At 60.5% G+C, this 55,044-nt stretch carries 56 protein-coding genes (2 of these 56 running past the window's edge); 18 read left to right on the plus strand and 38 right to left on the minus strand.

What is annotated here, in order from left to right; all coding sequences use genetic code 11:
- The 3 genes from PseuLF5_RS08045 to PseuLF5_RS08055 all read right to left on the minus strand — a co-directional run.
- Positions 1–1,270 carry the 5' portion of a proline--tRNA ligase gene (locus PseuLF5_RS08045; RefSeq protein WP_123465212.1) on the minus strand. Its footprint begins 446 nt before the window's first position, so 1,270 of the gene's 1,716 nt are visible here — the first part of the coding sequence; it begins with the start codon at positions 1,268–1,270; its stop codon lies off the left edge, out of view.
- A 129-nt stretch (positions 1,271–1,399) separates the two neighbouring features.
- Complete coding sequence (locus PseuLF5_RS08050) at positions 1,400–2,959, minus strand: AmpG family muropeptide MFS transporter (protein WP_222833543.1); 1,560 nt, start codon at positions 2,957–2,959, stop codon at positions 1,400–1,402.
- A gap of 43 nt (positions 2,960–3,002) precedes the next feature.
- Positions 3,003–3,356 (minus strand): MGMT family protein, encoded by a 354-nt coding sequence (locus PseuLF5_RS08055; protein ID WP_123465216.1) that lies wholly within the window; start codon positions 3,354–3,356, stop codon positions 3,003–3,005.
- 164 nt (positions 3,357–3,520) lie between these two features.
- Here PseuLF5_RS08055 and PseuLF5_RS08060 point away from each other — a divergent pair, with 164 nt between their 5' ends.
- Positions 3,521–4,528 carry a DUF481 domain-containing protein gene (locus PseuLF5_RS08060; protein WP_123465218.1) on the plus strand — a complete coding sequence of 336 codons (1,008 nt, stop codon included), beginning with the start codon at positions 3,521–3,523 and terminating at the stop codon, positions 4,526–4,528.
- 161 nt (positions 4,529–4,689) lie between these two features.
- Here the strand turns inward: PseuLF5_RS08060 and PseuLF5_RS08065 are convergent, their stop codons facing one another.
- Positions 4,690–4,899 carry a cold-shock protein gene (locus PseuLF5_RS08065; RefSeq protein WP_002554837.1) on the minus strand — a complete coding sequence of 70 codons (210 nt, stop codon included), beginning with the start codon at positions 4,897–4,899 and terminating at the stop codon, positions 4,690–4,692.
- Positions 4,900–5,252: 353 nt separating this feature from the next.
- Here PseuLF5_RS08065 and dcd point away from each other — a divergent pair, with 353 nt between their 5' ends.
- Together dcd and PseuLF5_RS08075 are read left to right on the plus strand one after the other, a co-directional pair.
- Entirely contained in the window at positions 5,253–5,819 is a 567-nt protein-coding gene (gene dcd / locus PseuLF5_RS08070) for a dCTP deaminase (protein WP_007940589.1), read from the plus strand.
- Positions 5,820–5,926: 107 nt separating this feature from the next.
- On the plus strand, positions 5,927–6,136 hold the full coding sequence (locus PseuLF5_RS08075; RefSeq protein WP_123465220.1) for a hypothetical protein: 210 nt from the start codon (positions 5,927–5,929) through the stop codon (positions 6,134–6,136).
- Positions 6,137–6,182: 46 nt separating this feature from the next.
- Here PseuLF5_RS08075 and pdeM read toward each other — a convergent pair whose 3' ends face one another.
- The 11 genes from pdeM to PseuLF5_RS08130 all read right to left on the minus strand — a co-directional run bounded on the left by pdeM (position 6,183) and on the right by PseuLF5_RS08130 (position 20,572).
- Entirely contained in the window at positions 6,183–6,839 is a 657-nt protein-coding gene (gene pdeM / locus PseuLF5_RS08080; protein ID WP_340133326.1) for a ligase-associated DNA damage response endonuclease PdeM, read from the minus strand.
- Entirely contained in the window at positions 6,836–9,325 is a 2,490-nt protein-coding gene (locus tag PseuLF5_RS08085) for a ligase-associated DNA damage response DEXH box helicase (RefSeq protein WP_340133327.1), read from the minus strand. The genes pdeM and PseuLF5_RS08085 overlap by 4 nt, the downstream gene beginning before the upstream one ends.
- A gap of 192 nt (positions 9,326–9,517) precedes the next feature.
- The gene (locus tag PseuLF5_RS08090; protein WP_340133328.1) at positions 9,518–10,282 is read right to left on the minus strand and encodes an ABC transporter ATP-binding protein; all 765 of its coding nucleotides are present in this window, start codon (positions 10,280–10,282) and stop codon (positions 9,518–9,520) included.
- A gap of 13 nt (positions 10,283–10,295) precedes the next feature.
- The gene (locus PseuLF5_RS08095; protein WP_267800497.1) at positions 10,296–11,414 is read right to left on the minus strand and encodes a succinylglutamate desuccinylase/aspartoacylase family protein; all 1,119 of its coding nucleotides are present in this window, start codon (positions 11,412–11,414) and stop codon (positions 10,296–10,298) included.
- A 10-nt stretch (positions 11,415–11,424) separates the two neighbouring features.
- Positions 11,425–12,135 carry an ABC transporter permease gene (locus tag PseuLF5_RS08100; protein ID WP_123465230.1) on the minus strand — a complete coding sequence of 237 codons (711 nt, stop codon included), beginning with the start codon at positions 12,133–12,135 and terminating at the stop codon, positions 11,425–11,427.
- Positions 12,132–12,860, minus strand: a complete 729-nt coding sequence (locus tag PseuLF5_RS08105; protein ID WP_340133329.1) for an ABC transporter permease — start codon at positions 12,858–12,860, stop codon at positions 12,132–12,134. The genes PseuLF5_RS08100 and PseuLF5_RS08105 overlap by 4 nt, the downstream gene beginning before the upstream one ends.
- A gap of 56 nt (positions 12,861–12,916) precedes the next feature.
- Positions 12,917–13,699, minus strand: coding sequence for a transporter substrate-binding domain-containing protein (locus tag PseuLF5_RS08110; protein ID WP_340133330.1), 783 nt, complete (start codon positions 13,697–13,699; stop codon positions 12,917–12,919).
- A 393-nt stretch (positions 13,700–14,092) separates the two neighbouring features.
- Complete coding sequence (locus PseuLF5_RS08115; protein ID WP_340133331.1) at positions 14,093–15,781, minus strand: ATP-dependent DNA ligase; 1,689 nt, start codon at positions 15,779–15,781, stop codon at positions 14,093–14,095.
- Positions 15,778–16,812, minus strand: coding sequence for a ligase-associated DNA damage response exonuclease (locus tag PseuLF5_RS08120; protein WP_123465236.1), 1,035 nt, complete (start codon positions 16,810–16,812; stop codon positions 15,778–15,780). Before PseuLF5_RS08120 ends, PseuLF5_RS08115 begins: the two co-directional genes overlap by 4 nt.
- Before the next feature lie 493 nt (positions 16,813–17,305).
- Positions 17,306–19,756 (minus strand): penicillin acylase family protein, encoded by a 2,451-nt coding sequence (locus PseuLF5_RS08125; RefSeq protein ID WP_340133332.1) that lies wholly within the window; start codon positions 19,754–19,756, stop codon positions 17,306–17,308.
- Positions 19,757–19,927: 171 nt separating this feature from the next.
- Positions 19,928–20,572: a glutathione binding-like protein gene (locus PseuLF5_RS08130; RefSeq protein ID WP_340133333.1), complete on the minus strand. Its 645-nt coding sequence runs from the start codon at positions 20,570–20,572 to the stop codon at positions 19,928–19,930.
- 142 nt (positions 20,573–20,714) lie between these two features.
- On the opposite strand from PseuLF5_RS08130, the gene PseuLF5_RS08135 reads away from it, so the two are divergent.
- The gene (locus tag PseuLF5_RS08135; RefSeq protein ID WP_123465242.1) at positions 20,715–21,272 is read left to right on the plus strand and encodes a cysteine hydrolase family protein; all 558 of its coding nucleotides are present in this window, start codon (positions 20,715–20,717) and stop codon (positions 21,270–21,272) included.
- Between the two features lie 147 nt (positions 21,273–21,419).
- Here the strand turns inward: PseuLF5_RS08135 and PseuLF5_RS08140 are convergent, their stop codons facing one another.
- The 4 genes from PseuLF5_RS08140 to PseuLF5_RS08155 form a co-directional block, all read right to left on the minus strand.
- The gene (locus tag PseuLF5_RS08140) at positions 21,420–21,623 is read right to left on the minus strand and encodes an SEC-C metal-binding domain-containing protein (RefSeq protein ID WP_030139406.1); all 204 of its coding nucleotides are present in this window, start codon (positions 21,621–21,623) and stop codon (positions 21,420–21,422) included.
- A complete protein-coding gene (locus PseuLF5_RS08145; protein WP_123465244.1) occupies positions 21,620–22,114 on the minus strand; it encodes an LEA type 2 family protein in 495 nt (164 codons plus the stop codon). Before PseuLF5_RS08145 ends, PseuLF5_RS08140 begins: the two co-directional genes overlap by 4 nt.
- A gap of 100 nt (positions 22,115–22,214) precedes the next feature.
- Positions 22,215–22,691, minus strand: coding sequence for a YchJ family protein (locus tag PseuLF5_RS08150; protein ID WP_123465246.1), 477 nt, complete (start codon positions 22,689–22,691; stop codon positions 22,215–22,217).
- A 4-nt stretch (positions 22,692–22,695) separates the two neighbouring features.
- Positions 22,696–23,193: a DUF6231 family protein gene (locus PseuLF5_RS08155; protein WP_123465248.1), complete on the minus strand. Its 498-nt coding sequence runs from the start codon at positions 23,191–23,193 to the stop codon at positions 22,696–22,698.
- Positions 23,194–23,393: 200 nt separating this feature from the next.
- On the opposite strand from PseuLF5_RS08155, the gene PseuLF5_RS08160 reads away from it, so the two are divergent.
- From PseuLF5_RS08160 to PseuLF5_RS08175, 4 genes are all read left to right on the plus strand, one after another.
- Positions 23,394–24,089, plus strand: a complete 696-nt coding sequence (locus tag PseuLF5_RS08160; protein ID WP_123465250.1) for an OmpA family protein — start codon at positions 23,394–23,396, stop codon at positions 24,087–24,089.
- A gap of 89 nt (positions 24,090–24,178) precedes the next feature.
- Complete coding sequence (locus tag PseuLF5_RS08165; RefSeq protein ID WP_123465252.1) at positions 24,179–24,901, plus strand: OmpA family protein; 723 nt, start codon at positions 24,179–24,181, stop codon at positions 24,899–24,901.
- Positions 24,902–25,063: 162 nt separating this feature from the next.
- Entirely contained in the window at positions 25,064–25,339 is a 276-nt protein-coding gene (locus PseuLF5_RS08170) for a DUF1145 domain-containing protein (RefSeq protein ID WP_123465254.1), read from the plus strand.
- Positions 25,332–26,090, plus strand: a complete 759-nt coding sequence (locus PseuLF5_RS08175) for a collagen-like protein (RefSeq protein WP_340133334.1) — start codon at positions 25,332–25,334, stop codon at positions 26,088–26,090. Before PseuLF5_RS08170 ends, PseuLF5_RS08175 begins: the two co-directional genes overlap by 8 nt.
- Positions 26,091–26,284: 194 nt before the next feature.
- Here the strand turns inward: PseuLF5_RS08175 and PseuLF5_RS08180 are convergent, their stop codons facing one another.
- Positions 26,285–26,749 carry a CopD family protein gene (locus tag PseuLF5_RS08180; protein WP_123465258.1) on the minus strand — a complete coding sequence of 155 codons (465 nt, stop codon included), beginning with the start codon at positions 26,747–26,749 and terminating at the stop codon, positions 26,285–26,287.
- A gap of 98 nt (positions 26,750–26,847) precedes the next feature.
- Here PseuLF5_RS08180 and dinG point away from each other — a divergent pair, with 98 nt between their 5' ends.
- The 5 genes from dinG to pdxH all read left to right on the plus strand — a co-directional run bounded on the left by dinG (position 26,848) and on the right by pdxH (position 34,831).
- Positions 26,848–28,992, plus strand: coding sequence for an ATP-dependent DNA helicase DinG (gene dinG, locus PseuLF5_RS08185; RefSeq protein ID WP_340133335.1), 2,145 nt, complete (start codon positions 26,848–26,850; stop codon positions 28,990–28,992).
- 92 nt (positions 28,993–29,084) lie between these two features.
- On the plus strand, positions 29,085–31,565 hold the full coding sequence (locus PseuLF5_RS08190) for a beta-galactosidase (protein ID WP_340133336.1): 2,481 nt from the start codon (positions 29,085–29,087) through the stop codon (positions 31,563–31,565).
- Between the two features lie 213 nt (positions 31,566–31,778).
- The gene (locus PseuLF5_RS08195) at positions 31,779–32,924 is read left to right on the plus strand and encodes a serine hydrolase domain-containing protein (protein WP_340133337.1); all 1,146 of its coding nucleotides are present in this window, start codon (positions 31,779–31,781) and stop codon (positions 32,922–32,924) included.
- 113 nt (positions 32,925–33,037) lie between these two features.
- Entirely contained in the window at positions 33,038–34,159 is a 1,122-nt protein-coding gene (locus PseuLF5_RS08200; protein ID WP_123465264.1) for an OmpA family protein, read from the plus strand.
- 24 nt (positions 34,160–34,183) lie between these two features.
- Complete coding sequence (pdxH, locus tag PseuLF5_RS08205) at positions 34,184–34,831, plus strand: pyridoxamine 5'-phosphate oxidase (protein ID WP_123465266.1); 648 nt, start codon at positions 34,184–34,186, stop codon at positions 34,829–34,831.
- A gap of 5 nt (positions 34,832–34,836) precedes the next feature.
- On the opposite strand, the gene PseuLF5_RS08210 is transcribed toward pdxH, so the two are convergent.
- On the minus strand, positions 34,837–35,073 hold the full coding sequence (locus PseuLF5_RS08210; protein WP_222833529.1) for a hypothetical protein: 237 nt from the start codon (positions 35,071–35,073) through the stop codon (positions 34,837–34,839).
- 168 nt (positions 35,074–35,241) lie between these two features.
- On the opposite strand from PseuLF5_RS08210, the gene PseuLF5_RS08215 reads away from it, so the two are divergent.
- Positions 35,242–35,706, plus strand: coding sequence for an outer membrane lipoprotein (locus PseuLF5_RS08215; RefSeq protein ID WP_007969461.1), 465 nt, complete (start codon positions 35,242–35,244; stop codon positions 35,704–35,706).
- Between the two features lie 62 nt (positions 35,707–35,768).
- Here the strand turns inward: PseuLF5_RS08215 and PseuLF5_RS08220 are convergent, their stop codons facing one another.
- The 4 genes from PseuLF5_RS08220 to nhaA all read right to left on the minus strand — a co-directional run bounded on the left by PseuLF5_RS08220 (position 35,769) and on the right by nhaA (position 38,758).
- Complete coding sequence (locus PseuLF5_RS08220) at positions 35,769–36,026, minus strand: DUF7683 domain-containing protein (RefSeq protein WP_322373897.1); 258 nt, start codon at positions 36,024–36,026, stop codon at positions 35,769–35,771.
- Complete coding sequence (locus PseuLF5_RS08225) at positions 36,023–36,253, minus strand: DUF7683 domain-containing protein (protein WP_123465270.1); 231 nt, start codon at positions 36,251–36,253, stop codon at positions 36,023–36,025. The genes PseuLF5_RS08220 and PseuLF5_RS08225 overlap by 4 nt, the downstream gene beginning before the upstream one ends.
- Complete coding sequence (locus PseuLF5_RS08230) at positions 36,250–37,437, minus strand: colicin E3/pyocin S6 family cytotoxin (RefSeq protein WP_340133338.1); 1,188 nt, start codon at positions 37,435–37,437, stop codon at positions 36,250–36,252. The genes PseuLF5_RS08225 and PseuLF5_RS08230 overlap by 4 nt, the downstream gene beginning before the upstream one ends.
- Positions 37,438–37,570: 133 nt before the next feature.
- Positions 37,571–38,758 carry a Na+/H+ antiporter NhaA gene (nhaA, locus tag PseuLF5_RS08235; RefSeq protein WP_123465274.1) on the minus strand — a complete coding sequence of 396 codons (1,188 nt, stop codon included), beginning with the start codon at positions 38,756–38,758 and terminating at the stop codon, positions 37,571–37,573.
- Positions 38,759–39,010: 252 nt separating this feature from the next.
- Between nhaA and PseuLF5_RS08240 the strand changes: the two genes are divergently transcribed.
- The gene (locus tag PseuLF5_RS08240) at positions 39,011–40,105 is read left to right on the plus strand and encodes a PLP-dependent cysteine synthase family protein (RefSeq protein WP_340133339.1); all 1,095 of its coding nucleotides are present in this window, start codon (positions 39,011–39,013) and stop codon (positions 40,103–40,105) included.
- Positions 40,106–40,241: 136 nt separating this feature from the next.
- On the opposite strand, the gene PseuLF5_RS08250 is transcribed toward PseuLF5_RS08240, so the two are convergent.
- Both PseuLF5_RS08250 and PseuLF5_RS08255 read right to left on the minus strand, forming a co-directional pair.
- Positions 40,242–41,855 (minus strand): NAD(P)/FAD-dependent oxidoreductase, encoded by a 1,614-nt coding sequence (locus PseuLF5_RS08250; RefSeq protein ID WP_123465278.1) that lies wholly within the window; start codon positions 41,853–41,855, stop codon positions 40,242–40,244.
- Positions 41,856–41,952: 97 nt separating this feature from the next.
- On the minus strand, positions 41,953–42,606 hold the full coding sequence (locus PseuLF5_RS08255) for a COG3650 family protein (protein WP_123465280.1): 654 nt from the start codon (positions 42,604–42,606) through the stop codon (positions 41,953–41,955).
- A gap of 139 nt (positions 42,607–42,745) precedes the next feature.
- Between PseuLF5_RS08255 and PseuLF5_RS08260 the strand changes: the two genes are divergently transcribed.
- Positions 42,746–43,096 (plus strand): hypothetical protein, encoded by a 351-nt coding sequence (locus PseuLF5_RS08260; RefSeq protein WP_222833524.1) that lies wholly within the window; start codon positions 42,746–42,748, stop codon positions 43,094–43,096.
- A gap of 3 nt (positions 43,097–43,099) precedes the next feature.
- On the opposite strand, the gene PseuLF5_RS08265 is transcribed toward PseuLF5_RS08260, so the two are convergent.
- Positions 43,100–43,699 (minus strand): short chain dehydrogenase, encoded by a 600-nt coding sequence (locus PseuLF5_RS08265; RefSeq protein WP_123465284.1) that lies wholly within the window; start codon positions 43,697–43,699, stop codon positions 43,100–43,102.
- Between the two features lie 104 nt (positions 43,700–43,803).
- Here PseuLF5_RS08265 and PseuLF5_RS08270 point away from each other — a divergent pair, with 104 nt between their 5' ends.
- Complete coding sequence (locus tag PseuLF5_RS08270) at positions 43,804–44,718, plus strand: LysR family transcriptional regulator (protein ID WP_128614982.1); 915 nt, start codon at positions 43,804–43,806, stop codon at positions 44,716–44,718.
- Between the two features lie 30 nt (positions 44,719–44,748).
- Here PseuLF5_RS08270 and PseuLF5_RS08275 read toward each other — a convergent pair whose 3' ends face one another.
- From PseuLF5_RS08275 to PseuLF5_RS08315, 9 genes are all read right to left on the minus strand, one after another.
- Positions 44,749–45,225 (minus strand): DoxX family protein, encoded by a 477-nt coding sequence (locus PseuLF5_RS08275; RefSeq protein ID WP_123465288.1) that lies wholly within the window; start codon positions 45,223–45,225, stop codon positions 44,749–44,751.
- Positions 45,222–45,980, minus strand: a complete 759-nt coding sequence (locus PseuLF5_RS08280; protein ID WP_340133340.1) for an HvfC/BufC N-terminal domain-containing protein — start codon at positions 45,978–45,980, stop codon at positions 45,222–45,224. Before PseuLF5_RS08280 ends, PseuLF5_RS08275 begins: the two co-directional genes overlap by 4 nt.
- Positions 45,977–46,864 (minus strand): MNIO family bufferin maturase, encoded by an 888-nt coding sequence (gene bufB, locus PseuLF5_RS08285; RefSeq protein WP_222833521.1) that lies wholly within the window; start codon positions 46,862–46,864, stop codon positions 45,977–45,979. The genes PseuLF5_RS08280 and bufB overlap by 4 nt, the downstream gene beginning before the upstream one ends.
- A 25-nt stretch (positions 46,865–46,889) precedes the next feature.
- Positions 46,890–47,195 carry a BufA1 family periplasmic bufferin-type metallophore gene (locus PseuLF5_RS08290; protein WP_123465294.1) on the minus strand — a complete coding sequence of 102 codons (306 nt, stop codon included), beginning with the start codon at positions 47,193–47,195 and terminating at the stop codon, positions 46,890–46,892.
- Positions 47,196–47,389: 194 nt separating this feature from the next.
- A complete protein-coding gene (locus PseuLF5_RS08295) occupies positions 47,390–48,091 on the minus strand; it encodes an ABC transporter ATP-binding protein (protein ID WP_003222380.1) in 702 nt (233 codons plus the stop codon).
- Entirely contained in the window at positions 48,092–48,859 is a 768-nt protein-coding gene (gene livG, locus PseuLF5_RS08300) for a high-affinity branched-chain amino acid ABC transporter ATP-binding protein LivG (protein ID WP_123465296.1), read from the minus strand.
- Positions 48,856–50,112: a high-affinity branched-chain amino acid ABC transporter permease LivM gene (locus PseuLF5_RS08305; RefSeq protein ID WP_123465298.1), complete on the minus strand. Its 1,257-nt coding sequence runs from the start codon at positions 50,110–50,112 to the stop codon at positions 48,856–48,858. The genes livG and PseuLF5_RS08305 overlap by 4 nt, the downstream gene beginning before the upstream one ends.
- The gene (gene livH, locus PseuLF5_RS08310; RefSeq protein ID WP_123465300.1) at positions 50,109–51,032 is read right to left on the minus strand and encodes a high-affinity branched-chain amino acid ABC transporter permease LivH; all 924 of its coding nucleotides are present in this window, start codon (positions 51,030–51,032) and stop codon (positions 50,109–50,111) included. The genes PseuLF5_RS08305 and livH overlap by 4 nt, the downstream gene beginning before the upstream one ends.
- Positions 51,033–51,262: 230 nt before the next feature.
- Positions 51,263–52,390 carry a branched-chain amino acid ABC transporter substrate-binding protein gene (locus PseuLF5_RS08315; RefSeq protein ID WP_123465302.1) on the minus strand — a complete coding sequence of 376 codons (1,128 nt, stop codon included), beginning with the start codon at positions 52,388–52,390 and terminating at the stop codon, positions 51,263–51,265.
- 352 nt (positions 52,391–52,742) lie between these two features.
- Here PseuLF5_RS08315 and PseuLF5_RS08320 point away from each other — a divergent pair, with 352 nt between their 5' ends.
- Entirely contained in the window at positions 52,743–53,048 is a 306-nt protein-coding gene (locus tag PseuLF5_RS08320; RefSeq protein ID WP_123465304.1) for a DUF2288 domain-containing protein, read from the plus strand.
- Positions 53,049–53,366: 318 nt separating this feature from the next.
- On the opposite strand, the gene PseuLF5_RS08325 is transcribed toward PseuLF5_RS08320, so the two are convergent.
- Positions 53,367–55,044 carry the 3' portion of a hypothetical protein gene (locus tag PseuLF5_RS08325; protein ID WP_340133341.1) on the minus strand. 521 nt of this gene lie beyond the right edge of the window, so 1,678 of the gene's 2,199 nt are visible here — the last part of the coding sequence; its start codon lies beyond the right edge, outside the window; it ends in the stop codon at positions 53,367–53,369.

Raw genomic sequence — 55,044 nt, forward strand, 5'->3', positions numbered from 1 at the left:
TCATCGCCTTGCTGTACTTGTTGCCCAGCTGGAAGATGTGCCCGACTTCGATGCCGCGCTTGATTTCCAGGGTGCCTTTGCCGTCCGGGCTTGGATCGCCGGCCACGACGTTGCGCAGGTCGGCGACGGTCGGAACCGGCAGGTCACGCTCCCAGTTCACGCCGAAGTAGTGCTTGTCGTCGATGTTCGCGCCGATACCGAAGTCGCTCATCAGCTCGACCGAGCGGTCGATGATGATCGGCAATGGCAGGTTCAGCGGGCCGAGGGAACCGGCGCCGGCGCCGATGGCGTCACGCAGTTCGGCATCGGTGGCCATGACCAGCGGGCTGGCCACGCCAGGTTGCTGGGCAGCCTTGATTTCGTTGAGTTCGTGGTCGCCACGGATGACCAGCGCGATCAGCTTGCCTTCTTCTTCGGCGCGCACGATCAGGGTCTTGATGGTCTTTTCAATCGGCAGATTGAATTTCTCCACCAGCGCCGCGATGGTCTTGGTGTCTGGCGTATCGACCAGGCGCAGCTCTTCGGTCGGAGCGGCGCGCGAAGTTTCGCGTGGCACCGCTTCGGCTTTTTCGATGTTCGCCGCGTAGTCGGAACCGTTGCTGAAGACGATATCGTCTTCGCCGGATTCGGCCAGTACGTGGAATTCGTGCGAACCGGCGCCACCGATCGAGCCGTTGTCGGCTTCAACCGGACGGAATTTCAGGCCCAGGCGGGTGAACACGTTGCAGTACGCCTGGTGCATGCGGTCATAGGTGACCTGCAGCGATGCCTGGTCGGCGTGGAAGGAGTAGGCGTCCTTCATGATGAATTCGCGGCCGCGCATCAAACCGAAGCGTGGGCGGATTTCGTCACGGAATTTGGTCTGGATCTGGTACAGGTTGATCGGCAGCTGTTTGTAGCTGCTCAACTCGTTGCGCATCAGATCGGTGATCACTTCTTCGTGGGTCGGGCCCGCGCAGAAGTCGCGACCGTGGCGATCCTTGATGCGCAGCAGCTCAGGGCCGTATTCGTCCCAGCGCCCCGATTCCTGCCACAGCTCGGCCGGTTGGGTGCTCGGCATCAACACTTCCAGAGAGCCGGCGGCGTTCATTTCTTCGCGAACGATGGCTTCAACCTTGCGCATGACTCGCAGGCCCATCGGCAGCCAGGTGTACAGGCCCGAGGCAAGTTTGCGGATCATGCCGGCGCGCAGCATCAGCTGATGGCTGATCACGACCGCATCGGAAGGCGTTTCTTTCTGTGTGGCGAGCAAAAATTGACTGGTGCGCATGGTTGGCCGTTGTCGGTTGCTATGACTGGAAATGACGGAGCAGTGTACCGGCGAGTTTTGCTGACGTACAGAAGCGTGGCCGGCGGTGAGGTCCAACGGCGGGATTCCTCCCGCCGTGGGTGAAATGTCTTACGACTCTTCCGCAACCGGCGTCGGCACCGGCTCGGGGGTGGGCGTAGGGCCCTCGCGGCGATTTTCCTGGAACCAGTGCAGGGCAATCAGCACCAGGGTCGGTACGCCGAGCAACGCGGTGATCATGAAGAAGTTGTGGTAACCGAACTTCTCGACCATCACCCCGGAATAGCCGCCGATCAGGCGTGGCAGCAACAGCATGATCGAGCTGAGCAGGGCGTATTGCGTCGCGGAGAACTTGAGGTTGGTCAGGCTCGACAGATAGGCGACGAACGCCGAGGTGGCCAGCCCGGAACTGAAGTTGTCGAGGGAAATGGTCACCACCAGCATCTGCAGGTTCGGGCCCATGTCGGCGAGCATCACAAACAGCAGGTTGGTGCCCGCCGAGGCCGTACCGCCGATGAACAGGATCGGCAGGATGCCGAAACGCACGATCAGCAGGCCGCCCATGCCCGCGCCGACAAGGGTCATGATCAGGCCGAAAATCTTGCTGACACTGGCGATCTGGTCCTTGGTGAAACCCTGGTCGATGTAGAACACGTTGGCCATCACGCCCATCACGGTGTCGGACATCCGATAGGTGGCGATCAGTCCGAGCAACAGCAGCGCCTGCCAGCGGTAGCGCAGGATGAAGTCGTTGACCGGAGTCAGCACCGGCGCCAGGCCACGGCGACCCATCGCCGACAGGCACATCCAGGTGAGCAGCGTGTAAAGGATCGCACGCAGGAAGGCGCGGTCTTCGAGCAACAGGTCGAGCGGGCTCATGGTGCCAAACAGCACTTCGGCGAAGTCGGTGTTGTAGAGCTGGGTGAACATCGCCGGTACCGACACCAGTAACACGATCAGTACGAATACCGACGCGAGTTGATGCACAAAACTGTAGCGGCCGGCCTGCAACTGCGTGCGCAGCGGTACGGGTGGTTCGCGCATCAGCAGCGAGGTCAGCAGGGCAGGGATCATCAGCACCCCGAACAGGGCATAGGTGCCGGTCCAGGCCGAGTGTTGATAGTTGAAGCCGGTCGAGCCGAAGCCTTCTGCAAAGAACAGTGCACCGGCCGTGGCCAGCAGGGCGGCGACGCGGTAGCCGGACATGTAACTGGCGGCCAGTGCGGCCTGGCGGCTGTCATCGGCGATTTCCAGGCGATAGGCGTCGACCGCGATGTCCTGGGTTGCAGAGGCGAAGGCGACGACAACGGCGATGGCGATCAGCCAGGACAGGTGTTTCTGCGGATCACAGAAGCCCATGCCGATCAGGCCGAGAATCACCAGTGTCTGCGACAGCACCAGCCAGGAACGTCGTCGGCCAAGTTTGCCCAGCAACGGCAGGCGCCATTGGTCGAGCAGCGGTGACCAGACCCATTTGAACGCGTAAGCCAGGCCGATCAGGCTGGCGTAGCCGATGGTTTCACGGGCGACACCGGCTTCACGCAGCCAGACGGAAAGCGTAGAGAACACCAGCATGTACGGCAGGCCGGCGGCGAAACCGAGCAACAACAGCACGAGCGTCGAAGGACTGGCATAAGCGGCTAGCGCGGCGCGCCAGGTTTTACGGGGCATGGGCTGAAGTCTGCCTCAAGATTGCGAAAACAAAGCGCGCACTCTAACCGCTGTGCTCTACCGGACGCCAGCCATGGCGCTGAATATCCACACGATTGTTCAGGACGGTGATGCCTTCCATGCGCAATCTTGCCCGTTGTTCATCGCCCGAAGGGCTGCCCGCCGGCAGGCTGATCCGACCGCCGGCACCCAGCACACGGTGCCAGGGCAGGCGCGTATCCCCCGGCAATTGACTCAAGGTGCGGCCGACCCAGCGGGCGGCGCGCCCTAAACCGGCGAGTTCAGCCAACTGGCCATAGCTGACGACTTTGCCTTCCGGCACTTGGGCGAGGGTCGAGTAGAGCGCCGTGCGTCGGATTTGCGCTTCGCTTTCGTCTGCGTGGGTCGGGTCTGTCACGTACGCGGTTCCTGAGCATGCTCATGTTGATGACTCAAGCGTAATCCCTCGGGGCGCTATTGAGAAATGAACTCAATGGAAATCGCCCGGTCAGTCCTTGTCAGGGCATTATTCCTACGGATAATGCCGATCTTTTTTTGCAATCCTGAGCCCTCAGTCCGCTTATGTTGTCCAGAACCTTGCTGTGCCTTGCTGTCTTCAGCGCGTCTACGCCCTTGCTTGCCGATACCGTCTGGTTGAAGAACGGTGACAAGCTCAGTGGCAAAATTTCCCTGTTCGATGGCGGCAAATTGCTGATCCAGACCCAATATGCGGGTGCAGTCACGATCGACTGGAAACAGGTCAAGACCCTGGAAAGTGATCAAGAGTTGTTGGTCAAACAGGATGCTTATACCGGTGAAAAAGCCAAGTCACTGACCGCAGCCGATGACGGCAAGGTCACCCTGGCCAATGGCGAAGCACCGAAAACCGTCGAGCTGGCGAGCATTCAGCAGATTCTCAAGCCGAAACCGGTGGTCGAGGATCTGGTCTGGAAGGGCAACGTCGGCCTCGCCCTGGATTATCAGCGCGCGGAAAAGGACACCGACGACTATGACATCGACTTCAAGACCACTGCACGTCATGGTCGCTGGCGCCACACCGGCGAAGGCGAATACAACCGCGAAGTGCAGGACGAACAGGTCACCACTAACAATTGGCGCGCCGAATACGCCCTCGACCGCTTCCTGACCGACAAGTGGTTCTGGCAGGGGCGTCTGAACTACAAGCGGGATTACGTCGAAGAGCTGTCGCGTCAGCGCGTGGTCGGTACAGGTCCGGGTTACCAGTTCTGGGATGACGAACTGGGCGCGTTCTCGCTGGGTTCGCTGCTCAACCGTACCGATTACGAGTACAGCGATGGCGGCAAGGACAATTTCTACTCGGTCGCGATGAAGTGGGATTACAACCGCTACCTGATTGGCAAGAAAGTCGAGTTTTTCACCAGTGGCGAGCTGGGCAAGCCGCTCTCTGACGTCGCCAACTACGCGCTGGATGCCGAATTGGGTTTGCGCTACAAGGTCACCGACTGGGCGTCGCTCAACCTCAAGGCCGAGCGCGACATCATCAGCGGAACCCAGGATGCGGACCTGAACAAGACCCGCTATACCGCAGGGTTTGGCGTGGCCTGGTAAGGCACAGGCAAAAAGATCGCAGCCTTCGGCAGCTCCAGAGGATTAATGTACATCCTGTAGGCGCTGCCGAAGGCTGCGATCTTTTTTTACGCCTGGAAAACAAGCGCCCACAAAAAAGCCCCGCTTTTAAGGGCGGGGCTCTTTTCTAAAGAAGCTACAAGTTAGATAACTTGTACTTCTTCAGCTTGCATGCCTTTCTGACCGCGGGTAGCGATGAAAGAAACCTGTTGGCCTTCTTTCAGGCTTTTGAAGCCGTCGGATTGGATAGCTTTGAAGTGAACGAACAGGTCGTCACCGGATTGTGGAGTGATGAAGCCGAAGCCTTTTTCATCGTTGAACCACTTAACGGTACCGGTTTGGCGATTAGACATGGTGTAACTCCTTGAACAAAGATAACTGCGACTCAGGAAGAACCCTGGCCGAGACTGAGTGCAAAGAGCAGGAAAAATTCTTGTAGATGGTTGGATCGAAATTCAACATATCGTGTAGAGATTCTCAGTGACACAAGCAGCACAGTGGCGCCACCTTAACCCTTTTTCCGAGACGTGCCAATGCTTCTTGCACAGGTTTCTCTGTTTTAAGGATCGGCGGTGCGACGGTTCGTCGCCAGAGCCTGTCATTCCAGGGTGTTCGACGAGAATTGCACCCTGCACTTTGAACGCGGCGGCGCGCCCGGTAAGATGCCGGACAGAATTTTTCCACCTCGCTATTCAGGACACCCGCCATGAGCATCAAATCGGACAAGTGGATTCGCCGCATGGCGCAGGAACACGGCATGATCGAGCCGTTCGTCGAGCGTCAGATGCGCGGCAGCGACGACAGCCGTGTGATCTCCTACGGCGTGTCGAGCTACGGCTACGATGTGCGTTGCACCAACCATTTCAAGGTGTTCACCAACATCAACTCGGCCATCGTCGATCCGAAAAACTTCGATGCCGGCAGCTTCGTCGACATCCACAGCGATGTCTGCATCATCCCGCCGAACTCTTTCGCCCTGGCCAGCACCGTCGAGTATTTCCGCATCCCGCGCAATGTATTGACCATCTGCCTGGGTAAAAGCACCTACGCGCGTTGCGGCATCATCGTCAACGTCACCCCGCTCGAGCCAGAGTGGGAAGGTCACGTGACCCTGGAGTTCTCCAACACCACCAACCTGCCGGCGAAAATCTACGCCAACGAAGGCGTGGCACAGATGCTGTTCCTTGAGTCCGACGAGGAATGTGAAGTTTCCTACAAGGACCGTGGCGGCAAGTACCAGGGCCAGCGTGGCGTGACCTTGCCGCGTACCTGATCCGTCCATCCGACAGATCACGGGAATTCTTTGGCGGGCAGACACTCTATGGGGTGTACTGCCCGTTTTTGTTTCTGTCGAAACGGGCCTTCGCCGAGGAGTGCCCTATGAAGATCGATCCGCAAATCACTGCCGAACTGGCAAGGCTTGAGCCCAATCAGGTTGGCGTATTGGCCTGGTCATTGTTGGCGCACCCGCCTCTGAGCATGGCCGGTGGAATTCCCGGTCAGCCCGACCCCGATACCCCCAACGAACAACCGACCGAGCCGGGCGAGCCGACGCTTCCGGACGAGCCGCCTCCGGCACCGGTTGCCTGATCTGCGTTGAAAACCAATGGCCAGTCAGTCGAGGGCTGCGACGACTTCAACTGACTGGCCATATTTCGTTGTCACCGATGACGAAAATCCTGCAGCTTTCCTCCTTCTCGACCGGATAACCCCCGGTAAATGCGCCAAAGGCCGGTAGCAGGCTGATGCCTTCGCTGAGCCTGAAACACGCCAGGCGCAAACTTTGTCGACCCTTGCCATGCAGCCGATACACGGGATGCACATGACCGGCCAGCACGTGTCTTTCAGAATGCGGGTCCGGTTCATGCTGCAAAGCGAACGGTCCTATCAGCAGCGGTTCAGGCACGACCCGGATATTCAGCGATTCAGGCGGATCGCCCGCGCGTTTGTCGTGATTGCCACGGATCAGTGTCATCGGCAGTTCGGCGTGGCGCGCTCGCCATTGCGCCAAGGCGTTTAGCGTACCCGCTGCATGGGAGCCGGGCCCGTGCAGAAAATCGCCGAGAAATATCAGTTGCCGGCAGGGCAGTTTCGCCAGCAATCGTTCAATCACCGCGATATTGCTTGCCGTGGTGCCTTGCGGGACCGGTTGACCGAGGCTGCGGTAAGCGGCGGCTTTGCCGAAATGCACATCGGCTATCAGCAAGGCTTGTTGCGCTGGCCAGTACAGCGCCTTCTCCGGCAGCAACCAGAGGTCTTCACCTGCCAACCGCACAGGGTAGGGCGCGCTCATCGGGATTTGCCCTTGTCGGCGGATTTTTCCAGGTCACCGACCATACGTCTGATGCGGTCAGCGAGTTTCTCTGAACTCATGCTTTCGCGCATGCGTTCCACCAGCAATGGAAACCCCAGTGGCGTAGGACGCTTTATCTGATGCACGTCGAGTTTCATCCGGTTGATGTGCTCCAGTGTCTGTTCCAGACGTTGAATATCCAGTTCTTCTCGTAAGACTTCTTCCCCGGCCTGGGCCAGCAACAGGTTGTCGGCGTCGTATTGTTTGAACACTTCGAAAAACAGACCGCTGGAGGCCTGCACCTGACGGGTGCTTTTCGGCGCGCCCGGGTAACCGGCGAACACCAGCCCGGCAATTCGGGCGATTTCGCGAAAGCGCCGCAGGGCCAACTCGCCCGCGTTGAGACTGGCGAGCACATCCTTCAATAACTGTTCGGGGCTGAGCAACGCGGTATCGAGGTGCTCGGCCCAGTCCACAGGCGTGGCGCTGAGCAATTCCAGCCCGTAGTCGTTCACCGCGATGGAGAACGTCAGCGGCTGGCGCTGGCTGACGCGCCAGGCCAACAGGCTGGCGAGCCCCAGATGCACCTGACGACCGGCGAACGGGTAGAGGAAAAGGTGCCAGCCTTCGCGGGACTTCAGCACTTCTGCGAGCAAATTATCGGTGGTGGGCAGGCCAGACCAGCGTGTCTGGGTGTCCAGCAATGGCCGCAAGGCGTGCATTTCCGGGCCGGCGAACGCGCCCTCTGCGGCGGCGCTGAAGCGCCTGACCACGGCCTCGGCCAGTTCATTGGAGAGCGGCATGCGCCCGCCATTCCAGCGTGGCACGGCGGCTTTTTTCGCGGTGCTGCGTTTGACGTAAGCGGTCATGTTTTCCACCCGCACCAACTCCAGCAAACGCCCGGCAAACAGAAACCCGTCGCCCGGTTTCAGCCTTGCAATAAAACCTTCCTCGACGCTGCCCAGTTGTTTGCCGCCACCGCCCTTGCTCCAGAACTTCAGATGAATGCTTGCATCGCTGACGATCGTGCCGATGCTCATGCGATGGCGGCGCGCCAAGCGTGCATCGGGTACGCGCCAGACGCCGTGTTCGTCCGGTTCGACCCGACGGTAATCCGGATAGGCCGTCAGAGACATCCCGCCATGACGTACGAAAGCCAGCGCCCAGGCCCAATCCGCCGGGGTCAGGTCACGATAGGCCCAGGCCCCACGGACCTCTTCGTACAGCTCATCAGGAACAAATCCGCCGCCCAATGCCATGCTGACCAGGTGCTGCACCAGCACATCCAGTGGCTTGTGTGGTGACTGGCGCGGTTCGATGCGCCGTTGCTCGACAGCATCGCGGGCGGCGGCCGCTTCAATCAGTTCGAGGCTGTGCGTCGGCACCAGGGTCACCCTCGAGGTGCGTCCCGGTGCGTGGCCCGAGCGCCCGGCGCGTTGCATCAACCGCGCGACACCCTTGGCCGAACCGATTTGCAGCACGCGTTCCACCGGCAGGAAATCCACCCCCAGATCCAGGCTCGACGTGCACACCACCGCCTTCAATTGACCTTCCTTCAAGGCGTGCTCAACCCAGTCACGGGTCTCGCGGGACAATGAGCTGTGATGCAACGCAATCAACCCGGCCCAGTCCGGCCGCGCCTCAAGCAAGGCCTGATACCAGATTTCCGACTGCGCCCGGGTATTGGTGAACACCAGGCTGCTGGCGCAGGCATCGAGCTCGGCCACGACCTGCGGCAACATCTTCAGACCGATGTGCCCGGCCCACGGAAAACGCTCGATGGCGGTCGGGAGAAGGGTGTCGACTGTCAGCGATTTTTCGCTTTGCCCCTGCACACACACGCCGCCACCCTGTGGGATCAGCACCTGCTCGGCGTGGGATTGATTACCGAGGGTCGCGGAAATACCCCAGACAATCAGCTCGGGTTGCCAATGACGCAAGCGGGCGAGGGCCAGTTGCAGCTGCACGCCGCGTTTGTTGCCGAGCAGTTCGTGCCATTCATCCACCACGATCATGCGCAGGGTCGAGAGCGCGGTGCGGGCGTCGGCGCGGGCCAGTAGTAAGGTCAGGCTTTCCGGAGTGGTGATCAGGGTTGTCGGCAGGCGTCGGCTCTGGCGGGCACGCTCGCTGCTGCTGGTGTCACCGGTGCGCAGGCCGATGCTCCACGGCAGGCGCAGATCATCGACCGGGCCTTGCAAGGCGCGCGCGGTGTCGGCGGCGAGGGCACGCATGGGCGTGATCCACAAGACGGTCAGCGGTTCGGCCGGTGGTTTGCGTTTGCGTGGCGTTTCAACGACGGCGGCGCATTTGGCAAAGCGATTGAGCGCGGCGAACCAGACCGCATAGGTTTTACCGGCACCGGTGCTGGCGTGGAGCAAGCCGGATTCGCCGTTTTTGACCGCAGCCCACACCTGCTTCTGAAAGGCGAACGGCTTCCAGCCACGGGCGCTGAACCAGGTTTTTGCGAGGTCGGAGGATTTCGCCATGCGGGCTGCGCGCGCTCTGGAAGTGTTCTTTCAGAGACCACGGGGCGGGCGGACAAGTTTGATTTTTGTAGGCTGCGGAGGTCCACTGTGGGAGCGAGCTTGCTCGCGAAGGCGGCGGAACATTCAAAATCAATGTGACTGACAGAATGCTTTCGCGAGCAAGCTCGCTCCCACAGGGTTTTGCACTAATGGCTATTTGAGGTTGCCGCTGAGGAATTGTTTGAGGCGTTCGCTTTTCGGGTTGCCGAGCACATCTTCGGGCGCACCTTCTTCTTCAACCAATCCCTGATGCAGGAACAGCACCTGGCTGGAGACTTTGCGGGCGAAGCTCATCTCATGAGTCACCATGATCATGGTCCGGCCTTCTTCGGCGAGCCCCTGAATCACCTTCAGCACTTCCCCCACCAATTCCGGATCGAGCGCCGACGTCGGTTCGTCGAACAGCATCACCTCCGGCTCCATTGCCAGCGCGCGGGCAATCGCCACGCGCTGTTGCTGGCCTCCGGAGAGAAACGCCGGATATTGATCGGCGACCCGCGCCGGCAAGCCGACCTTGTCGAGATAGCGCCGGGCACGGTCGTCGGCTTCCTGTCTGCTGCAACCCAGCACCCGGCGCGGAGCCATGGTGATGTTTTCCAGCACGGTCATGTGGCTCCACAGGTTGAAATGCTGGAACACCATCGCCAGACGCGTGCGCAGGCGTTGCAATTCATCGGCGTCGGCGACGTGCATGCCGTGGCGGTCGGTGATCATGCGGATCGCCTGGCCATCAAGGCTCATGGCGCCGTCGTTGGGTTGTTCGAGGAAGTTGATGCAGCGCAGAAAGGTGCTTTTGCCCGAGCCGCTGGCGCCGATCAGGCTGATCACGTCGCCGGTCTTGGCCTTGAGCGAAACGCCTTTGAGCACCTGATGGTCGCCATAGCTTTTGTGCAGGCCTTCAACGGTCAGTTTGTACATGGGACAGACATCCTCAAGGCGAAAGTAGGTAGCCGCTGCGATAGGCTTCAGCGCCCGCAACATGGGCGATGACCATGCCGGCAGTGGCCATGCGCCGCAGCGAGCGGGCGTACATCACGCCGGCGCTGGTGCAATGAATGGGGGTGACCCGGTCGTGAATCGGGTCGATGATTTCGGCGATCTGTTGCCCGGCTTCCAGGTATTGACCGGCCGTTGCGGTGTACACCAGCAGGCCGCCGACCGGCGTGGTCACCGGTTCGACGCCGGCCAGTGGCGTGGCCGGGAATGCCAAGGGCGGCTGCGGTCTGGTTTCGCCGACGATCGCATCGAACTGGATCAGGTAGTCGATCAAGGCCTGGCAATCGCGGCTGGCCATCGGGTGATTGACGTCACCCTGGCCGCGCAATTCGACGGTCACCGAGAAACTGCCCAGCGGAATGTCGAAGTGTTCGCCGAAGCGCTCCTTCAGTTGCCACCACAGCAGGGTGAAGCACTCATCGAACGACTGGCCGCCGGAATCGGTGGCCAGCAGGCTCGCCTGTGACTCGATGTAGCGTGCCAGAGGCTCGACCTGCGGCCACGCTTCCGGCGTGGTGTACAGATGAACCACTGATTCGAAGTCGCAGTGCAAGTCCAGCACCATGTCGGCGTCACAGGCCAGCCGTTGCAGGGTCAGGCGCTGGGATTGCAGTTGGGTGCCGGCGGTCTGGCGGGCGAGGGCGTTGCGCAGGCTGGCGCGGATCAGCTCAAGGTTGCGTTGCGGGTCATCGCTCAGCTTGCCCTCGATGTCGTTGCCGATTTCTTCGCTGAGGTCGACAAACCAGCGATTGAAATTCTGCCCGCTCTCCAGTTCGTAGCGGCCCAGCGGTACGTCCATCAGCACTTGTTCGAGGCCGACCGGATTGGCCACTGGCACCAGCACGATTTCGCTGCGCAGGCGCCCGGCGGCTTCCAGCTCCGCCAGGCGCTGCTTGAGGTGCCAGGCGACGAGCATCCCGGGCAGTTCGTCGGCATGCAGCGACGACTGGATGTAGACCTTGCCTTTGGCCTGCTCCGGGCCGAAGTGGAAGCTGTGGATCTGTCTTGCGGTCCCCGGCAGCGGGGCCAGCAGGTCATGGATCTGGTGTCGCATTACAAGGTTCCTAGTGAGTCGGCCCGAGGAAGGCCAGCCATCGGCGTTCGGCGAGGCGGAACAGGCCGACCAGCGCGAAGGTAATGGTCAGGTAGATCAGCGCGGCGATGCCGAACGACTGAAAGGTCAGGAATGTCGCCGAGTTGGCGTCCCGGGCGACTTTCAGGATGTCGGGGATGGTCGCGGTGAACGCCACGGTGGTCGAGTGCAGCATCAGGATCACTTCATTGCTGTAGTACGGCAACGAACGACGCAGGGCCGAGGGCATGATCACGTAGGCATACAGTTTCCAGCCCGTCAGTCCGTAGGCCTTGGCCGCTTCGACTTCACCATGGTTCATGCTGCGGATCGCCCCGGCGAAAATCTCCGTGGTGTAGGCGCAGGTGTTCAGGGCAAAGGCGAGGATCGTGCAGTTCATCGCATCGCGGAAGAAGCTGTCGAGCAACGGCTGCGCTCGTACCGCCGCCAGGCTATAGATCCCGGTGTAGCAGATCAGCAGCTGGATATACAACGGCGTGCCCCGGAACAGGTAAGTGTAGAACTGCACCGGCCAGCGAATGTAGAAGTGCGATGAAACCCGAGCGATCGACAATGGAATCGACACCAGGAAACCAAAGAAAATAGACGCGCTGAGCAGCCACATCGTCATCGCCAGCCCGGTTATGTTGTTGCCGTCGGTATAAAGGAAGGCCTTCCAGTATTCCTGCAGAAGTTCGATCATCGTACGGCCTCCCGGGCACCGGCGGCGTAGCGACGTTCAAGCCAACGCAAAATGAAGTTGGAAGCACTGGTGATCAGCAGATAGATCAAGGCAGCGAGAACCAGGAAGTAGAACAGTTGATAAGTGCTTTTACCGGCGTCCTGCGCGGCTTTGACCAGATCGGCCAGGCCGATGATCGACACCAGCGCGGTGGCCTTGAGCATCACCATCCAGTTGTTGCCGATGCCCGGCAGGGCGAAGCGCATCATTTGCGGGAACACCACGAAGCGAAAGCGCTGGCCGCGTTTGAGGCCATACGCGGTCGCGGCTTCGACCTGACCGCGCGGCACCGAGAGGATCGCGCCACGGAACGTTTCAGTGAAATACGCGCCATAAATGAAGCCTAGGGTCAGCACCCCGGCACTGAACGGGTCGATCTCGATGTATTCCCATTCCATGTAGTCGGTGAGCGAAGTCAGCCAGGTTTGCAGGCTGTAGAAGATCAGCAGCATCAGCACCAGATCCGGCACCCCGCGAATCAGCGTGGTGTAGAGCTGGGCTGGCAGGCGCACCAGTTTGACTTTGGACAGCTTGGCACTGGCGCCGAGCAGGCCGAGCAACACGGCCACCAGCAGCGACAACGCCGATAATTTGATGGTCATCCAGGTGCCTTCCAGCAGCAACGGGCCAAAACCCTTGAGGCTGAAGGCGGAGAGCCCCAGATTTTGCAGGAGGTTTTCGAACATAAATCAGCAACCTGAGCGGATGGAAAAGGCGCCCATCGAGGATGGGCGCCGGGGCATTATTTGCCGCTGTACAGATTCAGATCGCCAAAGTGTTTCTTCTGGATGGTGGCGTAGGTGCCATCATCGTGTAACGCTTTGATACCTTTATCCAAAAGCGCCTTCAGCTCAGTGTTACCTTTCTTAATACCGACAGCGGTCTTGGCTGGCAGCAATTCGCTGTCGACTGGCTTGCTGACGTCATAGTCGGCGCCCTGTGGCGACTTCAAAAAGCCCAGTTCGGCTTGCAGCATGTCCTGAATGCCCGCGTCGAGACGGCCGGAAGTCAGGTCGGAATACACCTGGTCCTGGTTCTGATAGGCCTGAGTCTTCACGCCGGCCTTGTCCAGCACGGCTTTGGCGTAGGCTTCCTGAATAGTGCCTTGCTCGTAACCGACGGTTTTACCTTTCAGCGACGCAACGTCGGCGGTGATGCCGGAGCCTTTCTTGAACACATAAGCGGTCGGGCCGGAGAACAGTTCGCTGGAGAAGTCGATGACTTTTTCGCGGGCCGGGGTCACGGTCATCGACGAGATCACACCGTCGAATTTATTGGCTTTCAGGCCCGGAATCATGCCGTCGAAGTCGCTTTCGACCCACTTGCACTTGACCTTCAGTTCGGCGCAGATCGCGTTACCCAGGTCGATATCGAAGCCCACCAGGCTGCCGTCGGCCGCTTTCGACTCAAACGGTGCGTACGAAGGGTCAACGCCAAAGCGCAGCTCTTTGTATTCCTTGGCCAGCGCGGAGCCGGCGGCCATGCACAACGCCAGTGCAGAAAGGGTCAGCAATGCTTTTTTCATTATTCAATCCCTAAGAACCAATATGAGCGCTTGTGGCGCAGAATTATTGTTACTGGAACGCGTACGACACATAGAAAGTAGCAATTTCCGAACCAGAGTCCCGAACAAGTGTTTTAAAAGGTGGCGCAAGGATGGCGAGGCGGGGATTGGTGCACGGAAACGGGCGCGGTAAATGCGTTGCACCAAGATGGCTCGTTTGCGCGGTTCACAGTGCTTTTGTGGCGAGGGGATTTATCCCCGTTGGGCGCGCTGCGCCTCCCCGACAGCCCGGTAAATGCGTGATCGGGATTTGCGACTGCCTCGCACTCGAACGGGGATGAATCCCCTCGCCACAGATGATCTCTCGCTGGCGGTTATTTATTCCTACGCGTGTCGCTGTCCCGGAAAACCGGGTCACGCCAACAGATCCTGTAACGTCGCCAGGCTATCGGCCTCTTCCACGGTCTTGTCCTGGCGCCAGCGCAGCATGCGCGGGAAACGCACGGCAATGCCGCTTTTATGTCGACGCGAAAGGGCAATGCCTTCGAACCCCAACTCAAACACCAGGCTCGGTTTCACGCTGCTGACCGGGCCGAACTTTTCCACCGTGGTCTTGCGCACGATGCTGTCGACCTGGCGCATTTCCTCATCGGTCAGCCCGGAATAGGCCTTGGCAAACGGCACCAGTGACCGCTCGCTCGACTCCGGCGGGCCGTCCCACACCGCGAAGGTGTAATCGCTGTACAGACTGGCGCGCCGACCATGGCCGCGTTGTGCGTAGATCAGCACCGCGTCGACACTGAACGGGTCGACTTTCCACTTCCACCACACGCCCATGTCCTTGGTGCGGCCGACGCCGTATAACGCGTCGCGGGCCTTGAGCATCATGCCCTCGACTCCCAGCCGCCGCGACGCTTCGCGCTGGCGGGCGAGGTCGAACCAGTCGGTGCCGGTCAACACAGGGGAGGGCAGTAACACCGGGCTGTTGCACCGGGCGATGAGCGCTTCCAGTTGTGCGCGGCGCTCGACCTGCGGCCGGTTGCGCCAGTCCTCACCCTGCCATTCCAGCAAGTCGTAGGCGAGCACCACCACCGGCACCTCTTCGAGAATCTTCTTGTCGAGGGTCTTGCGACCGATGCGTTGTTGCAGCAAGGCAAAGGGTTGCACCGCCGGTGGTTCGGTCGATTGCGGATCGAAAGCGTCTTCAGTGCGCGGATGCGTGCTTTTCCACACGACGATTTCGCCATCGACCACCGTGCCTTCCGGCAAACCGTGTACCAGCACATCAAGCTCGGGAAAACGTTCGGTCACCAGTTCCTCGCCGCGCGACCACACCCACAAACGCCCTTCGCGCTTGACCACCTGCGCGCGGATGCCATCCCACTTCCATTCCACCTGCCAGTTGCTCGCCGGGCCGATCAGTGCTTCGAACTCCTCGACCGGTTGCGACAAGGCATGGGCGAGGAAAAACGGGTACGGCTGCCCGCCACGCTGGGCGTGCTCGTCGACCGATTCTGCGGCGATCAGTTTCAGATAGCTGGCCGCGTTCGGCCGGTTCGACAGGTCGGTGTAACCCACCAGCCGCTGCGCCACGCGTTTGCTGTCGAGCCCGGCCATGGAGGCCAGGGCGCGAGTGACCAGCAGTTTCGACACCCCCACGCGGAAACTGCCGGTGATCAGCTTGATGCACAGCATCAGGCTCGGTCGGTCCAGTTGCGCCCACAGCGCTGGCAACTGGCGGGTGAGGTATTCCGGGGTTTCACCGCGCAACGGCAGCAGTTTGTCTTCGACCCACTCGGCCAGCCCGGCCTCGGAGCTGTGCGGGTTTTCCGGCAGTACCAGCGAAATGGTTTCCGCCAGATCGCCGACCGCCTGGTAGCTCTCTTCGAACAGCCAGGGTGCAAGCCCCGAGACCTCGACGGCCAATTCGCGCAGGATGCGCACCGGCACCAGTTGCCGTGGACGACCGCCGGACAGAAAGTACACCGCCCAGGCGGCGTCCTGCGGTGCAGCCTGGGCGAAGTAATGTTGCATGGCCGCCAGTTTGGCGTTGCTGGACGTGGTGGCGTCGAGTTCGGCGTACAACTCGGCAAAGGCTTTCATGCTTGTACCTCGGCAATAACCGGGGCGGCGCCGATGTTCTCCTCTTCGTCATCGCCGTATTCGGTGCTGAAACCCTGCGCGTCCAGGCCCTGTTCGCGCAGATGACGCACCAGCACGCTGATCGAGCCGTGGGTGACCATCACCCGTTCGGCACCGGTCTGGTTGATGGCCCAGAGCAGGCCGGGCCAGTCAGCGTGATCGGACAGCACGAAGCCGCGATCCACGCCACGTCGCCGGCGAGTGCCGCGCAGGCGCATCCAGCCGCTGGCGAAGGCGTCGCTGAAATCACCAAAACGCCGCATCCAGGTGCTGCCACCGGCCGACGGCGGGGCGATGACCAAGGCCTGACGCATGATCGGGTCGGACTTCTTCACATCGCCGGCGTAGATCGTCGGCGGCAGGTACACCCCGGCTTCGCGGTAGACCCGGTTCAGCGGTTCAACCGCGCCATGACTGAGGATCGGCCCGAGACTGGCGTCGATGCCGTGCAGAATGCGCTGGGCCTTGCCGAACGAATAGCAGAACAACACGCTGGCCTTGCCGGCGGCGATGTTCGCCTGCCACCACTGGTTGATCTCGCTGAATACCTGCGCCTGCGGCTGCCAGCGGTAGATCGGCAGGCCGAAGGTCGATTCGGTGATGAAGGTATGGCAACGCACCGGCTCGAACGGCGCGCAAGTGCCGTCCGGTTCGATCTTGTAATCGCCGGACGCGACCCAGACTTCGCCGCCGTACTCCAGACGCACCTGCGCCGAACCGAGCACATGGCCCGCCGGGTGAAAACTCAAGGTAACGCCGTGGTGGGTCAGGCGCTGGCCGTAGGCGAGGGTCTGCAGATTGATGTCCTGACCCAGTCGCGCACGCAAAATCCCTTCGCTGGCGCTGCTGGCCAGGTAATGCTGGTTGCCGTTACGGGCGTGATCGCCGTGGGCATGGGTGATGACCGAGCGTTCGACGGGACGCCACGGGTCAATATAGAAATCGCCTGCCGGGCAATACAAACCTTCGGGGCGCGCGATAACAAGGTCCATGTCGTTACCAGAATGGGGGGCTTGTTAGCTATGAGGCGGGCGCGAGTCCGGAAGTTCTATCGACTTTGAAAAGCCCCCTCACCCCAGCCCTCTCCCGGAGGGAGAGGGGGCCGACCGAGGTGTCTGGTGAATTGCATCGACCTGAAAGGCCGAGTTGATTATGGGTTCGGCAAAGCCCGAACCGAGTCGAATATGGGTTCGGCAAAGCCCGAACCGAGTCGAATATGGATTCGGCAAAGCCTGAACCGAGTTGATTCTGGATTCGGCAGTGCCCGTTCAGCTCGGCGCATGACTCCAGCAACCCCCCATCAACCCCTCTTCCGGAGGGAGAGGGGGCCGACCGAGGTGTCTGGTGAATTACATCGACCTGAAAGACCGAGTCGATTCTGGATTCGGCAGTGCCCGTTCAGCTCGGCGCATGACTTCAGCAACCCCCAATCAGTCCCCTCTCCCTTTGGGAGAGGGTTAGGGTGAGGGGCTCTTGATGTTTGCCTTATTTGCCGGGGGTGAGGGTCAGGCGGGTTTTGCCGTACACCCGGTCAAAGTTCTGCGGCTGCATCGGCAAACCGATGTACTGCCCCTTCAGCCATGCATCGACACCGTTGAGGTAGTTCGGGCTGACCGGGTTCCCCGACTGGCCGGTACCGTTCTGCCCCATCAGCGGTTCAGCCTGACCAAAGTCGACGATGAAGCGCATCGACGGCGCGCGGGTGGTAGTGAAGTCCTGGCCCCAGGCGAACGCGGCGGTATTCAGGGTGGTGTGATCGCCCCCGGCTGCCAGCGGTCCGCGAACGGTCTGGCCATTGGCGTTTTTCCACGCGTAGCTATGCAGTTTGCCCCACTGCCAGGCCCGGTGATCGCCACCCAGTTGGCCGTCGCCAGCGCTGATCGTCGCCGCGAGACTGCGGGCGAGGATCACGGCTTTGTCTTCTTTCTGCGGCGTGCGAATGTCGTCCCAGAACGGACTGTCCTCACGGCCGAGCAAGTGATCGGCCTGGGCCGCGTAAGACAAGTCGCCGTTGGCGATGAACGCTTTCCACGCCGGGCTCGATTCAGGGCCCAGTTCGTCGAGGAAGATCTGTTTCATGCTTTCTTGCAGGAACAGTTCGTAGATCGCCGCATCGGCCGAAGTCGGGCTGAGTTTGCCGTCGAATGCCATCAAGCGGGTGAACGCCTCGCGGGCCTTGTTGCGCTCCGCTTCCGGCAGGGCGTCGATCGCCTGTTTCAGCGGTTGCTTCATGCCCGGCGCTTCGAACATTTTTTTCAGTTTGGCGGCAAACGTGGTGGTCTGGTCGTACTGCATGGCGATCACGCTGCGGCCGTCATGTTTGCCGCTGCCGGCCAGTTCCGCCAGACGCTCGCCACGTTCCGGCGCCGCCCAGGAGTTCGACAGTTGCATGCCGTAACCGTGAGGAATCACCCGCTGGTTGGCGGTGCCGAGCCAACCCTGTGCCGGGTCCTGATCGTACGGGTGCAGCATCGGGTCGGCGTAACCGTCCCAATCGTAACGACCTTCCCAGCCCGGCGACGGCAGCAGGCCTTCGCCTTCACGGCGGTTGGGGAAACGCCCGGTGACTTGCCAGCCAATGTTGCTGGCGTCGGCGAACACCATGTTCAGGGCAATGGCGCGGATCTCGCGGCTCGCGTCCGAGGCACGTTCAACGTTCTGCGCACGGGTCAGGTCAAAAAACGCGTCCAGCGACTTGTCGTCGGTGAAGCTCGGTGTTTGCAGGGCCAGGCCAAAACCGTTGCCCTGTGCCGCGGCCTGGGCACTGTTGAGCAGCGCGCCGTGGCGGGTTTCGTACACCGCTTCGCGAATCGGCCGCTGGCCTTTGACGAAATAGGTTTCGTTGCGCACGCCCAGCGGCTGCCATTTGCCATTGACCTCGTAGGTCAGGCTGTTGCCCTGACGACGGATTTTTTCCAGGAACAGGTCCTGGTTGTCGCCGAGCACGCTGGTGGCGCTCCACGCAACTCTGCCGTTGAAGCCGCCGAGCACCATCGGCAAACCGGCAACGGTGACACCGGCGGCCTGATACTTCGGTGCGCGGATCTGCACGAAGGTCCACAGCGACGGCGCCGCCAGTGGGCCATGACTGTCGCTGGCGAGAAGGCTCTTGCCGCTGCGGCTGCGTTGCGGGGCGATGGCCCAATTGTTCGACGAGGTGGTGCCGAGCAGGTTCAGCGCCGACAACTGTTGGCTGGCGTTGCTCAATTCGCTCAGGCCGGGAATCTGTCCGTTCAGTTTCAAGCCTTGCAGCTTGTCGGCCTCAGCCAGCGGCAAATTCTCATCGGGGGCGGACGGCGTCAGCCAGGCGAGTTTGTCGCTGGTTACGGTTTGCGCGAGCACCAGGGATGAGATTTCTTCCGGCAGGTTGGCCGACTGGCTGAAATTCAACAGGGCGAATATCAGCGCCGAGTCTTCCGGTTTCCAGTATTCCGGCTTGTAGCCGCTGGAGGCCAGATCGCCCGGCAGTTTGTCGGCGTAGCGGAACAGGTAGGCGTTGACGCCCCGCGCATAGACTTCGAAAAAGCGCTTGAGCCGTGGCGACGAGGCCTTGTACAGCTCGCCGGCACTTTTCTTCAGGTTGACCGCGCGCATGTAGCGGTCGGCATCGAGAATTGACGCACCGGACATTTCCGCGAGACGGCCCTGAGCCAACAGGCGCAGGGTGACCATCTGGTTGATGCGGTCGCTGGCGTGCACGTAACCGAGGGTGAACAGCGCGTCATGGAAACTGTTGCTTTCGATCAACGGCATGCCCATGGCATTGCGTCGCACCGACACGTTCTGCGCCAGGCCCTTGAGCGGTTGCACGCCGGAGGTGGGCGGGAGGGTGTCCTGGGCGTTCCAGGTCTGGCACCCGGACAGGCCCAAAACACCGGCCACTGCTGCGGCAACGCCGAACCGGGGAAGAAAATGTGTAAGGGCTGGCGAGGCCATGGCAAAGCTCCTGCGGGGGGTAGCGTCAGTAAAGGCGCTACGTTAGTGAGCAGGAGGGTGCCGCGCAAGCGGGGGCGGGGGTTATTTCTCGATTTGTCAGACGAACCTTTACCTGAGGACAACACAAGACCTGTGGCGAGGGGATAAATCCCCTCGCCACAATGAGTTCAATCAGGCTTTGGGCGGGTTGATCTGCTGCACCAGGGCATACGCCTTGAGCGTCGCCGGACGATCCTTGATGTGATTGAACCAGCGCAGCACATGCGGGAAGTCCTCAAGGTTCTGGCTCTGCCATTTATGCGAGACGATCCACGGGTAGATCGCCATGTCGGCGATGCTGTACTCGCTGCCGGCGACGAATGTGTGGTCGGCCAGTTGCTTGTTCAACACGCCATAGAGGCGCGCGGTTTCGTCGATGTAGCGCTTGATCGCGTAGGGGATTTTTTCCGCGGCGAACTGGCTGAAGTGATGATTCTGCCCCGCCATTGGCCCCAGTCCGCCCATTTGCCAGAACAGCCATTGCAATGCCGTTTGCCGACCCCGCAGATCCTTGGGCAGGAAGTGCCCGGTCTTTTCCGCCAGATACAGCAGGATGGCCCCCGACTCGAACAGCGACAGCGGCTCGCCGCCATCGGCCGGTTCATGGTCGACGATGGCCGGGATTCGGTTGTTCGGAGCGATTTTCAGAAAGTGCGGCTGGAATTGCTCACCCTGACTGATGTTGATCGGGTGCACGTTGTACGGCAGACCGGCTTCTTCGAGAAACAGCGAGATCTTGTGGCCGTTGGGGGTGGTCCAGTAATACAGGTCGATCATGGAAAGCTCCAAATCAGAAATGGACTTGCGTGCAGCCAACGTCGGCGTCGAGTCGTCCCGTGTGCGTTCGATCGCTTGCCTGGCAGGAAGAGGTGATGCTGAACTAGGGGGAATTCAATGACCCCTCGTGAGAAAAATCGCCATGGAACTTCAGGCCAACGCTGCGCTGATCATCATCGACCAGCAACAAGGCATTCTGGAACCGCGTCTGGGGCGGCGGAACAATCCGCAGGCCGAAGAGCGAATCCTCGATTTGCTCGGATTCTGGCGCCGCAACGCGCGGCCGGTGGTTCATGTGCAGCATCTGTCGCATTCGCCGGACTCGGTGTTCTGGCCGCAACAGTCAGGCGTGGAGTTTCAGCAGCGGTTTTTGCCGCAGGATGGCGAGTGGCTGATACAGAAACGCGTGCCGGATGCCTTTTGTGGTACCGGGCTGGAGGCACGGTTGAATGAGGCGGGGATCGGGCAGTTGATCATCGTTGGCGTGGCCACCCACAACTCGGTGGAGTCCACGGCGCGTGCGGCGGGCAATCTGGGGTTCGACGCGTGGGTGGTGGAGGATGCGTGCTTTACCTTCGACAAGGCCGATTATTTCGGCACGTTGCGCACGGCTGAAGAGGTGCACGGGATGTCGCTGGGGAATTTGCAGGGGGAGTATGCGACGGTGGTCAGTGCGAAGCAGATTCTCGCGGCGGGCTGAAAATCTTTGCCCTGTGTACCGGCCCCTTCGCGAGCAAGCTCGCTCCCACAGGGCGATTGCATTCCAGCGGGAGGAACTCGGTCACTGTGGGAGCTGGCTTGCCAGCGATGGCGGAGTATCAGGCGAAGGCGCTCTTCGCCTGGCGCATCAAGCGCCGTGGCACTTCTTGAATTTCTTGCCGTTGCCGCATGGGCACGGATCGTTGCGGCCGACGTCTTTCAAGGCGTTGCGCACCGGTTCCTGGTGGGCGTGGCCGCAGTTCGGGCCGTGGACATGGCCATGATCGTGGTGATGGTCATGATCATGATCGTGGTTGCAGTCAGGGCCATGGACATGAGGTTGCTGGGTCATCGGTGTTGCTCCGGAATTAGATCGGCGGGGATTATCACGCCATTGCGTTCAAGGTGCACGTAGTGAGCGATGAATAAACCGGTTTCCATTTCGCCCTGTAACCGATAAGGAATCGGCTGGTTCGAATTTTTCAGCATTTTCACCACCTCCTTGACCTGCGGCCACAGGTTGGTGCGGATCGGCACCTTGAAGTAGGCGCTGCGTTTGGGCCCCACCGTGAACCAGTGTTCATGTTCACCCTCGGCCAGCAGCAGGTCGTCCAGATGAATGCGGTATTCCAGGCCGCGCACGGTCAGGTCGCTGTCGTTGGGGTTGTCGATGCGAAAGTGCAGGATGAATTTCTGTTCGAGCAGTTTTGCCCGTACCACCTCGACGTTCACCAGGTGCACGGCGGGGTCGACACTGTCGTCGCTGAACCACGAAGCGCAGCCGCCCAGACTCAGGGTCAGCATCAAGGTGAAGAGCTGGAATGTGCGCCAACGACCGAGCATGGTTGAACTCCTTTTGCTGCCAGTCTAGACGCTGAAAGATCGCCGCCTGCATGAGATGGCGTTCTCTGCAGGCGCTGCCGCAGGCTGCGATCTGTTGATCCTATGCGCCGAAATACCCCGCACAGCATTTCTTGAATTTCTGCCCGCTGGCACAAGGACACGCATCGTTGCGTCCCAGTTTCAACTGCACGGTCGGGTCGATGAAGTACCAGCGCCCGGCGTTTTGCACGAACGATGAGCGCTCGCGGTGACTGTGTTCGCCCTGGCTGTCGTGCCAGCGCGCAGTGAAGGTGACGAAGGCGTGCTCCGGCTGGCCGCCGAAGACCTCCGAGCTTTCTACGTCGAGGCCGAGCCAGGTGCTCTGCGCACTCCAGGCACTGATTGCCTGACGATCCAGCCCCGCTTGCTGGGCGGGCAGGGTGGTCGCCACCAGATAGTCGATCAGGCCCAGCACATAGGCGCTGTAGCGCGAGCGCATCAGCGCCTCGGCGCACGGCGCCGGGTGGCCGGCGTGATAGTGACCGCAGCAGGCGTCCAGCAGATTACCGCTGCCGCACGGGCAAATGGCTGTACTCATTGCATTACCACCAGTATTTCCCGAAGTTTTCCGGATTGGCCCAGAACCGCGAGTTGAGCCAGTCGGGGACTTGTTTGTAGTCAAGCAGATCGTAAGTGAACAGGGTCAGCACCTGATCGTCACGCTGGAAGCGCTCGCTGGCCTGCAGTGCCAGCGAATAGAAATCGGTTTCCTGCCAGCCGCTGGCCGTCAGATCCGAGAGCACTGCGATGCGGCTGGCGTTGAGGTTACGAATGCCGCCCAACAGGTTCAGGCCATCGCGCTTGGGCAAATGTTCCAGGCAATCGACCACCAGCGCCAGGTCGAAACGCCGCGCGGCCAGTTCCGCTGGCAAGGCGCCGGGCGCGGCATGCGCCACGCAGGTGTCCGGGTGCGCTTGCTTGAATGCGCTCAGCGCCGGGAATTCACTGGCGCCGATCAACAGCAGACGCGCCGGGGCGTAGCGATCCAGCAAAGCGGCCAACGCCTGTTGTGGCGTGCGGGAAGAAATGGCGACGTTCATCAATGCTCCTCAATCAGACTGCCAAGACTAGCCTGCCTGACTGCGCCGGCAAAGCGCGCTGCGGCGCCGGTTTGCGGTAAATGGGGGGAAAGTCCTGTGAACACGGTCGCAAACAGCAATGGCCTATTGCTGGCGGAGATTAAAACTCCGGTCTTTACTCCCTGAATCGGTTCTAAGCCGATCCCTCAGGAGAAAACCAGATGAGCATAGTTCGGACAGCATTACCTTTGATTCTGCTAACCAGTGTGTTGACTGGTTGCGCAGGTTTGCAGAAAACCGACTGGCCGACCTGTGCGGCGGTCGGTGGTGTAGTCGGTGCGGGCCTCGGCGCGACGGAAAGTTCGGCGTGGGCCGGCTACGGCGCACTGTTGGTCGGCGGCACGGCAGCGGCCTATTGCTGGGTGCACGGTGATGGTGACGAGGACGGCGATGGTGTGCCGGACAGTCGCGACAAGTGTCCGGGCACGCCTAAAGGCGTACAGGTCGACGCTGACGGTTGCCCTCCACCAGCCCCTGCGCCGGTGGTTGAAGAAGCGGTAGTGGTCAAGGAAGAAACCATTGTCATCCGTGATGTGCACTTCCAGTTCGACAAAGCCACGCTGACCGGCCCTGACAAGCAAGTACTCGACAAGGTCGCCACTCGCCTGAAACAGGAATCCTCCAACGCGCAACTGACCGTGACCGGTCATACCGACAGTGTGGGCAGCGATGCCTACAACAAGAAACTGTCGGATCGTCGTGCGCATTCGGTGGTGGAATACCTGATCCAGCAGGGTGTGCCACGCGCCAGCTTCGTTTCGGTGTCCGGCATGGGTGAAAGCCAGCCAGTGGCCGATAACAAAACCGCTGACGGTCGCGCGCAAAACCGTCGTACCGAAATCAAAATCGTCCGCTAGACCTCTCGCATCCGCGGCTTGTGCAGTCGCGGATGCGGGTCTTTACTCCTGTGTAACCGGTATGGGCCGGTGACACAGGAGCTTTCAAAATGACTGTTTTCTCAAGGTCCGTCTTGCCGGTGCTGCTGCTAGGCAGCTTGCTCACCGGTTGTGCTACTCACAGCGATGGCACTGCACCCCTCAATCAACGTACGTGGCCGATTTGCAGCCTGATCGGCGGGCTGGTCGGCGGCGGTCTTGGCGCCATCGAAAGTGGTGGCTGGGCTGGCGGCGGCGCAGCGCTGGGGATCCTCACCGGCGGACTGATCTGTTATGCCCAGGACGGCGATGAAGACGGCGATGGCGTGTTCGACCGCCGCGACCGTTGCCCTGACACTCCGGCCAATACCCCGGTCGATCACCGTGGTTGCCCGCTGCCGCAATATCCGGTCACTGTAAAAGCCCCCGAACCTGCGCCGCAATCGGAAGTCATCACCCTCAGCGATGCCGGCAACGTGCTGTTCGATTTCGACAAATCTGATCTGACGCCGGCCGCGAAAGCCCAGCTCGATACGCTGATGGACAAGCTGCGCAACGCCGATGTGGTCAGCATCAAAGTCATCGGCCATACCGACAGCAAAGGTTCGGATGCCTATAACCAGGCACTGTCGGAGCGGCGTGCCAGCAGTGTGGCGGCGTATCTGCTGAGCCAGGGCCTGGAACCGGGCAAGCTGACCAGTGAAGGGCGCGGCGAGAGCGAGCCGGTCGCCGACAACGCGACGGACGAGGGACGGGCGAAAAACCGTCGGGTGGAGTTGCATATCAATCGCTAGGACTTGTCTGTAGTCCGCAGGCTAGAGCTGCCGGGCGACGATCATCGTCGAACCGGCAGCGATCCGACGACTGACAAAAGTTTTTTCATTTTTCCCTCTGGCTTATCCCCCGTCTAAGCCGTTACTGTGCGCCCAAAGAATAATTCCGACACGGGGGAGCGTATGAAGGTTTTCTGGGGGCTGGGGCGCTTGTTGACCCTGCTGTTCTGGTGCGTGGTGGTGGTCAATCTGCTGGTGCCTTTTGTGCATCCGCTGCACTTGCTGGTCAATCTGGCTGGCGCCTTGTTGCTGGCGCTGCATGTTCTGCAGTTGCTGTTCTGTCGCCTCAAGGGGCGTCCCAACCCGTGGCGTGACCGTCTGCGGATTCTGTTGTTCGGCGTATTTCACCTGCAAACCATCCCGGCCCCGGCCGCTCCGGAGGCTTCTTCCCATGCGTAAACTCTGCTTGCTCGCTGCATTGATCAGTCCCTTGGCCTGTGCCCAGGTGGTCAGCGTCGAACCCAATTCCCTGATGCGTTTGCCCAATACCGTCAGCACTTTGCAGCTCGAACGTCTGGACGTGGCCGATTACGGTACTTTGCTGATTCCCGCCAACGTGACCGAACTGACCGTGGGCCAATTGCGTCTTGGCCATGAAGCGCGCATTGCGATCGTTCCGGCTGAACAGGCGCTGGAATTGAAAGTGGCTAGTGCCGAACTGAGCGAAGGCAGCCAGATCACCGCGCGCGGGGCGCCGGGAACGTTTGAAAAAGCCGCCCGTGCGGGGCGCAATCTGAATCTGCAATTCAAGGCGTTGAACGCGCCGCAACTGTTGGTCGATGCCCGTGGCGGCACCGGTGCGCCGGGTTTTGTCGGCCTCGATGGCGGTAACGGCGAAGACCCGGGCTGCACCTATGGCGCGGCCGGGCACGGTTTCGATGGCAGTAACGGCAGCGATGGCCAACCGGGCGCACCGGGTGCGCTGGTGCGTCTTGAAGTGCCACGCGAGTTTCCGGCCGAGCTGATCAAGGTCAACGTGGCCGGCGGTGCCGGTGGCCCGGCGGGTGTTGGCGGCAAAGCAGGGAAGGGCGGCAAATCCAAGGGCTGCCTGGTGTATCGCGCCGATGGCGGCAAGAATGGCAAGGCCGGGGCTGATGGCCAGCCTGGGCCAGCGGGGGCGGCGGGTGCTGTGACTGTGCAGCGTCTCTGAACGTTTTACCCTCACCCAGCCCACTCCCCGAGGGAGAGGGCTGGGGTGAGGCGACTCAGGCTATCCATCGACCTGAAAAACCGTGTCGATTATGGATACAAAGCCAAATCCTCCAGGTCGGTGTAACTCTCCAATACCCCCCATTCAGTCCCCTCTCCCTCCGGGAGAGGGTTAGGGTGAGGGGCTTTTGATTTTCAGATCATCGGTCTTGCCGCCGCAATCGCCACCAGCACCAACCCGACAATCAGATTGATCCCTACCACCCGCCGAATCCGCCCCAGGACCGCCGCACCCGCCGGCCAGTCCTTCGCGTCCACTGCTTTGCGCAGTTCCGGCAGCATCAAACCCTGAATCCGGATGAACAGCGCGGTCATCACCACATACAAGCCCATCATCACCTGCACGTACTTCGGTGCGGTTTCGAACCCCACGTGCTGCAAATGCAACATACCCACGCCGCTGATCGGCAGCAGGATCACCGCGACCCACACCCAGCGGAAAAAACCTTGAAACACTTCCACCCACAAGGTCAGGCGGGCTGGGCCGTCGAGGGCCTTTACCGCCGCCGGGCGCAGGACCATCCAGGCGAAAAACATGCCGCCGACCCAGACCAGGGCGGACAGGACATGCAGCGGATAAACGAGGCTAAAAGGTGTCATTGGGGTACTCCGTTCTGCGCGGGATCGATTCGCGGGGTATGATAGCCGCCGAACCGAACCACTGAAAATTTATCCAGCGTTTTTGCGCCCGACACTCAATGATCAGCACTGAACTCAAAACCACGATCCAGGGCGCCTATTCGCGTTTTCTTGAAGCCAAGAGCCTCAAACCGCGTTACGGCCAGCGCCTGATGATCGCTGAAATCGCCAAAGTCCTCGGGGATATCGACACCGATGACGAAGGCCGGCGCAGTGGCGACCCCGCGATTGTCGCGGTGGAAGCCGGCACCGGTACCGGCAAGACCGTGGCCTACAGCCTTGCGGCGATCCCGACGGCGAAGCTGGCCGGCAAGCGTCTGGTGATCGCCACCGCGACCGTGGCCCTGCAAGAGCAGATCGTCTACAAGGACTTGCCCGACCTGATGCGCAACAGCGGGCTGAACTTCAGCTTCGCCCTGGCCAAGGGCCGTGGCCGCTACATGTGCCTGTCCAAGCTCGACATGTTGCTGCAGGAAGGCCACGCGCAAACCGCCACTGCGCAGTTGTTCGAAGAAGAAGGTTTCAAGATCGAGGTCGACGAGGCCAGTCAGAAGCTGTTCACCAGCATGATCGAAAAGCTCGCCGGCAATAAGTGGGACGGCGACCGCGACAGCTGGCCCAATGCGCTGGAAGATGCCCACTGGGCGCGTCTGACCACCGATCACAGCCAGTGCACCAACCGCCATTGCCCGAACTTCGGCCAGTGCGCCTTCTACAAGGCTCGCGAAGGCATGGGCAAGGTCGACGTGATCGTCACCAACCACGATATGGTGCTGGCTGACCTGGCCCTCGGCGGCGGTGCGGTGTTGCCGGACCCACGCGACACCATTTACGTGTTCGACGAAGGTCATCACCTGCCGGACAAGGCCATCGGCCACTTCGCTCATTACACGCGCCTGCGTTCCACCGCCGACTGGCTGGAAACCACCGCGAAGAACCTCACCAAACTGTTGGCCCAGCATCCGTTGCCGGGGGATCTCGGCAAGCTGATCGAGCAAGTGCCCGAGCTGGCGCGGGAGATCAAGACCCAGCAGCAGTTCATGTTCAGCGCGTGCGAGCAGATTGCCGATTTCAAACCCGGCGAAGACGTCGAAGGTCGCGAGCGGCCACGCCATCGTTTCGTCGGCGGGGTGATTCCCGAGCACATGCGCGAGATGGGCATCGAGCTGAAGAAGGGCTACTCGCGGCTCAATGACCTGTTCACCCGTCTGACCGACCTGCTCAAGGAAGGCATGGACGGCGAGGTCAATATCGGCATCGCGAGCAATCAGGCCGAAGAGTGGTATCCGCTGTTCGGCAGCCTGTTGTCCCGTGCCTCGGGCAACTGGGAGCTGTGGACCGCCTTCACCGCCGAAGACCCGGAAGACAGCCCGCCGATGGCCCGCTGGCTGACGCTGGCCGAAAGCGGTTCGCTGTTCGACATCGAGGTCAACGCCAGCCCGATTCTCGCCGCCGAGACCTTGCGCCGCAGCCTGTGGAACGTGGCTTACGGTTGTCTGGTGACGTCGGCAACCCTGACCGCGCTGGGCACGTTCGACCGTTTTCGGATGCGTGCCGGCCTGCCGAAAAAAGCCGTTACCGCTGTGGTGCCGAGCCCGTTCCATCACGCCGACGCCGGCGTGTTGCGGGTCCCCGACCTGAAAGCCGACCCGCGCGATGCCGCCGCTCACACCGCCGCAATCATCCGTGAGTTGCCGGATCTGGTCGAAGGCTCGCGCGGTACGCTGGTGTTGTTCTCCTCGCGCAAACAGATGCAGGACGTGTTCGACGGCCTCGACCGCGACTGGCGCAAGCAAGTGTTCATTCAAGGCAACCTGTCGAAACAGGAAACCCTGAACAAGCACAAGGCGCGGGTCGATGGCGGCGATTCCAGCGTGCTGTTCGGCCTCGCCAGTTTTGCCGAAGGGGTGGACTTGCCGGGCGCCTACTGCGAACACGTGGTGATTGCCAAGATTCCGTTCTCGGTGCCGGACGATCCAGTCGAGGCGGCGTTGTCGGAGTGGATCGAGGCCCGTGGTGGCAATCCATTCATGGAAATCTCGGTGCCGGACGCCTCGCTGAAACTGGTCCAGGCCTGCGGTCGCTTGCTGCGTACCGAAGAAGACCGGGGCACCATCACCTTGCTGGATCGCCGTCTGGTCACCCAGCGCTACGGCAAAGCGATCCTCAATGCGTTGCCGCCATTCCGTCGTGAAATATCCTGAGACAACGGTGGGCAGTTTTGCCCGCCGCGCTGTCTATCTCTCTGCCATGCTTTTCCATTGGCCCTTTGGTCGTTAGGGAGAACTCCGTTCTTATGATTCGCCGCTCGTTGCCTGCCGTGTTTGCCTTGATCTTCGCCGCGCCGTTGTTGGCGGCGCCTGCCGGTCAGCAGACCCTGTTCAACTTCGTTCGCCCCGCCGACGTGGTGAAAGTCGTCACCGAAAACACTGACCTGCCACAAGCCAACGCCGAACAGACCCAGGAAGGTGAAGTGCTGCGCCGGGTGACGTTCAACCCGGTAGCCCGCCCGACCCTGCGCCTGACCCCGCAGACCGGTGCATGGGACTGGTCGCAGTCCGGGATGATGAGCCTGCGGCTGCAAAGCGCAATGAACTGGGCCGTGACGGTCTACGTGCAAATCCAGAGCAACAACGGGCAGACGCTGACCAGTCGCGTCGACCTGCCAGCAGGGCCGGCACAAACCCTGCTGGTGCCGCTGGTGGCGACCTCGCCGCTGAGTCAGGGCATGAAGGCCGGGCCGCCGATGCCGGTGACCGTCGATGGCCAGCGGATTCTGTTGGCGAGCAGCAGCGGCGAGCTGGATCGCAGCCAGGTGGTGTCGGTCAGTCTGTCGATGGATCAGCCGAAAGTGCCTCAAAGCCTGCTGCTCGAACGTTTCGGCGTACAGGACGGCGATGCGGTGACGCAGGCCGTGTACGGCAATCTGGTGGACGCCTACGGGCAGTCGACCCGTAGCAGATGGCCGGAAAAGGTCACCAGCGACGAACAACTCAAATCTGCTGCCGCCAAAGAGCAGCAACAGCTGAAAACCTGGCTGGCCGAACGCGCAAAGTCCTCGCTGGACAAGTTTGGCGGCTGGAACAAGGGCCCGACGTTCAAGGCCAGCGGCTTCTTCCGCACCGAGAAACGTGACGGGCGCTGGTATCTGGTGACCCCTGAGGGCCATCCGTTCTACTCCCTCGGCGTCAACACCGTCAGCCCGGACGTCAACCAGACATACGTGGCCGGTCGCGAATACATGTTCGAATCCCTGCCCAAACCCGACGAACCGCTCGCCAGCCATTTCGGCGAAGGCGATAACCGGGGCGGCAATGGTGCCGATCAGGGCCGCGGTTACGGCAACGGGCGCTGGTACGACTTTTATGCCGCCAACCTGCAGCGGGTCTACGGCGAACCGTGCAAATCGGCCAGTGTCGGCGCATCCGGTGTCGCGGCAGCGGCGAAGACGCAAGCCGCCGAAAGCGTTGCCGCCAACACCGCAGAGCCTGCCGCTGTGCCGACTGAGCCGAAGGCCGGGGTTGCCGAAGCGGCGCAGACCGATGCTGCGCAAGCGACGAACGCCAACGCAGCCGCGCCCTGCACAGCCGCCCTCGATGAGCAGCAATGGGCCAGCCACACCCTTGATCGCCTGCAAGCCTGGGGCTTCAACACGGTTGGCAACTGGAGTGCGCCGCAGTTGGGCGACGCCGAGCGCGTACCGTACACCTTGCCGCTGTCGATCGTCGGCGATTACACCAGCATCAGCACGGGCAGCGACTGGTGGGGCGGCATGCCGGATCCGTTCGATCCACGCTTCGCCATGGCCACCGAACGTGCCGTGGCGATTGCCGCCCGTGATCACCGCGACGATCCCTGGCTGATCGGCTACTTTGCCGACAACGAACTGGCCTGGGCCGGCCCCGGTGACGATCCGCAATCGCGCTACGCGCTGGCCTACGGCACGTTGAAAATGACCACCGACGTGCCGGCCAAACGCGCGTTCCTCAAGCAACTGCGCGACAAATACCGTAATCAGGCGGGGCTGTCGAAGGCATGGGGCATTGATCTGCCGGCTTGGGAACTGCTGGAAGACCCGGGCTTCGTGCCGCCGCTGCCGAACCCTGAACACCCGGAAATCGAGGCCGACTTCAAGTACTTCCAGAAGGTCTTTGCCGACACCTACTTCAAAACCATTTCCGACTCGCTGAAATGGCACGCGCCCAATCAGCTGCTGCTCGGCGGCCGTTTCGCCACCAGCACCCCGGAAGCCGTGGCCTCCTGCGCGCAGTATTGCGATGTGTTGAGTTTCAACATGTACACGCTCAAGCCACAGGACGGCTATGACTTCGCCGCGCTGGGTGCCCTCGACAAACCGGTCTTGATCACCGAGTTCAACTTCGGCTCGACCGATCGCGGCCCGTTCTGGGGCGGCGTGACGCAGTTGAGCCGGGAAGAAGATCGTGGACCGGCCTACGCCAACTTCCTCAAGCAGGCGTTGAGTGAACCGTCGATTGTCGGTGTGCACTGGTTCCAGTATCTGGATCAGCCGGTGACCGGGCGTCTGCTCGATGGCGAGAACGGGCACTTCGGACTGGTCGGGGTGACGGATCTGCCGTATCAGGGGTTTGTCGAGACGGTGCGCAAAAGCAACCTGCAGGCGCTTGATCAGTTGGGCAAGGAGGCTGAGAAAGCGGCCACTGCGGCGGGGCATGAAGCTGAAGGCGGACGCAAGGGCGAGGCCGGCAAGGGGCCGGGTGCCAGTCATGCGGGTGGGCATTCCGGGAATGGTCACTAAGGTTTAGACCGCGTTAGCGTTCTTCGCGAGCAAGCCCGCTTCCGCATTCGATCTCTGCTGCACTGAAGATCAGTGTGGCAGCGGGCCTGCTCGCGAAGGCGCCAGTAGCCCCACCACAGCATTTAACCGTCTGGCCCGCAGCTGTTCCCAAATCCCTCTAGGGCTGGAACAATGCGGGCCACTTTGTAGAGCGTTTTCGCGGGGGAGTTGCGGGTGCAGATTCAGGGACATTACGAGCTTCAATTCGAAGCGGTGCGCGAAGCCTTTGCCGCACTGTTCGACGATCCCCAGGAACGCGGCGCAGCCCTGTGCATCAAGGTCGGTGGAGAAACCGTTCTCGACCTCTGGTCCGGCACTGCCGACAAGGATGGTCGCGAGGCCTGGCACAGCGACACCATCGCCAACCTGTTTTCCTGCACCAAAACCTTCACCGCCGTCACCGCGCTACAGCTGGTTGCCGAAGGCAAGTTGCAACTCGATGTTCCGGTTGCGCGCTACTGGCCGGAATTCGCCGCCGCCGGCAAAGAGTCGATCACCCTGCGCCAATTGCTCTGCCATCAGGCCGGTCTGCCGGCCTTGCGTGAGTTGCTGGCGCCGGAAGCACTGTACGACTGGCAAACCATGGTCGACGCCCTCGCGGCCGAAGCACCGTGGTGGACGCCGGGCACCGGCCACGGTTATGCCGCAATCACTTACGGCTGGTTGATGGGTGAATTGCTGCGGCGCGCCGACGGTCGCGGGCCGGGGGAGTCCATCGTCGCCCGTGTCGCCAGGCCCCTGGGCCTGGACTTTCACGTTGGCCTGGCCGATGAAGAGTTTCACCGCGTCGCGCATATCGCACGAGGCAAAGGCAATGCCGGGGACGCCGCCGCTCAGCGTCTGCTGCAAGTGACCCTGCGCGAACCGACCGCGATGACCACCCGCGCCTTTACCAATCCGCCCTCGGTGCTTACCAGCACCAACAAACCGGAGTGGCGCCGCATGCAGCAACCGGCGGCCAACGGCCACGGCAACGCACGCAGTCTGGCGGGCTTTTACGCCGGTTTGCTCGACGGCAGCCTGCTCGAGAGCGACATGCTCGAAGAGCTGACCCGCGAACATAGCCTCGGCGAAGACAAGACTCTGTTGACCCGTACCCGTTTCGGTCTGGGCTGCATGCTCGATCAACCGGACGTGCCGAACGCCACCTATGGCCTCGGCCCGCGGGCGTTCGGCCATCCGGGCGCGGGCGGTTCCATCGGTTTTGCTGATCCTGAGCATGATGTTGCCTTCGGTTTTGTGACAAATACCCTGGGGCCGTACGTCTTGATGGATCCGCGCGCACAGAAGCTCGCGCGGGTGCTTGCCACTTGTCTGTAAAGTTTCATTCGGGGTTCCAGGGCCGGAACCTCATGCGGTTTTTCGATTCAAACCGACTGTTTATCCGGGCGAAAGAGCTCTGATTTTTCCTTACTTCATTTTGTGGATTTTCAATGTCATCTAAAAAGACCCTCGCCCTGGCCCTGTGCGTTGCAATGACCGGTTGTGCACAGACTCCGAAAAACGATGCAGACGGCGGCAGTTGGTGGCCGTTCGGCTCTTCCGACAAAGTCGCAGCCAAAGAGCCAGCACCTGCTCCAGCCCCGCTGAAACCTGCCGCCACTGCACCGGTGGCCAAGACTGAAAGCAGCAGCCACTGGTACTGGCCGTTCGGCAGCTCCGATGATGCAGCGGCCAAGGCTGAGGTGAAACCTGAAGTAAAACCTGCAGCCAAAACCCCGGTTGCAGTGGCCAAGACCGATGCCGACACCGGCAGCAAGTGGTGGTGGCCGTTCGGCGGCAAGGATCAGTCCACTGCCAAAGTAGTGCCGATGCCTGACCCGAAAGTCACCCAGGCCTGGCTGGATGACTACGAGCCACGCCTGCGTGCGGCAATCAAGGACAGCAATCTGCAACTCGAGCGCCGTGACAACGTGCTGGTGGTGATCGCGCCGGTGGAGGGCTCGTTCAACCCGAAGCGTCCGGCCATGTTGCTGCCGGTGACACTCAGCCCGTTCACCAATGTTGCGAAAATTCTCGAAGCTGACCCGAAAACCGCGGTATTGGTGCTCGGTCACAGCGACAACACCGGCGCTGCGCCGGCCAACGTCAAACTCAGCCAGGAGCGCGCCCAGTCCGTGGCGGCGATCTTCCGTCTGAGCGGTTTGCAGCGTGATCGCCTGATGCTGCGCGGCATGGGCGGCGATGCCCCGCGTGCTGCCAACGACAGCGCCGAAGGCCGTGCCCTGAACCGTCGCGTCGAATTGCTGGTGACCCCGCAGAACACCATGGTTGCCCTGCTGAGCAAATACAACATGCCGGCACCGGCACCGACCACGATGATTGCCGCCCAGGACGTCAAGCCTGTAGCCAAGCCGGTAACACCGGCGCCGGCCGCTTCCAAAGCCGCCGTACCTGCAACCAAAAAGGCGCCAGCGAAGAAAGCCGCCGCCAAGGCTCCGGCGAAAAAAGCGGCGGCCAAGGCTCCGGCGAAAACGCCTGCCAAGAAAACCGCTCCAGCCAAAGCGGCGACCACTGACAAGAAAGTCGCCGCCACCGATACTTCCAAGCAGTGATCCGCTAACGAAAAGGAATGCGCCATGACCCAGGCTCTGGCAGATATGCGTCGTGATTACACCCGGGATGGCTTGACCGAGGCGCAAGCCCCGAACGAGCCGTTTGCGTTGTTTCACCAATGGTTTGCCGACGCGGTGAAAACCGAACAGGCGCCCGTGGAGGCCAACGCCATGACCCTGGCCACGGTCGATACGCACGGACGACCGCATTGCCGCATTCTGCTGCTCAAGGGCCTGGACGAGCAGGGGTTCACCTTTTTCACCAACTACGACAGCGCCAAGGGCCAGCATCTGGCGGCCAATCCGTTCGCCGCCATGACGTTCTTCTGGCCAACCCTTGAGCGTCAGGTGCGCATTGAAGGACGGGTGGTGAAAGTCACGCCTGAGGAGTCCGATGCGTATTTTCAGGTGCGTCCACTGGGCAGCCGCCTCGGGGCCTGGGCTTCACCGCAGAGCCGGGTGATCAACGGCCGGGGTGAGCTGGAAGAGTTGCTCAAGGCCACCGAACAGCGCTTCAGCGACACCCAGCCGCATTGCCCGGAACATTGGGGCGGTTACCGCCTGCTGCCCGAGCGCATCGAGTTCTGGCAGGGGCGTTCGAGCCGCCTGCACGATCGCCTCAACTACCGCCTGCAGGGCGCCGACTGGATTCTTGAACGTCTGGCACCCTAGGCAGTCTACCGAGCGCAATAGCTTGCCGCAGCGGCCTCCAGCCACTGCGGCAGATCCTTGCGCTTGATATTTTGCGCCTGCGCGTCCGCCAGCCGTTCAAGCATGAAGGCGCGTTTACCTTCATCCTCGCCCGCCAGCGACAGTGCCAGGTCGCGATCCATCCAGCGTTTGATGCGCACGTAAAGCCACCAATGGAAGTACAGTCCCGCAACGGTGGTGACGAAAATGATGAAGTAATCCATGAAAATCCTTGGTGTCGGTGGCGCAGAATCGGTAATTTGGCGCTACTGTTGGAAAACCTTGCAGGCGTCTGTACCGCGCCTGAATGAAAGCCAATTTATCCGGGCTGTGCCGTGACAGGCGTCAAGCAGCGGAGTTTAATGAATATATGTTCCTTTGGAGTTGATGCTATGCGTAAGTCTGTTCTGCTGGTTGCTTCCTTTTCCACGATGGCGATGTTGCTTACCGGCTGCCAATCGAGCCTGACCGGTGACTCCTACTCCCGTGACGAAGCGCGTCGTGTACAGACGATTCGCATGGGGACCATCGAATCCTTGCGTCCGGTGAAAATCGAAGGCACCAAGACCCCGATCGGCGGCGCTGCAGGCGCAGTGGTCGGCGGTGTCGGCGGCAGCGCGATCGGCGGCGGTAAAGGCAGCATCGTGGCTGCGGTCATCGGTGCGGTGGCGGGTGGTCTGATCGGTTCGGCCACTGAAGAAGGTCTGACCCGTACCCAGGGCGTGGAAATCACCGTGCGTGAAGACGACGGCAGCATGCGTGCCTATGTGCAACAGGTTCAGGAGAATGAAGTGTTCCGTGTTGGCGAGCGCGTGCGCATCTCCACCGTTGGCGGAACCAGCCGCGTTTCGCACTAAGTGGAATGTAGGGTAAAGAAAACCCCGATCAGGTGACTGGTCGGGGTTTTCTTTTAAGGTATTTACGCGCTTCCATGACAACCCATCTGAAAATTGTATTTAGAGTCGTAGAAAGCTCGACCGATTAAAGCTTCCAATTGCTTTATCTGCTCTTGGTCGAGGTCATAACCAAAGATTTCGTCTTCGGGATTGACCCAATGCATGATTATTCTGAGCCGCTCAATGTTTCCATCGGGAACGGGGATCTCGAAAGCTAACCGAGCTGTGCGTTTATTAAATGCCCCGACGGTGTGTTGCAGCTTGAAGTTGCCATAAGTCATTCGATGCACACCAACTGAACTATATGAGTTGCGTCCAAGAGCTTTTCTCCTGTCCAGTCCTCCAAAACTTTGATCTGCGCTTCGTCTAAATCAGAGCCATCGAACTCATCTTCAGGGTGTTGCCAGTTCATCAGGGCCTTCAATGCTTCCTCGTGATGCGCCGCGATCTCTACGGTCAGGAGCAAATCCTCAGTCTTTCGATCGAATACCTCTATTACATGCTTCATTTTTCTACTCTCCTTGTGGAATCGGCAGGCTTTGTTTGTTTCCCTGTTTTCGGGTCGTATTCTCCAAGGTGTTTTCCTTGCTTGGTGTACATCTCAACCTTGCCATGCTGAGAGTCCCATTCGTAAATTTTCCCCGATGCATCTTTCCAACGTCTTCGCTTTTTTCCTCCACCGCGAACGGAGGTTTTCAGTGGTGCAGGTTTCACGCCTGGAAAGGCCGGCAGCGAAACAGGGGCGGGGTGGTATTTGAAATCTTTAGGAACGTTTAAGACTATATATACCGGCCTGATTCCCGAGTTCACCGGAAAAACCAGAATAAAATCCCTGTACTCCGGCGGATAAACCGGATTAACCAGAATCCCGTCCGCCGCTTTCGTCGGCGGATAAACCCAGATGTGCGGTGCCTGCGGTGCAGCCTCCAGCGCGGGAATACCGAGGATGTCCGAGCCATCCACAGCAGGCGTCCATATCAGCTCTACGCCTTCACCCAAGTCAGCAATGAACTGGCTGCCACGCAACTTGAACTGCACGACATCAACCATTTCCCAATCGCGATTCTTGCCGGTGTAGAAGCCGTAGCCCTTCAGGCTGCCGTCGGCCTGCTGTTCGACTCTCAACCGAACACGCGTTCGCGCCTGTTCAAGTCCACGCAGTTGCTCGTCGGTATAGAGCGCGCTGTCACCAAGGCTCGAGGGTATGAACAGCGCCACCAGGGTCACCAATGGCGTGATCACTGCGGTGGATATAACTGTGGGCAGTGCTTTGAAAGCTGAACCCGTCAACGCAAAACTGCCGAAGCCTGCCGGGATGGCCGTTGCGCCGATTTTCTTGAGAGGAACTGCGCCGTTTTCATCAGCCTCGCGAGCGCCCAGCAGGATCAGATCGCCGTAATCCTTCAGGCTGTCGGTCGGCACCATCCCCGAAGGACTCGAGTAATCGATAATCGCATCCGGCAATTTGCAGGACTTGGCAAATACGCAACCGGCACGCACGGGCTCGGCTTTTTTGGCCGCAACTTCACGGCTGCGCTCGAAAGCCTCCTGCCGCGCCAGCATGGCGTCGTAAGCGTTTTGTCTGGCGTCGCGCTCGGCCAGTTCAGTGGCCGTCATGTAGCGGTAGGTGACGTGATGCCCGTCGCCTTGCGGTGGGTTGGAAACCCGGGGAATGTCCTTGTTGCCAGCCACTGATCGTCCTTTCGTTCATCCGTCGACAGCCCTTCGCAAAGGGCTGCGCAACGTTAACGAAGCAGGAAAATCGTGGCTGTAGGACGCGTCTCTAAAGACGTGGCGATTGTTCGCTACGGCGATCCATGGCGTATCAGGAAGGCAGCGCGGTGTTCTTTTTGCTCGCCGCCGCCGTCACCGCATAACCGATCAACGCCGCCAGAATCGAACCGGTCAGAATGCCCATTCGGTCCATTCCGGCGTAATCGCTTACGCCCGGTTCAAAGGCCAGCGAGCCGACGAACAGGCTCATGGTGAAGCCGATGCCGCACAGGATCGCCACACCCAGCACCTGGCCCCAATTCGCGCCTTGTGGCAGGGCAGCGATGCCGGCTTTCACGGCCAGCCAGGTCAGGCCGAACACACCGACAGTCTTGCCCAACAACAGGCCAATCGCGATGCCCATTGGCACATGGTGGGTGAAGCTTTCGACAGTGACGCCGCTCAGCGACAGGCCAGCGTTGGCGAAGGCGAACAGCGGCAGGATGCCGTAGGCCACCCACGGATGCAGCGCATGCTCGAGGGTCAGCAACGGCGACGGTTCGGCATTTTTCGTGCGCAGGGGGATGCAGAACGCCAGTGTCACACCGGCCAGCGTCGCATGGACGCCGCTTTTGAGTACACAGACCCACAGGATCAAACCGATGATCATGTACGGTCCGAGTTTGACCACACCCAGCCGATTCATCGCCACCAGCGCCGCGATGCACGCCGCCGCCAGGCCCAGCGACAGGGTCGAGAGTTCGCCGGAGTAGAAGATCGCAATGATCACGATGGCGCCCAGGTCATCAATGATTGCCAGGGTCATCAGAAACAGTTTCAGCGACACGGGCACCCGCTTGCCCAGCAGGGCCAGCACGCCGAGGGCGAAGGCAATATCGGTCGCGGTCGGGATCGCCCAGCCGCTCAGCGCGGGCGGGTTGTCGCGGTTGAGAAACCAGTAGATCAGCGCCGGTATCAGCATGCCGCCGATGGCTGCCGCGCCGGGCAGGACGATCTGCGAAGGCTTGGACAACTGGCCGTCGAGCACCTCGCGCTTCACTTCCAGGCCAATCAGCAGGAAGAACATCGCCATCAAGCCGTCGTTGATCCACAGCAGCAGCGGTTTAGCGATTTTCAACGCTCCGATCTGCGCCACCACCGGGGTGTCGAGCAGGCCGGTGTACAGCCACGACAGTGGCGAGTTATTGATAATCAGAGCCAGGATGGCCGCAGCGATCAATAACAGACCGCTGGCAGCTTCCAACTGAAAGAAACGCGTGAAAGTGCTACGCAGAGGCAAGGTCGCTCTCCATCGAAAGGTCAAAAGGTGGAACACCCTAACCCGTACTGTTAGTTGTTAAAACAAAAGTTATATTCTTTTTTGTTATATGGCGTTACAACGCAGCTTTCCCGAGGCCACGCTGAGCCTAGCAGTTGCCTGACATATTGAGACTCAGCTGTATCTGTGCGCGTTTCGGGTTTTTTCCTAAGCTGATGGACAAGCCTTCAAAAGGAGGTCGATTTTCTGCCCGATTCAACGAGAACCCTCACCATGAGCGACAACCGACAGTGGGCCCGCGAAGCCATCCGCATCATCGAGGCGGACTTCCAGCGTAGCGCCGACACCCACCTGATCCCCTTGCCACTGCCGGGTTTTGCGGGCATCGAGCTGTATTTCAAGGATGAATCCAGCCATCCGACCGGCAGCCTCAAGCATCGCCTGGCCCGGTCGCTGTTTCTCTACGCGTTGTGTAACGGCTGGCTCAAACCCGGCGCGCCGGTGATCGAGGCGTCCAGCGGTTCGACGGCGATTTCCGAGGCGTATTTCGCGCGGATGCTCGGTTTGCCGTTCATTGCGGTGATGCCGGCGACCACCTCCAAGGAGAAGATCGCGCAAATTGCCTTCTACGGTGGCCAGAGCCATCTGGTGAAGGATCCGACGCAGATCTACGCCGAGTCCGAACGTCTGGCGCGCGAGCATGGCGGCCACTTCATCGATCAATTCACTTATGCCGAGCGCGCCACGGACTGGCGGGCGAACAACAACATCGCCGAATCGATCTTCCAGCAGATGCGCTACGAGAAACACCCGGAACCGAGCTGGCTGATTTCCAGCCCCGGCACCGGCGGCACCACTGCGACCCTCGGCCGCTATGTGCGCTATCGCCAGCACTGCACTCGCGTGTTGTGCGCCGACGCCGAGCGTTCGGTGTTCTTTGATTACTACCAGACTGGCGACGCCAGCCTGCGTCTGGATTGCGGTTCACGGATTGAAGGAATTGGCCGGCCTCGGGTGGAAGCGTCGTTTCTGCCCAAGGTGATCGATGCGATGGTCAAGGTGCCGGACGCCTTGTCGCTGGCCGCCATGCATTATCTGGCGCAGCGTCTGGGGCGGCATGTCGGCGGGTCGAGCGGCACCAATCTGATTGGCGCATTGATGGCGGCGCAGCAGATGAAAGCGGCAGGGGAGTCGGGGTCGATCGTGGCGATTTTGTGCGATGGCGGTGAGCGTTACGCTGACACCTATTACGACCAGGACTGGCTCAAGGCGCAGGGGTATGAGTTGAGTGGGTTGATCGAAGCGGTGGCGGCGAGTGCCGAGCGGGGTGAGCAGCTGCCTGACTCAGTCCTGCGCGCAAACATCTGATCAAGAGCAGAGACCAATGTGGGAGCGAGCCTGCTCGCGAAGGCGTCATCTCATTCAACATCATCGTTGTCTGAAATACCGCTTTCGCGAGCAAGCTCGCTGCCACAGGGTCTTGTGTTGGGTCAGCTAATACTGATCAGGCTTCGAGGCCGAGAATGTCGCGTGCTACAGCCTCGGCAATCCGAATCCCGTCCACGCCTGCCGACAGAATCCCGCCGGCATAACCCGCGCCTTCGCCGGCCGGGAACAGGCCCTTGACGTTCATGCTCTGCAACGACTCGTTACGCGTGATGCGCAGCGGCGACGAGGTACGGGTTTCGATCCCGGTCAACACGGCGTCGTGCAACGAATAACCGCGAATCTGTTTCTCGAACGCCGGCAGGGCTTCGCGGATCGCTTCGATGGCGAATTCCGGCAAGGCCAACGCCAGATCACCCAGCGCTACGCCGGGTTTGTACGACGGCTCGACTTCGCCCAGTTCGGTCGAAGGCGTGCCGTTGATGAAGTCGCCGACCAATTGCGCCGGGGCCTTGTAATCGCTGCCGCCGAGGATGAACGCATGGGATTCCAGGCGCTCCTGCAACTCGATCCCCGCCAGCGGGCCGCCCGGATAATCGACTTCCGGGGTGATGCCGACGACTATCCCGGAGTTGGCGTTACGCTCGTTACGCGAATACTGGCTCATGCCGTTGGTGACCACCCGGTTCGGCTCGGAAGTCGCCGCGACCACGGTGCCGCCCGGGCACATGCAGAAGCTGTAGACCGAACGGCCGTTTTTGGCGTGATGCACCAGTTTGTAGTCGGCGGCTCCGAGTTTCGGATGGCCGGCGTACTTGCCCAGTCGTGCGCGGTCGATCAGCGATTGCGGGTGTTCGATGCGGAAACCCACCGAGAACGGCTTGGCTTCCATGAACACGCCACGGCTGTGCAACATGCGGAAGGTGTCACGGGCGCTGTGGCCCAGTGCCAGAATCACATGTCTGGAGTGCAGGGTTTCGCCGCTCGCCAATTGCACGCCGACCAGTTGGCCGTCTTCGATCAGCACGTCGCTGACGCGCTCCTGGAAGCGCACTTCGCCGCCCAGCGCGCGGATCTCTTCACGCATGGTCTCGACCATGCCAGTCAGGCGGAACGTACCGATGTGCGGCTTGCTGACGTAGAGGATTTCTTCCGGCGCGCCGGCCTTGACGAACTCGTGCAGGACTTTACGGCCAAGGAACTTCGGGTCCTTGATCTGGCTGTACAGCTTGCCGTCGGAGAACGTGCCCGCACCGCCTTCGCCGAATTGCACGTTGGACTCGGGGTTGAGCACGCTTTTGCGCCACAGGCCCCAGGTGTCCTTGGTGCGCTGGCGCACTTCGGTGCCGCGTTCGAGGATGATCGGCTTGAAGCCCATCTGTGCCAGCAGCAGGCCGGCGAAAATCCCGCACGGGCCGAAACCGACGACGATCGGGCGCTGGCTCAGGTCGCTCGGCGCCTGACCGACGAATTTGTAGCTGACATCCGGCGCCACGTTGACGTTTCGGTCGTCGGCGAACTTGCCCAACACCTTGGCCTCATCGCGTACGTTGAGGTCGATGGTGTAGATGAAGCACAGTTCGGAGGACTTTTTGCGCGCATCGTAGCTGCGCTTGAACAAGGTGAAATCGAGCAAATCATCGCTGGCGATGCCCAGGCGTTGCACGATGGCGGCGCGCAGGTCTTCTTCGGGATGGTCGATTGGCAGCTTGAGTTCAGTGATTCGTAACATGGCGGGGATCCGGGTTCGCGGGGCGCACAACTGCGCCAGGGCGTTTGAAGGCCGCGATTATAAGCCGCAAAGGCCGGATCCGGTGAGGCTAAAACACTCAGTCGTTGCGCGATCCGCCGAAATACCCGCAGCCGCGCTCGACCTGGCCGTCGATGCGCAACTCGGCGCTCATGTGCTGGACGCTGCCGGTGCTACTGTCGACGCAACGTTGTGGTGCGACCCACAACTCGATGCGCTGGTTGTTGGCTTCGCTGCTGAGGTTGAAGCGGCCGTCGCCCAGTTGCTCTTCAACATAAGGCACAGCCAGCGGCGGCTGTCCGGCGCGGTCGATGACCATGCCTTTGCCGCTGACCTTGACGTTCCATTCCGGGCCATGGCCGGCGGCGCGCAGGATCAGCAGTTTGAAATTCGGGTCGTCACACGCCGTGCCGGAACGTTCGACGCGGTACAACTGGGTCAGGTCGAGACGGTCGCCGGCGATCTTGCCGCGTACATCGGCGAATAACTTGCCCTGTTGATCGGCAAGCGTGGCGGCCTCTTGCAGCACGCTGGTGCCGCCGATGTCGTTGACCGCGTACTGACGCTGTTCGCCACACGGCTGGAACACCAGTTTGCCGTCGGCCGCCGTCAATTGCCCTTGCATCCGGGATTGCCCGACGTGGGAAGCACTCTGACGCGGGCCATCCAGCAATTGGCAACCGGCAAACAACGGCAGCAGGGCAATAACGATCAACGAACGGGCAACACGCATCTTCGGCTCTCCAGACAAGTGCCGCCACGTTACTGAGGCTGGCTGCCGATCACAAGGTTTGTCTGGCCACTATTGAGTTGGGCACAGCGGCATCACATAGTCTTGGGCCGGCTGGGTCCGATGGATCAAGGAGATCGCCATGCAATGGAAACATGCACTGCTGCTGTTGGCAGTCGCAGGCTGTGGGGCCAGCCAGGCTGCCGATATTGATTTTTCCTCCGCGGCAGATTTCACCCGGATGGAGATACTGCTCAAAGATGACCCAAGCGCCCAACCGGATCACGTCCGGCTTTCCGTGACCCTGTCTCCCGAGGCGACCATCAGGGCTCGAAGGATCAGTCGAGAGGCGCTGGGCCAGCCATTGAACCTGTCTATCAACGGCCAGCACATTTCAACGGCGACGGTGCATTCGGAGCTGGGGGCGCAACTGATGATCGTGATGTCGCGCCCTGTGGCCAAAAAACTGCTGCCGACTTTGATCGAGAAGTGAAAATCAACCCACGTGAAAGGTCTGTCCGGTCTGCAAGCCTTCGACACTTTTTGCGTAGGCCAACGCCACGTCCGCCGCCGGAACCGGCTTGTAGCCACGGAAGTACGGGGCGTAGCTGCCCATCGCCTCCAGCAGTACGGTCGGGCTGACCGAGTTCACCCGCAGACCGCGAGGCAGTTCGATGGCGGCCGCTTTCACAAAACTGTCCAGTGCACCGTTGACCAGCGCCGCTGACGCACCGCTGCGAATCGGATCATGGCTGAGTACGCCGGTGGTGAAGGTGAACGACGCACCGTCATTGGCGAACTCGCGGCCGATCAGCAGCAGGTTGACCTGGCCCATCAGTTTGTCCTTGAGGCCGAGGGCGAAACTGTCTTCGTTCATCTCTCCCAGCGGGGCGAACGTCACGTTGCCGGCGGCGCAGACCAGGGCGTCGAATTTGCCGGTTTTTTCGAACAGCTGGCGGATCGACGCACTGTCACTGATATCGACTTGCAGATCAGCGCTGGTGCGACCGATGCGAATGACTTCGTGGCGTTGCGACAGTTCTTTGTCCACGGCTGAACCGATGGTGCCGCTGGCGCCGATCAACAGGATTTTCATTGTGCTGTGCCTCAAGTGATTGAACGAGGTTTCAGTCTAGAGTGGTTTTTTCTACGGATAAGCGCGCTAATGGGCAACCTTTGGTTTTCAAATGGAAACAATCCATGAGCGAAATGGATGATCTGGCGGCGTTTGCGGTGTTGATCGAGGCCGGCAGTTTTACCTTGGCGGCGCAGCAATTGGGTTGCAGCAAGGGGCAGCTGTCCAAACGCATCAGCCAACTGGAAGCGCGATTTTCCGTGGTGCTGCTGCAGCGCACCACGCGCCGCCTGAGCCTGACTGCCGCGGGCGCAGCGTTATTGCCGCAGGCCCAGGCGCTTGTGGTTCAGGTCGAGCGAGCGCGTCAGGCCCTGGCGCGGCTGAAAGACGACATGGCCGGTCCGGTGCGGATGACAGTGCCGGTGTCGCTGGGGGAAACCTTCTTCGATGGCTTGCTGCTGGAGTTTTCCCAGCAGTACCCCGAGGTGCAGATCGAGTTGGAGCTGAACAACAGCTACCGTGATCTGTCGCGCGACGGCTTCGATCTGGCGATCCGCAGTGAAGTGGCCAACGACGAGCGACTGGTGGCGAAACCCTTGTTGGCCTGGCAGGAGATGACCTGCGCGAGCCCCGCCTATCTCGAGCGGTTCGGCGAACCGCTGACGCCCCAGGCGCTGGCCGATCATCGTTGCCTGCTCAACAGCCATTACAGCGGTCGCGAAGAATGGTTGTATCACCAGCAACACGAATTGCAGCGGGTGCGGGTGTCGGGACCGTTCGCCAGCAACCATTACAACCTGCTCAAGAAAGCCGCACTCAGCGGGGCGGGCATCGCCCGGTTACCTTCGTACCTGTTGCAGGCGGAATTGGCTGACGGGCGATTGCGCTGGCTCCTGCGCGATTTTCAGACTCGACGCATGCCGATGTACCTGGTGCACCCTTATCAGGGCGGTCTGCCGAAACGCACGCAAGTGCTGGCGGACTATCTGATGGGCTGGTTCAAGCGCAGTGGCGAGGCGCTGGATCGCCTGCCGAAATAGCTTTGCAATTCATTTCCAGTGAGATTCTGCTCAGCGCGAAAAGTGGCGGGCGATCAGATGGTCAATCGACAGCTTGCCCGGCCCGGTCGTCATCAGGTACAGCAACACGGCCGCCCAGGTGCCGTGGGTCGGATAGGCATCTGGATACACGAACAGTTGAATGGTCAGGGTCATGCCCAACAGCGCCAGCGCCGAAAACCGCGTAGCGAAGCCGACCAGGATCAGCACCGGGAAGAAGTGTTCGGCAAACGCGGCCAGGTGCGCGGCGACATCCGGCGACAGTAACGGTACGTGATATTCACTTTTGAACAGCGCAATGGTCGAGTCCGCCAGGCGTGGCCAGCCGAATTGAAACGTGCCGTCGATCAGGTCAATGGCCAACCCTTCGACCTTGGTCTGCCCGGACTTCCAGAACACCGCCGCAATCGAGAAACGCGCAATGAAGGCGATCAGGCTGTGGGGGATTTTCTCCAGCAGGGCGATGGCGCGGGTGATGAGGTTGTTCATGGCGATTCCTTGTTTTTCAGGTGGACGATGGCGTTGCGGGCAATCAACAGCGCGAGGGTGTGGCTGAGGTCGAACGGCGGGCTGTTTTGCGCGGACAGCAACAGCGGTTGGTCATTGAGCAGGTGACGCAGAAACACACTGGCGCCGGGTTCGACGGCAAACACCTCGACGTCGAGGCCGTTGCGCAGCACCAAGGCGTGCTGCCCGTGCCGGGTGTCGATACCGGTCAGCGTCGCATCACCCTGATGCGCAGCCCAGATCGCAACCACGGCGTAGTGCGAGTCCAGCAAGTGCAGCGACGGATGAAGCTTGAAGCGCAGGTCGCTCAGCGCAGTCGGATCGGCGAGTGCCGCGGTGATCTGCTCCGGGCGCACGGGCAGTGCATCGGCGGCGTGGTAGGCGCGGGTGCGCAGGCGTTCGAGCCGTGCGACGTCGGCCAGATACGGCACGCTCGCTGCCGGCTCGAATGCGTCGAGGAAGGCTGGCAGCGCTTCGCCGTAGCGACTCATCAACGGGGTTTCTGGCGGGTGTTGTTGTACGAAAACAGCGGCCATGGCGCGGAAAAAATCCTCGCCGACCAATTGCTGCACCACCGGATAGCTGTCCGCCAACGCGTTGATCAGCGAACTCTGCACATTGTTGCGATACACCGAAAACCGACTGGCCGGATCGGCCCCGTTGGCACTGCACAGCCCATCGGGGCAGGGCAATTGCGGGTCGAGTAGCGTGGCAGCAAAAGCCGCTTGATGACTCATGACCGGACTCCCGCGCCGAGCAGTATTTCGTCGGCCTGCCGTGCCTCGGCCAGCAGCACATTGAAGGCCGGGACCTGATTGTCACGTTCGATCAGCGTCGCCACCGGGCCGATACGCTCCAGCGCTTGTCGGTACAAGGTCCAAACGGCTTGATCAACCGGCGCTCCGTGATCGTCGATCAGCAAGCGGTCACCGAGGCTGTCGCAATCCTCGGCAAACCCGGCCAGATGAATCTCACCGACGGCGTGCAGTGGCAGCGCGTTGAGGTAGGCCTGCGGATCGCGTTGATGGTTGATGCAAGAGACGTAGACGTTGTTGACGTCGAGCAGCAAGCCACAGCCGCTGCGACGGATGACTTCACTGATGAAGTCGGCTTCGTCGAGGGTCGAGTGTTGGAAGGCCAGATAGGTCGCCGGATTTTCCAGCAGCATCGGGCGTTTGAGGGTGTTCTGCACCTGGTCGATATGCGCGCAGACGCGGTTCAGCGTCGGCGTATCGTAGGCCAGTGGCAGCAGGTCATTGAGGAACACCGGGCCGTGGCTCGACCAGGCCAGGTGTTCGGAAAAGGATTGGGGTTGATAACGCTCGATCAGCCCGGCCAGACGCTTGAGGTGCTCTGTGTCCAGTGGCCCTTCGGCACCGATGGACAGGCCGACGCCGTGCAGCGACAGCGGATACTGTTCGCGGATCAAACCGAGAAAATGATGAAACGGACCGCCGTCCACCATGTAGTTTTCGGCGTGGACTTCGAAGAAGCCGAGGTCCGGTAGTGAGCCGAGCACTTCACGAAAGTGCCCGGTCTTGAGCCCCAGCCCGGCACGGGGCGGGAGCCCGGGGAGGGCTGCCTGAGTGCGGGGTGGGACAGGTTCGTCGAGGGTGAACATGATCGTCACTCAGGCAGGCCGCAGGTCAGGACTTGGCTTTGAACGCTTCCATCTGACCGAAGCCGGTCGGCGAGGTCTTGCTTTCGGTGGTGGCGCAGGTGCCTTTCGGAACCAGTTTCCAGGCGTTGGCCTGGTAGTCCATTTTCGACGTGCCGGCACAGGTGGTGCCTGCACCAGCGGCGCAATCGTTTTTGCCTTTCAAGGCCACGCCGAAGCATTTTTCCATGTCAGCGTCAGCGGCGTGGACGGTCGATACGGCGGCGATGCTGAGGGCGGAACCGAGGGCCAGAACCAGGGCGGTGGCGGACAGGGTGCGGGTGGTAGCAGTCATGATGTTTCTCCAGATTTGAACTTGGGTTTTGCAAGCAAAGTGCGCTTGCTTGTCCCTCTAGAGAAACGAGGTGGCGTTGCGTTACAGCTCACTCAAAATCTTTTTGAAAAAACGCAAAACCCTGTAGGAGGACTTGAAGATCGAGCAGGCACAAAAAAACGGCCCGAAGGCCGTTTTTTATTTGGCGAAACACATCAACCGCCGAGGTACGCCTCGCGTACTTTCGGGTCGGTCAGCAGCGCTTCACCGGTGCCTTGCATCACCACCCGGCCGTTCTCCAGAACATAGGCACGGTCGGCGATTTTCAGCGCCTGGTTGGCGTTCTGCTCGACCAGGAACACCGTCACACCGTCCTTGCGCAGCTGTTCGATGATGTCGAAGATCTGCTGGATGATGATCGGCGCCAGGCCCAGCGAGGGCTCGTCGAGCAGCAGCAGTTTCGGCTTGCTCATCAGCGCCCGGCCGATGGCGAGCATCTGCTGTTCGCCGCCGGACATGGTGCCGCCGCGCTGGTTGAAGCGTTCTTTCAGGCGCGGGAACAGGCCGAGGACCTTGTCCATTTGCTCCTGATAGTCGCCCTTGTCGGTGAAGAAGCCGCCCATGGACAGGTTTTCTTCAACGGTCAGACGGGCGAACACCCGACGACCTTCCGGCACCACTGCGATGCTCTTGCGCATGATCTGCGACGAATCCTGGCCGACCAGCTCCTCACCCATGTAGCGGATGCTGCCGCTGTGCGCCTGCGGTGAACCGCAGAGCGTCATCAGCAGCGTGGACTTGCCGGCCCCGTTGGCGCCGATCAGGGTCACGATCTCGCCCTGGCGGACTTCGACGTTGACGCTGTGCAGGGCCTGGATCTTGCCGTAGAAGGTGGAAACGTTTTCGAACTGCAGCATTTACGCTTCCCCCAGGTAGGCTTTGATCACTTCAGGATTATCGCGGATCTGTTCCGGCGTACCGTCGGCCAGAGGCGTGCCCTGGTTGATCACGACGATGTGGTCGGAAATGCTCATGACCAGTTTCATGTCGTGTTCGATCAGCAGCACGGTGACGTTGTGCTCTTCCCGCAACACGCTGATCAGCGCCTTGAGATCTTCGGTTTCCTTCGGGTTCAGACCGGCCGCCGGTTCGTCGAGCATGAGGATCCGCGGACGGGTCATCATGCAGCGGGCGATTTCCAGACGCCGTTGCTGACCGTAGGCCAGGGTCCCGGCGGTACGGTTGGCGAACTCTTTGAGGTTGACCTTTTCCAGCCAGTACTCGGCAAACTCCATCGCCTCGCGCTCGCTCTTGCGAAACGCCGGGGTCTTGAACAGGCCGGACAGGAAGTTGGTGTTCAAGTGACGGTGCTGGGCGATCAACAGGTTCTCGACCGCGGTCATTTCCTTGAACAAACGCACGTTCTGGAAAGTGCGCACCACGCCTTTGAGGGCGATCTTGTGGCCCGGCAAGCCCTGAATCGGCTCGCCGTCCAAAAGGATGCTGCCGCCGGTAGGCTGATAGAAACCGGTCAGGCAGTTGAACACGGTGGTCTTGCCCGCGCCGTTCGGCCCGATCAAGGCAACCACCTGTTTTTCCTTGACGGTCAGGGCCACGCCATTGACCGCCAGCAAGCCGCCGAAGCGCATGCTCAGGTTTTCGACTTTAAGAATCTCGCGGCTCATTTTCGCAACTCCATGTGTGGGCGTTGCATCGGCAGCAGACCTTGTGGACGCCAGATCATCATCAATACCATCAGGGCACCGAACATCAACATGCGGTACTCGCTGAACTCACGCATCATTTCCGGCAACAGGATCATCACCACGGCCGCGAGAATCACGCCCAGTTGTGAGCCCATGCCACCCAGCACGACGATGGCGAGGATGATCGCCGACTCGATGAAGGTGAACGATTCCGGGGTTACCAGACCCTGACGGGCGGCGAAGAAGCTGCCGGCGAAACCGGCGAAGCTCGCACCGAGGGTGAAGGCCGACAGCTTGATCACGGTCGGATTCAGACCCAGTGCACGGCAAGCGATTTCATCTTCACGCAGCGCTTCCCACGCACGGCCGATTGGCATGCGCAGCAGACGGTTGATGATGAACAGCGCCGCTAGCGCCAGCAACAACGCAACCAGGTAGAGGAAAATCACCTTGTTGATCGAGTTGTATTCGAGGCCGAAGTACTCGTGGAACGTCTGCAGACCTTCCGCCGCCTTACGTTCGAAGGTCAGGCCGAAGAACGTCGGTTTCTCGATATTGCTGATGCCGTTCGGGCCACCCGTGATATCGGTCAGGTTACGCAGGAACAGACGGATGATCTCGCCGAAACCGAGGGTCACGATCGCCAGATAGTCACCGCGCAGACGCAACACCGGGAAGCCCAGCAGGAAGCCGAACGTCGCCGCCATCAGGCCGGCAATCGGCAGGCAGATCCAGAAGCTCAGGCCGTAGTAGTGCGACAGCAGCGCGTAGCTGTAGGCGCCGACGGCGTAGAAGCCGACGTAACCGAGGTCGAGCAGACCGGCCAGTCCCACGACGATGTTCAGACCGAGGCCGAGCATCACGTAGATCAGGATCAGCGTGGCGATGTCCACCGCGCCACGCGAACCGAAGAACGGCCACACCAGCGCACCGATGATCAGCGCAATGATGAAGTAGCGTTGGGTGGTCGGCAGGGTCAGGAAGTTACTCGCCTTGGCCGGGATCAGCGGCAAGCCTGGCGAGGATTTCCACGCCTTGCTGATCTGCTGGTTGAACAGCACCCGCAGGAACATCAGCACCGAGCAGATGGCGATGGTCGCCAGAATCATCGGGCTGGTGTTATGCACTTCGAGGTTGATGCCGACGATGGTCAGTTTCAGACCGAGTACCGGGTAGGCCACGGCCCACACCAGCAAGGCACTGAACAGTGCCTGTTTAAGATTCCTAGTCATACTTTCTCAACCTCCGGACGGCCCAGAATGCCGGTCGGACGGAACAACAGCACCAGAACCAACAAGCCGAAAGCCACGACGTCCTTGTACTGGTCGCCGAAGATATCGGCACCAAAGGCTTCCGCCACCCCAAGCACCAACCCGCCGAGCATGGCGCCGGGGATGCTGCCGATGCCGCCGAGTACTGCCGCGGTGAAGGCTTTGAGGCCGACGAGGAAACCGGCGTTCGGGTTGATCACACCGTATTGCATGCTCAGCAGCACAGCCGCGATGGCCGCCAGCGCAGCACCAATGACGAAGGTCAGGGCGATGATGTTGTTGGTGTTGATGCCCAGCAGGTTGGCCATCTTGATGTCTTCGGCGCAGGCGCGGCAGGCGCGACCCAGGCGAGAACGGGAGATGAACAGCGTCAGGCCGAGCATGGCGACCAGGGTCACCACGAACACCACGATTTGCATGTAGGAAATCAGCACTTCATGTGCGCCACCTGGCCCGATGGAGAAGTTGCCGGGGATCAGGTTGGGGATGGATTTGTCCTTGGAGTCTTGCGCCAGCAGCACCGTGTTCTGCAGGAAGATCGACATACCGATGGCGGAGATCAGCGGGATCAGACGGTTGCTGCCGCGCAGGGGGCGGTAGGCGATCCGTTCGATGCTGTAACCGTAGGAACTTGTCACGACGATGCTCGCGATGAAAGCTGCGGTCATCAACAGCGGGACGTTGTCGATTCCCATCATGGCCAGCCCGGCGATGGCGATGAACGCCACGTAGGAGCCGATCATGTACACCTCGCCGTGGGCGAAGTTGATCATTCCAATGATGCCGTAAACCATCGTATAGCCGATGGCAATCAGGGCATACGTGCTGCCAATGGTCAGACCATTAACCAGCTGCTGGAAGAAGTGATAGAGGTCAGGCATTACAACGCTCCTAAAAACCTGATACGCATTTCACTGGTGGAGTCATTTTCCCGCCCGGCCCCGTGGATCTGTATCCACTTCGAATCCGGGTTTTGCCAGCGAACCGCTGATGACGGTTTTGAGATTTTCAGGTGGGGAGACTGGCGGATCACGCCAGCGCGGCCCATACATTCGTAAAACAAAGCCCACGGCACGCCGTGGGCTTTATTGGCAGTCAGTCAGGGCGCGCCTTACTGAGGCGAAGCTTCAGTTTTCGGTTTGCCGAAGTGCCACTCGTAAACCACAAACTTGAAGTCCTTCAGGTCGCCCTTGGCGTCGAAGCTCAGGTCGCCAGTCGGGGTTTTGAAGGTGCCGGCGTGAATGGCTTCGGCCACTTTGGCAGTGTCTTCGGATTTGGCTGCGGTGATACCGCCGGCAATCACTTCAACCGCCGAGTAGGAAGGGAACACGAACGGGCCGCTCGGGTCTTCTTTCTTCGCCTTGAATGCATCTGCCAGGGCGACGTTGGCCGGATCCTGGTCGAAGGATTTCGGCAGGGTTACCAGCAGACCTTCGGAAGCGTCTTTGGCGATCTGCGAAATGGAGTCGTTACCCACGCCTTCCGGACCCATGAACTTGGCTTTCAGGCCTTTTTCCTGGGATTGACGCAGGATCAGACCCAGCTCCGGGTGGTAGCCGCCGTAGTAAACGAAGTCGACGTTGGCTTGCTTGAGTTTGGCGATGATCGAGGAGAAGTCCTTGTCGCCGGCGTTGACGCCTTCGAACACGGCGACTTTCACGCCTTTCTTCTCGAGGGTAGCTTTAACGGCGGTGGCGATGCCTTCACCGTATTGCTGTTTGTCGTGCAGGACGGCAACGACTTTCGGTTTCACGTGATCGGCAATGTAGTTACCGGCGGCAGGGCCCTGGGCGCTGTCCAGACCGATAGTACGGAAGACCATTTTGTAACCACGGGCGGTGATGTCCGGGCTGGTGGCAGCCGGGGTGATCATGATCACGCCTTCGTCTTCGTAGATGTCCGAAGCCGGTTGAGTGGAGCTGGAGCACAGGTGACCGACCACGAACTTGATGCCGTCGTTGACGACCTTGTTCGCGACCGCTACGGCTTGTTTCGGATCGCAGGCGTCATCGTATTCAACGGCTTCGAGTTTCTTGCCGTCGACGCCGCCCTTGGCGTTGATCTGCTCGATGGCCATTTTCGCGCCACTGAACTGCATGTCGCCGTATTGGGCTACTGGACCGGTCTTTGGACCGGCGATACCGATTTTGATGGTGTCAGCTGCGAACGAATGGCTGGCAACCCCGGCCAGAACCATAGCGGCAAACAGTTTGGAAATCTGCTTAGTAGCCTTAGTCATAGTGCTCCACTCTTACTGTTGTATTTTTTTAGAGTCCTGGCGCCGTAGCAGCAGAACCGGGTCAGATATCTTTGCGATACCCTCCGGAAATGCCCCCGGCAACTGTACCGGTACAGTGTAGAGCGCCGGTTGTTAGCCTGGGAAGCGGGCGCCGAGGGGCAAAACTTGAGGGTGTCGCATTTTTGAATGAAAAAGACAGAATTGCGGCGGGGCGATCGTGGGCATATAGCTCAATCAGCAGCATTCCCTGGCGTTCCTGCTCTTTTCGTTCGGTGCAGCCCTTTGCAACCGGGTTTTTCTGGCGGACCACCGACGTTATCATTCGCGCCGATTTCTTTTCCGGACAGTTCCCATGAATCAAGAACCTAGCACCCTCTATGCCAAGCTGCTTGGTGAAACCGCATCTATTACCTGGAAAGAGTTGGAGCCGTTCTTTGCCAAGGGTGCCCTATTGTGGGTCGACCCTGACCTGGATTTGATCGCTGCCGCCGAGGCCGTGGCCTCGGACGATGGCGAGAAAGTGGCTGCCTGGCTGGCCGAAGACAAGGTCGGCAAGCTGTCTGAAACGCGGGCGCTGGATATTTTCGAGCGCGATCCCGAGATGTGGGCGGTGGTGGTTCGGCCGTGGATTCTGGTCCAGGAAAGGGCGCGCAGTTGAATGCGTGCACCTCGGTGGTGCGCGTTGCCGCCGGGGAAAAGTGTGTAGTGGAGTAGCGTGATGGCAGGTTGCCGTAGAGAAATGCCACAAGCGGGGGTGGCATCACGGTGACGTAAACGTAACGGGAACAGTTTAGTAAGCAGCCTAACGGCTGCTTAATTGTTTCTGGATGTTGGGAGGCGTGAGTTTTTGCGCTGTTGTCATGGCCTCATCGCTGGCAAGCCAGCTCCCACAGGGTCCGAGTGAACACAACTAATGTGAACACCACAAATCCTGTGGGAGCTGGCTTGCCAGCGATTGAGGCGACTCGGTTCTGGATCAGACCGAGTAAGTCTTCCCCGTATGGTTATTGAGGGAAATAACCTTGGTCTTGCCGATCCGGTGACGGTAGATCTCGCGCAGGTACTTGATCGACTTTTTCACGCAATCCCGTGACAGGCGAATGTCATTGATCGAGACAAACTTGTCCTTGTCGTTGATCAGCTCGCGGTACTTCTTCTCGTACATCGGTTTGATCGCATACCAGTTGGTGTCGAGGATCTTCGCCGGGTTTTCGAACTCGTTGAGCAGATCGTCGATGCGGTCTTCGTCGAAATCCTCGTGGATGATGAAGTCGAGGATCGAGTTGTCGAGGGTCTCGTCGAAGCGGTACGGGTTCTTCGCGAAGCAACGCTTGATGAACGCCACGATCAACGTCAGGAAGTCGTCCGACAGGCACGGGCTCTTGGCGATCAAAGTGGTCAGCGACAGGTTGGCCGAGGCGCCGATCACCAGCGCGTAACGCTTGAGCGTGGTGTTGGGGAACAGGCTGTTGAGGTGGGTCTTCAACCGGTTCAGGTCCATGTACGACAGTTTGTAGTCTTTGGGCAGCGAGACAATCGAGACCACCGACGAGCAGTTCTTGAAGAAGTGCAGGTCGTGCAGGGCGGCGGCGTCGTAGCCGGAATTCTTGTACTGCTCCAGCGACGCACGATAGCGCTTGGACTCGATCGGCAGCAGGCTGATGCCCTCGATCGCCTGGGTGACCTTGTTGAAATGCGGCAGGTCGATCGAGCGGAAGAACAGGTCGTCGATGTTCAGGCGCTGCGGCTCTTTGTCGAACACCTTGAACTTGTCGCTGCTCGGCGGCGGAGTTTCCGGCACTACCGATTCGGCGTAGGCGATCGCCACCGGGCCGGCCAGGCTCATGAACAGGTCGTTGGCGTCGAGGCGAATGGTTTCGCCGATGTCGATGCCGGCACGACGGAAGTAGTTCTGGTCGTAGTCGGTGGTCACCGCCTGCGCCGTCAGAATGTTGAAGATCTGCTGCGAGATGTACTGATTGGCGTGCTTCTCCATCGCATTGACATCAATGTTCTGGATGTTGCCGTCATCGCTTTCTTCGGCGTAACGCATGATGTCGTTGGAGATCAGCATCATCGCGTTCCATGGACGGATACGGCCCATGACGCTGGCTTCGCTGCTGTCTTCGTTGGCGAAGTTGTAGGAGAAATCCCATTCTTCCGACAGGTATTTGCACAGCAGGCGTCCGGCGTTGATGTGCAGCGCCTCGGACATTTCACTGCGGTGGTCGGAAATGTTCGGCAGCACGCAGATGCCACTGGTAAAGATCGGCTCGAACACAAACGAATGGCCGCTCTTGCCGTCGTGCTCGTCCATCGGCTTGGTGTCGAACGTCTTGTTCATGTACGAGTGCTGCTGGGCCAGGCCGAACTCCGAAGCCATGCCCGAACCGGTACCGCCGCCGGCGCTGAAAATCGAGAAATACAGACGCGACTGGTTGGCCTTGATGCCGCAGCTGTCGATCAGGTACGAGTGGATCATTTTCCAGTCGGGGCTGGAGAAACGCTGGGTGTCCTTGTTGAGGATGATCTTCGCCAGGTACTGGCCGAGGATCGGCGCGTTACCGGCGCCACCGGCGTGGACTTCGGACAAGTCCATGATTTTCATTTTGCTGTAGTCGCGCAGGAAGCCGCTTTTCTCGCCTTTGCGCGAA

This window comes from Pseudomonas sp. LF-5, assembly GCF_037626295.1.
GTDB classification, from domain to species: Bacteria; Pseudomonadota; Gammaproteobacteria; order Pseudomonadales; family Pseudomonadaceae; genus Aquipseudomonas; species Aquipseudomonas monsensis.

Excerpts from the sequence above, each read along its gene's own strand:
- PseuLF5_RS08050 (WP_222833543.1), bottom strand. The coding sequence starts at position 2,959 with ATGCCCCGTAAAACCTGGCGCGCCGCGCTAGCCGCTTATGCCAGTCCT.
- PseuLF5_RS08060 (WP_123465218.1), top strand. The coding sequence starts at position 3,521 with ATGTTGTCCAGAACCTTGCTGTGCCTTGCTGTCTTCAGCGCGTCTACG.
- PseuLF5_RS08065 (WP_002554837.1), bottom strand. The coding sequence starts at position 4,899 with ATGTCTAATCGCCAAACCGGTACCGTTAAGTGGTTCAACGATGAAAAA.
- dcd (WP_007940589.1), top strand. The coding sequence starts at position 5,253 with ATGAGCATCAAATCGGACAAGTGGATTCGCCGCATGGCGCAGGAACAC.
- PseuLF5_RS08075 (WP_123465220.1), top strand. The coding sequence starts at position 5,927 with ATGAAGATCGATCCGCAAATCACTGCCGAACTGGCAAGGCTTGAGCCC.
- pdeM (WP_340133326.1), bottom strand. The coding sequence starts at position 6,839 with ATGAGCGCGCCCTACCCTGTGCGGTTGGCAGGTGAAGACCTCTGGTTG.
- PseuLF5_RS08085 (WP_340133327.1), bottom strand. The coding sequence starts at position 9,325 with ATGGCGAAATCCTCCGACCTCGCAAAAACCTGGTTCAGCGCCCGTGGC.
- PseuLF5_RS08090 (WP_340133328.1), bottom strand. The coding sequence starts at position 10,282 with ATGTACAAACTGACCGTTGAAGGCCTGCACAAAAGCTATGGCGACCAT.
- PseuLF5_RS08095 (WP_267800497.1), bottom strand. The coding sequence starts at position 11,414 with ATGCGACACCAGATCCATGACCTGCTGGCCCCGCTGCCGGGGACCGCA.
- PseuLF5_RS08100 (WP_123465230.1), bottom strand. The coding sequence starts at position 12,135 with ATGATCGAACTTCTGCAGGAATACTGGAAGGCCTTCCTTTATACCGAC.
- PseuLF5_RS08105 (WP_340133329.1), bottom strand. The coding sequence starts at position 12,860 with ATGTTCGAAAACCTCCTGCAAAATCTGGGGCTCTCCGCCTTCAGCCTC.
- PseuLF5_RS08110 (WP_340133330.1), bottom strand. The coding sequence starts at position 13,699 with ATGAAAAAAGCATTGCTGACCCTTTCTGCACTGGCGTTGTGCATGGCC.
- PseuLF5_RS08115 (WP_340133331.1), bottom strand. The coding sequence starts at position 15,781 with ATGAAAGCCTTTGCCGAGTTGTACGCCGAACTCGACGCCACCACGTCC.
- PseuLF5_RS08120 (WP_123465236.1), bottom strand. The coding sequence starts at position 16,812 with ATGGACCTTGTTATCGCGCGCCCCGAAGGTTTGTATTGCCCGGCAGGC.
- PseuLF5_RS08125 (WP_340133332.1), bottom strand. The coding sequence starts at position 19,756 with ATGGCCTCGCCAGCCCTTACACATTTTCTTCCCCGGTTCGGCGTTGCC.
- PseuLF5_RS08130 (WP_340133333.1), bottom strand. The coding sequence starts at position 20,572 with ATGATCGACCTGTATTACTGGACCACCCCCAACGGCCACAAGATCTCG.
- PseuLF5_RS08135 (WP_123465242.1), top strand. The coding sequence starts at position 20,715 with ATGGAACTTCAGGCCAACGCTGCGCTGATCATCATCGACCAGCAACAA.
- PseuLF5_RS08140 (WP_030139406.1), bottom strand. The coding sequence starts at position 21,623 with ATGACCCAGCAACCTCATGTCCATGGCCCTGACTGCAACCACGATCAT.
- PseuLF5_RS08145 (WP_123465244.1), bottom strand. The coding sequence starts at position 22,114 with ATGCTCGGTCGTTGGCGCACATTCCAGCTCTTCACCTTGATGCTGACC.
- PseuLF5_RS08150 (WP_123465246.1), bottom strand. The coding sequence starts at position 22,691 with ATGAGTACAGCCATTTGCCCGTGCGGCAGCGGTAATCTGCTGGACGCC.
- PseuLF5_RS08155 (WP_123465248.1), bottom strand. The coding sequence starts at position 23,193 with ATGAACGTCGCCATTTCTTCCCGCACGCCACAACAGGCGTTGGCCGCT.
- PseuLF5_RS08160 (WP_123465250.1), top strand. The coding sequence starts at position 23,394 with ATGAGCATAGTTCGGACAGCATTACCTTTGATTCTGCTAACCAGTGTG.
- PseuLF5_RS08165 (WP_123465252.1), top strand. The coding sequence starts at position 24,179 with ATGACTGTTTTCTCAAGGTCCGTCTTGCCGGTGCTGCTGCTAGGCAGC.
- PseuLF5_RS08170 (WP_123465254.1), top strand. The coding sequence starts at position 25,064 with ATGAAGGTTTTCTGGGGGCTGGGGCGCTTGTTGACCCTGCTGTTCTGG.
- PseuLF5_RS08175 (WP_340133334.1), top strand. The coding sequence starts at position 25,332 with ATGCGTAAACTCTGCTTGCTCGCTGCATTGATCAGTCCCTTGGCCTGT.
- PseuLF5_RS08180 (WP_123465258.1), bottom strand. The coding sequence starts at position 26,749 with ATGACACCTTTTAGCCTCGTTTATCCGCTGCATGTCCTGTCCGCCCTG.
- dinG (WP_340133335.1), top strand. The coding sequence starts at position 26,848 with ATGATCAGCACTGAACTCAAAACCACGATCCAGGGCGCCTATTCGCGT.
- PseuLF5_RS08190 (WP_340133336.1), top strand. The coding sequence starts at position 29,085 with ATGATTCGCCGCTCGTTGCCTGCCGTGTTTGCCTTGATCTTCGCCGCG.
- PseuLF5_RS08200 (WP_123465264.1), top strand. The coding sequence starts at position 33,038 with ATGTCATCTAAAAAGACCCTCGCCCTGGCCCTGTGCGTTGCAATGACC.
- pdxH (WP_123465266.1), top strand. The coding sequence starts at position 34,184 with ATGACCCAGGCTCTGGCAGATATGCGTCGTGATTACACCCGGGATGGC.
- PseuLF5_RS08210 (WP_222833529.1), bottom strand. The coding sequence starts at position 35,073 with ATGGATTACTTCATCATTTTCGTCACCACCGTTGCGGGACTGTACTTC.
- PseuLF5_RS08215 (WP_007969461.1), top strand. The coding sequence starts at position 35,242 with ATGCGTAAGTCTGTTCTGCTGGTTGCTTCCTTTTCCACGATGGCGATG.
- PseuLF5_RS08220 (WP_322373897.1), bottom strand. The coding sequence starts at position 36,026 with ATGACTTATGGCAACTTCAAGCTGCAACACACCGTCGGGGCATTTAAT.
- PseuLF5_RS08225 (WP_123465270.1), bottom strand. The coding sequence starts at position 36,253 with ATGAAGCATGTAATAGAGGTATTCGATCGAAAGACTGAGGATTTGCTC.
- PseuLF5_RS08240 (WP_340133339.1), top strand. The coding sequence starts at position 39,011 with ATGAGCGACAACCGACAGTGGGCCCGCGAAGCCATCCGCATCATCGAG.
- PseuLF5_RS08250 (WP_123465278.1), bottom strand. The coding sequence starts at position 41,855 with ATGTTACGAATCACTGAACTCAAGCTGCCAATCGACCATCCCGAAGAA.
- PseuLF5_RS08255 (WP_123465280.1), bottom strand. The coding sequence starts at position 42,606 with ATGCGTGTTGCCCGTTCGTTGATCGTTATTGCCCTGCTGCCGTTGTTT.
- PseuLF5_RS08260 (WP_222833524.1), top strand. The coding sequence starts at position 42,746 with ATGCAATGGAAACATGCACTGCTGCTGTTGGCAGTCGCAGGCTGTGGG.
- PseuLF5_RS08265 (WP_123465284.1), bottom strand. The coding sequence starts at position 43,699 with ATGAAAATCCTGTTGATCGGCGCCAGCGGCACCATCGGTTCAGCCGTG.
- PseuLF5_RS08270 (WP_128614982.1), top strand. The coding sequence starts at position 43,804 with ATGAGCGAAATGGATGATCTGGCGGCGTTTGCGGTGTTGATCGAGGCC.
- PseuLF5_RS08275 (WP_123465288.1), bottom strand. The coding sequence starts at position 45,225 with ATGAACAACCTCATCACCCGCGCCATCGCCCTGCTGGAGAAAATCCCC.
- PseuLF5_RS08280 (WP_340133340.1), bottom strand. The coding sequence starts at position 45,980 with ATGAGTCATCAAGCGGCTTTTGCTGCCACGCTACTCGACCCGCAATTG.
- bufB (WP_222833521.1), bottom strand. The coding sequence starts at position 46,864 with ATGTTCACCCTCGACGAACCTGTCCCACCCCGCACTCAGGCAGCCCTC.
- PseuLF5_RS08290 (WP_123465294.1), bottom strand. The coding sequence starts at position 47,195 with ATGACTGCTACCACCCGCACCCTGTCCGCCACCGCCCTGGTTCTGGCC.
- PseuLF5_RS08295 (WP_003222380.1), bottom strand. The coding sequence starts at position 48,091 with ATGCTGCAGTTCGAAAACGTTTCCACCTTCTACGGCAAGATCCAGGCC.
- livG (WP_123465296.1), bottom strand. The coding sequence starts at position 48,859 with ATGAGCCGCGAGATTCTTAAAGTCGAAAACCTGAGCATGCGCTTCGGC.
- PseuLF5_RS08305 (WP_123465298.1), bottom strand. The coding sequence starts at position 50,112 with ATGACTAGGAATCTTAAACAGGCACTGTTCAGTGCCTTGCTGGTGTGG.
- livH (WP_123465300.1), bottom strand. The coding sequence starts at position 51,032 with ATGCCTGACCTCTATCACTTCTTCCAGCAGCTGGTTAATGGTCTGACC.
- PseuLF5_RS08315 (WP_123465302.1), bottom strand. The coding sequence starts at position 52,390 with ATGACTAAGGCTACTAAGCAGATTTCCAAACTGTTTGCCGCTATGGTT.
- PseuLF5_RS08320 (WP_123465304.1), top strand. The coding sequence starts at position 52,743 with ATGAATCAAGAACCTAGCACCCTCTATGCCAAGCTGCTTGGTGAAACC.